Raw genomic sequence first — 57671 nt, 5'->3', positions numbered from 1 at the left:
TGACGGGTTCTGGCGAGCTTGAAAAGCTGGGAAGTGCGGCGTTAATCGTGAACCGTGATTTGGCCTATACCGGCGAAACCAATCTGCGAGCGGGTAGCCTTATCCTGGGTGATGACACGGCAGCCAGCGGTAAGATTTCGGGCAACGGGCTGGTGAATATCGCCGAAGGTGCCACGCTGGGGGGGAACGGCGAAGTCACCGGAGGCGTGAATAACCAAGGGGTGATTGCGGCGCTGAACGCCATGAGCGGTTATGAAGACCGTGCTGCGGGTGATTTTAAAGTCGGTAGCCTGAACAACAGTGGAACGGTGAATCTTGCCGGGTCTTCTGTGGGTAACACGCTGACGGTGAACGGAAATTATGTTGGTAACAATGGGTTGTTGAACCTGAATACGGCGCTGGGCGATGACAACTCGGCAACCGATAAACTGGTGGTGAAGGGCGATACTTCGGGCAATACGCGTGTCCAGGTGAACAACCTTGGCGGCGCGGGTGCGCAGACTATCAACGGGATTGAAGTGGTTCATGTGGATGGCGCGTCGGCGGGGGATTTTGCTCTGCAAGGCCGCGCTGTGGCAGGGGCTTATGACTACTTCCTGAATAAAGGGAATACGGGCAACTGGTATTTGCAGTCGCAGACTCCGGCTCCGGCACCAACGCCAGATCCCGTCCCGGCTAACATTGTTAATCCGGTAAATCCGGTTAGCCCGACAGACCCGATTGTGCGTCCGGAAGCCGGTGCCTACACCGCAAACATTGCGGCAGCGAATACCATGTTTGTCACCACGTTGCACGACAGGCTGGGTGAGACAAATTATGTGGATATGCTGACTGGCGAAACAAAAGTCACCAGTATGTGGATGCGCAATATCGGCGGGCACACAGCCTTCCGCGATAACAGCGGTCAGCTTAAAACCCAAAGTAACCGTTATGTCTTGCAGATGGGCGGTGATATTGCGCAGTGGGGCAGCGAAAATGATAACCGTACCCATCTGGGTGTGATGGCAGGTTACGGCAACAACCATAGCAATACGCGTTCTTCCGTCACGCATTACAGTGCAGACGGCTCGGTGAATGGTTATAGCGTCGGTGTTTATGGCACCTGGCTTGCTAACGAAGCGGAACATACCGGCGCATATGTTGATACATGGGCGCAATACAACTGGTTTAACAACAGTGTGAAAGGGGATGAATTAGACAGCGAGTCTTATAAATCTAAAGGTTTCACCGCTTCCGCGGAAACGGGTTACACCTTCAAAGCGGGCGAATATAGCGGCAGTAAGGGGTCGACCAACGCCTGGTATGTTCAACCACAAGCACAGGCTATATGGATGGGAGTTAAGGCTGACGGTCATACCGAGAGCAATGGCACTCATGTTTCCTCTCAAGGTGACGGTAACCTGATGACCCGCCTGGGTGTCAGAACTTACCTGAAAGGCCATAACAAAATGGACGATGGCAAAGATCGCGAGTTCCAGCCATTTGTAGAGGCTAACTGGATCCATAACACCAATAGCTTTGGTGCGACGATGAACGATGTTTCATCTTCTATGGACGGGGCTAAAAATATTGCGGAACTGAAAGTTGGCGTTGAAGGACAGCTCAATAAAAACCTGAACGTTTGGGGCAATGTGACCTCCCAGATTGGCGATAAGGGTTATAACGACAATGCGGCCATGATTGGCGTTAAATATAATTTTAAATAAATTTCCTTTCACATTAGGGGAGGGCAACCTCCCCATTACTTGCGTAGATAATATGGATAATATCTTTGTTTACAGTGATGATATCTTTGCACGGAAAGCCATTGTGGCGCTGCTTGCTGATATCGGTTCTATCCCTGGCTCCCTGAAAGATGTCGCTATTTTTAGTTTTGGCAATAACAATATTAGCCAGCAGGCGATGATGTTGTTATTGGAGTGTAAGGCAGAACGGATATTGATTTTAGCGAAGCCCTCAATACTTCAGTTTTTCGCCACATTATTACCTGGGGTGAATATTGTTTTTGAACGTTATGACACTGCCATTAATATCATCAGAAAAGTGATTTTGTCATTCATACAACCAGTCAGAAAAATTACGTACGGTGAGAAGGATAAAATGTTCTCCATTAAAAAACTGAGTGCTAGCGAACATCGAATTACCGACCTTTATATACAAGGATTACCGCTTTCTAATATCGCACTACTCTTAAATAAAAGTATCAAGACAATCAGTGCTCATCGCAGGAGTGCCATGAAAAAAATGGGTGTAGCCAGTAATATTGAATTAATTCAGAAAGGACATCTTATGCGTCTGTTGGAACAAAACACCCACTCGAGCTTTGCCTGACCGCATAAAGCCGATTTTCACCGGGTTCAGTTTACAAGCTGAACCCGCAAACAAACGCAAAAACTCCCCCGTTTTCCCCCCATTAGCTTTATCCCCCTCTGGCATGCTGTGCTGGTAATTGCGGCCATGAGATTGTTGCGGTGTCAGAAGAAAGCGACGACGATAAAACAGAAGCCCCCACACCCCACCGACTTGAAAAGGCGCGTGAAGACGGGCAAATCCCACGTTCCCGTGAATTAACCTCGCTGCTGATGTTGCTGGCGGGGTTAAGCATTATCTGGATGGGCGGCGAACCGCTGGCACGGCAACTGGCGGCGATGTTGTCGGCGGGTTTGCACTTTGACCACAGTATTATTAACGACCCACGTCTTATCATCAGCCAAATCAGCCAACTGGGTAAACAAGCCGTTTGGGCGCTGCTGCCATTGATTTTTGGCCTGGTGATTGTGGCGATTGCAGCACCGATGATGCTCGGCGGGCTGTTATTTAGTGGCAAATCTATCGCGTTTAAGTTCAGCAAAATGAACCCCATTGCGGGATTAGGGCGCATGTTTTCGGCGCAGGCTGGGTCCGAATTACTTAAAGCGTTTTTGAAAGCTATTTTGGTGGGCAGCGTCACGACCTGGTATCTGTTGCACAAATGGCCAGAGATGATGCGTCTGATGAGTGAACCGCCGTTGGCGGCATTAGGCCATGCACTCAATATGGTGGCGGTGTGTGGCTTGTTGATTGTACTGGGGCTGACGCCGATGGTCGGCTTTGATGTGTTTTTCCAGATTTTCAGCAATCTGAAAAAGCTACGCATGAGCCGCCAGGATATTCGTGACGAATTTAAGCAGCAAGAAGGTGACCCGCACGTTAAAGGTCGTATTCGTCAGCAACAACGGGCCATGGCGCGCCGCCGCATGATGGCGGATGTCCCACAGGCCGATGTGATTGTCACCAACCCGACGCACTATTCGGTGGCGTTGCAGTATGACGAAAACAAAATGAGTGCCCCTAAAGTCCTGGCGAAAGGCGCGGGTTTGGTCGCGCTGCGTATCCGTGAAATCGGTAACGAGCATCGCATTCCGATGCTGGAAGCGCCTCCGCTGGCTCGTGCGTTATATCGCCATGCAGAAATTGGCCAACAAATTCCTGGGCAGTTGTATTCCGCGGTGGCAGAAGTGCTGGCGTGGGTATGGCAACTGCGTCGCTGGCGTGTCGCTGGCGGTTTAATCCCGAAAAAACCTGAAAATCTTCCGGTGCCTGAGGCGCTGGACTTTGCAAACGAGAAGGACTCTGATGGCTAATCTGCTCGCTACGTTGCGTCTGCCTGCCAGTATGAAATCTGGGCAATGGCAAATCCTTGCCGGGCCGATACTTATCCTGCTGATCTTGTCGATGATGGTACTGCCGCTGCCAGCGTTTGTACTGGATTTGCTGTTCACGTTTAACATCGCGCTGTCGATTATGGTGCTGCTGGTGGCGATGTTCACCCAGAAAACCCTGGAATTTGCCGCGTTCCCCACCATTTTGCTGTTTACCACATTGCTGCGCCTGGCGCTGAACGTGGCCTCAACACGTATCATTTTGATGGACGGGCATACCGGTGGTGCAGCAGCCGGTAAAGTGGTTGAAGCTTTCGGCCACTTCCTGGTCGGTGGCAACTTTGCCATTGGTATTGTGGTGTTCATCATCCTCGTCATCATCAACTTTATGGTTATCACCAAAGGTGCCGGGCGTATTGCCGAAGTTGGGGCGCGTTTTGTCCTGGATGGGATGCCGGGTAAACAGATGGCCATTGATGCCGATCTGAATGCCGGGTTGATCGGTGAAGAAGAGGCAAAAAAACGCCGTTCTGAAGTCACCCAGGAGGCGGATTTCTACGGCTCAATGGACGGTGCCAGTAAGTTCGTGCGTGGCGATGCCGTAGCCGGTCTGATGATCATGGTGATTAACGTGGTCGGCGGCTTGTTAGTTGGTGTTCTGCAACATGATATGGCCGTGGGGGCTGCGGCTGAAAGCTATACGCTGTTGACCATCGGTGATGGCCTGGTTGCACAGATTCCGGCACTGGTGATTTCAACGGCGGCGGGCGTGATTGTAACCCGCGTGGCAACCGATCAGGACGTCGGCGAACAGATGGTGACTCAGCTGTTCAACAACCCGCGAGTGATGATGCTCAGTGCGGCCGTGTTAGGTTTGCTCGGCATGGTGCCGGGGATGCCAAACTTTGTCTTCCTGCTGTTCACCGCTGCATTGCTGGCCCTTGCCTGGTGGATGCGGGGCCGACAAATGGAGGCTCCGGTCAAACCGGCAGCACCGGTGAAACCACAGGAAAATCCGCAGGCGGTCGAAGCGACGTGGAACGATGTTCAACTGGAAGACTCGCTCGGCATGGAAGTGGGTTACCGCTTGATCCCAATGGTCGATTTCCAGCAAGACGGCGAGCTGTTAGGCCGAATCCGCAGTATTCGTAAGAAATTTGCGCAAGATATGGGGTTCCTGCCTCCGGTGGTGCATATCCGTGACAACATGGATTTGCCGCCCGCGCGTTATCGCATTCTGATGAAAGGCGTCGAGATTGGTAGCGGTGATGCCTACCCAGGTCGTTGGCTTGCCATTAACCCTGGCACTGCCGCAGGCACGCTGCCCGGTGAAACGACCACTGATCCAGCCTTTGGGCTCGCCGCCACCTGGATTGAAAGCGCGTTAAAAGAGCAGGCGCAGATTCAGGGCTTTACGGTGGTGGAAGCCAGTACCGTCGTTGCAACACACCTTAACCATCTGATTGGTCAGTTTGCGCCAGAGTTATTTGGCCGCCAGGAAGCGCAGCAACTGCTCGACCGTGTCTCGCAGGAGATGCCAAAACTGACCGAAGATCTGGTCCCTGGGGTGGTAACGCTCACCACGCTGCATAAAGTGTTGCAAAACCTGCTGGCTGAAAAGGTTCCGATTCGCGATATGCGTACTATTCTGGAAACCCTGGCCGAACATGCGCCTGTGCAAAATGACCCGCATGAATTAACGGCGGTGGTGCGTGTAGCACTGGGTCGTGCGATTACCCAGCAGTGGTTCCCAGGTAATGGTGAGGTGCAGGTCATTGGTCTTGATGCCGCACTGGAACGTTTGTTATTGCAGGCCTTGCAGGGGGGCGGCGGACTTGAACCGGGACTGGCAGATCGTTTGCTTGAGCAGGCTCAGGATGCCCTGAAACGCCAGGAGATGCTCGGTGCGCCTCCGGTATTGCTGGTGAACCACGCGCTGCGCCCGCTTTTGGCTCGTTTCTTACGCCGCAGTTTGCCGCAATTAATGGTGCTTTCAAGCCTTGAGCTGTCGGAGAATCGCAATATCCGAATGACCGCGACTATCGGAGCGAAATAATGATCCGCTTGTTAGTGCTGATTTTTTTCCCTTTTGTTGTTCATGCCGCTGGAGAAGGGGCATGGCAGGCAACGGGCGTGGGTGCAACGCTCAGCCACCGTGGTGTTGCCGCATCTTCACGCGCTTTGTCCCCCTCACAACCGGTTGAAGGGGGAATGACTCTGGTCGCCTGGCGCTATGAGTTGATTGGGCCGACACCCGCGGGATTGTTGGTAAGATTATGCTCGGTTACGCGTTGCGTTGAGATAGAAGGGCAGAGTGGTACGACGCGCGGGTTAACCCATGTTGCAGCCAACGAGCCGTTGCGTTTTGTCTGGGAAGTCCCTGGTGGCGGTTCCCTTTTCCCCCCGTTAAAAGTACGTAGTAATCAGGTTATCGTTAACTACCAATAATAAAAAAGCCGCATTTTGTGTGCAATGCCGTTCACTTTAGTGGAGCGGCATTGCACTTCATCTGTGAGTAAACGTCTACACCATCGGGTTGACCTGACCTGGCAATTCCGAGGCCGGGATACGCACGGTGTGCCAGGTATAACGCATGCGTTTCCAGCGCGTATCGAAATGCACTCTGTAAAGACAATCTCTGACTAGCTCGTTATCGGGGTAAAGCGTATCGGCAAAGTGAGTCCATTTGGCGCTTTGTTTTATATTAAACAATAGCTTGTCATTTTTGTTGCCGTGTAATCGCGCGAGCGTCACCATCGCCTGAAGTGTGCCTTTTTGAGCCTCTTCCTGGACCCGCGCTAAATGAGAATGCGCCAGCGTCAGATCGGTAACTTCATAAATATTGAGTAAGAATAGACCCTTGGCCTGTTCGTGACCCAATTGATGCGCCTGCCAGAGACAATCGAGGATATTTTTTTCGTAGCCTGCCCAGTTTGCGGGATCGCCTTCTTCCCCGCACAGTCGCTGGTTGCAGATAGCAAGACTGAAATAAATATCGCGTAAATCCGCTTCGTAATCGCTATAGCCGCCATTGGCGATCAGACGCCAGGGCGTGTTGTCGCGCTGGGCGATGTGGTCACGCAGAATCTGTGCGGCGTGCTGATAATAGTTCAGCGCGGTGGAGGTTTGATAAGGCACAAGAGTGCCATTGTCCCGATTGTTATATTCATCCGCCAGCCAGTGTAGTGCGCCGGGAATATTACGCTGTGCACCAACCTCCGCCAGCGGCACGCAATACTCAGGACGGTTGAGCCAGCCGAAGGAGCGAATGGTCCATTTCCAGGTCGCGCTGTGTTGTATGGATGAAACGCGGTCCAGCCATGCAGCGCCCAATTCTGTATTTCTCTCAAAGCCAAACAGTCCCGCATACTGGAAATAACCGCGATAAATCACCGCAGCCCAGCCTTCAGCGCTCTGTGAATTCTGACAAATAAAATTATAAATCCAGTGGCTGTCGGGGAAATCGCGTAGCGCAAACTGCAGTGCCTTATAGGTGAAGTAATTGTCTAAATTCTTTTTCTCCATGACCGCCCGTTGAATGCAGTCCCAGAGTGCGTCTTCATCGTCTAAATCGTCATAACAGGCCAGCAGCCACCCCAGTGCATTGTGGCGATCTTCCTGATTCCGGGCATGGTTGGCAACGGCTTGCGCTTTCGCGATGATTTTGGTTCTGATCTCAGGTTCGTCAATCTCTTTGACGCTCAGATCACGATACTCATCCCACCAGATCAGTAGCTCCAGGTGTTCGCGTTCGCTATCAGAGAGATGAGCACAGGTCTCGGACGCCAGAAACGCATTAATCTCTTGATGGCTGCCGTTCCAGCGCGGCATGCGAAAAGGAAGATACTCGCCCAATGCACAGTATGCCGTTGGGAAAATCTTCAGACATACTGTGAGCCAGTAATTGGGGCTGAAGTCATCAGCGGTGGTCAGCAGCACAGACGGTCGCGGCAGGGAAGGGCAAATGGCGTTGTCCAGCGACAAACCAGAATGGGCTATCAGTGCATCGATTTCCTGCGGCGAACGCTGATGGTAAGCGGCAAGTTTCGGAACGCCCGGGGTGCCGGCGGTCTCGTTGCCTTTAAGAAAATCCGCCATCCAGTCGGGAAAGCCAAATACCTGCGCGTTGGTGTTAGCGAGTGAAGCGGCCATCCACTGGCGCGGATCGCAGTCGGTGGCGTTGATGGCGGCGATCATCATCTGCTCATTGCAGGCGCTGGCGCAAATCCACATGGCGTGCGAGGTATCGCGCGCCCAGCCGTAGCTACGGTACAACCATGCGCGATGGTTCCAGTATTGCGTTTCCGCAAGCCAGGCGTGTGTTGAACGCGGACGCGCGTTTTGCCAGGCTTTAATAAGCGCCAGGCCTTCTGGTCCGGCTTCAACGAGCGGGTGCAGATCATAGCGGGGGTTACACATCTGCGTCCAGGCGAGGAAATAGCGTTTTTCCGCTTCGCGGCAGGTGAAACTTTCCGTCAGGGCATGGTTAAACACGTCATCCAGCTCGTCATAGCGCGCCTGGCGCAGGAAACTGGCGATATCGGCGATGAACCACTCCCGTTGGCCGCTGTTTTGCGCCATTTTGCTGTTGCACATTGCCGCGGTAGCATTGATTAAGCGATCGTTCAATTCCATATGTTCGTCTCTCAATTGAGTTCAAAAATTTTAAAGTCATTCCACGGCAATTCTCGCCAGTGGCTGAGCGGGTCTTCCAGATATTGCATGACTTCCTGGTGATCGCGCCCCGCCACTGTCGTCGGGGTTTGGTGTAGCTCCAGCCATACCTGCCGTGCGCGAACGTAAGCGGTAGCGTAATCTTCCCAACTGTGAAAGCAGTCCTGGGCACGCTGGGCGTTGAGGAGTAAAACCAGCCATGTCTGCTCGTCGCGATACCAGCCTAATCCGGCGATGCAGCGCGTTAAAAAGGCGGTGCGCGCGCAGTCGAAAGCTAGCGCGTCACGAACCTGTCCCTGGGCGGCTAACTGCTCATAAAACCCCTGTGGCGTCTTACCGACGCCAGCAGGCCAGCGCTGCATAATATCAGCGACCTGCTGGTGGAGTGTGCCGTCGCGAGGATCGTCTGAGAGCCCCAGCTCTTTTTTCACCTGTTGCGCCAGATGTTGACGTTTACTCTCATCAATCTGTAACGCCAGCGTGACGTCTTTCGTTTTCAGACCGTTGCGTAAAATGAGAATATCCGCCAGCGCCAGTGCCCATTTGCGGCGACGGGTGTCGCGGCGTCGTTCTGCCAGTCGCTCTTGTTCTTGCTCCTGCGCCGTTGGCATTTTGCTTCGCGCCGCTTTTCTTTTGCATTTCCAGGCAATAAGTATGATGGCGACCAGTAGTGAAAGGAGTAGATGCAACGTCATTTCCTCTCATCAGCGGTTAAATAGCGCGTGGTTTGCAGCGTGACACTTTCAATTTCGAACGGTTCGCAGTCGGTGTTTTTTCCGGCAATGGTGGGATGCCATAGTTGTTGTGGGTACAACATTTCGGCCGCCGTTGCGACCGTGGGGTCGATCGTCTGTAGCTGGTGCAGTTCGCCCGGCGAGCTGTGTAGCAGCAACCATTGTAACGCGACGGGCGGGTCTGTAACGTGCCGCAGCAGATGGAAATTGTTGTGCAGCACGCTCAGCAGAAAACTTTCATCGTGGATATCGGTAATGAATTTCCAGCCCTCGTAGTCCGGCGTCTTTTCATAAACAATACCCATACCTTCGCAGTCGGCATGACGTACCGGTTGTGCCGCGATATGGCGCAGTAAATGCAAAACATCGGCGGCGTATTTTTTCACCGGATAGCGGTTTTGTTTGCCTTTTATCTGCTCGATTTCCAGCCCTTCAGGCTTTATCCGCATGCTAATGGTGACGTGAGGAATATTATTTTCGTCGCGCAGGCTGAACAGGCGCATTGCCCCATGTTCAATTTGTTTGGCGTAGTAGTCACCGTAGCCGCCTGCAAGCGAGTTGTTATCCTGAAACTGCCCCACGCAGTGCTGCATGTGCCAGGACTCATAGGCCATTTCGCAGCGTAGCGCCGGATGCGTGGCGTCAAATTCAACCAGCGTCCCGCAGGTCACGCTGAGCACTCTTTTTAGTACCTCCTGGGTGGCGGGATGCCAGCCTTGTTGACGGCGGCGTTGCATTTTTTTATGTTCCGCTTCGCGCATCGCCAGTGCGGTAAAGCAGTTGATACGCTGCAGTTTTCCCGCCAGTCGGGTGTCATTTTGACGGCTGAGAAACTCCACCAAATTACGCTCTGTAGCGTGTAGCTCCGGGTGCTGTGGGTCGAGATAGTAGAACGTTGCGCCGCCGGTGAGCTTTGGCGGCAACCATTCGGGCATGTCAGTCTGTGCGCCGAACCAGGTGGCATAATCAAGCGCGTTTCGAATTGGGGAAACAAGGGGAAAACTGCCGATAGCCCAGCGATAAAAGTGGTTGGCTAACCAGCGGCGAATGTCTTCGCTGTCGCCGCGCTGTTCACTGCGCGAGGTAATGGTTGCCATGACATCAGTGGAGTTGATGATATTGCGGGGCTGGTATGTCTTAACGCTATCTTCACTCATTGCTTTCCCTGCCTGGTGAACGCCAGTCATTTCTTAGATAACGCCTTTCGGCGCAAATGTTGGCACCAAAGCCTGAAGTGGTCAACAAAAACTGGCCACCTGAATAGAGGTGATATCATCGTCTCATACGAGGGCGTCAAAGTGTCGCCGTTTAAGGATCGATCAACGGATCCTTAGCCGATCTGCATTAGCATTCTGTGCGGCTTTTTCCTTTCTGCATCTCATTTTTAATTCCTGCCTTTGATAAAAATAAACCATTGTTTTATAAATCAGTGACGCTGATGGTGGAACTCTTTGTGATTTTGCCAGCATCGGCCAAGCCGTGGCAAAAATGGAAAGGTATCAGTTGCCCTGTCATTTTACCTTAGCCTTGTAAGATTCTCGCAGGCGCCGAAAGACGCCAGGACGTGCAATCTCCTATAACAATAGAATCGGGGTTTGACGGCAATGAAAACACGTAAGATTGGATTGGCAAATTATCTTGCCTACGGGTCTGGGGACTTTCTGGGTGCCGGGACAACGGCGCTGACCGCCGCATGGTTGCTCTATTTTTATACCACCTTTTGTGGTTTAACGCCGATTGAGGCGACATTCATTTTCGCCATGGCCAGAGTACTTGATGCGGTCGTGAGTCCGTTAATGGGCTTCCTGACAGATAACTTCGGCTCGACCTGGCTTGGTAAGCGTTTCGGTCGTCGTAAGTTCTTTATTTTGCTGGGTATCCCACTGGTATTTAGCTACAGCTTCATGTGGGTTGGCGAGATGAGTTACTGGTACTACCTGGTGACCTATCTGATTTTTGACGTGGTTTACACCATGATTCTGGTGCCTTACGAAACTCTGGTACCGGAAATGACGGATGACTTCAAACAGAAGACGAAATTCTCTGGCGCACGTATTTCCATGGCGCAGCTCTCGGCCATTCTTGCGGCATTCCTGCCAGGTATTCTGTTAAACCACTTCGGTAAAGACAACGCGATCTCCTTCTTCTATTCAAGCCTGGTCTTCGCCACGCTTTGCGCGATTGTATTGACTCTGGTCTGGTTCTTTACCTGGGAACGTCCTCGTAGCGAATGGACGGAAGCTGCACTGCGTGCAGAAGAAGAGAAGAAAAACCTGACATTTGCTCAGAGCATGAAACGTCTGAACGTCGAACTCACTTCAACGCTGCGCGTGAAGATTTTCCGCCAGCACCTTGGTATGTACCTGGGCGGTTACATCGCGCAGGACGTGTTCAACGCCGTGTTTACCTACTACGTCGTGTTTGTGCTGATGCAAAGTGCCTCCGTGGCATCGAGCCTGATGGGCACCATGGCTATTCTGCAATTTATCGCGGTTATTGGCATGATCCCGCTGTGCATTAAATACGGCCCAGCACCGTCTTACCGCTTAGTGGTTGTGCTGTTTGGTCTGAGCTCAATGTCCTACGCCGTGCTGTATTACGCCGGATTGAGCGACGTCTTCTCCTTACTGTTACTGGTTTCAGGCCTGGCTGGTTTGGGTCGTGGCGGCATCAACTATGTACCGTGGAATATTTACACCTACATCGCTGACGTGGATGAAGTGATTACCGGCCAACGCCGTGAAGGTATCTTCGCCGGAATTATGACTCTGACGCGTAAAGCTTCTCAGGCTGGTGCGATTATGTTGGTGGGTATCGTGATGCAGCTTTCCGGCTTTGTATCCGGGCAGACTACGCAGCCACCGGCGGTGAGCCATACTATTTTGATGATTCTCAGTTTCGGTACCGTCGCGGTACTGGCCTGCGGTTTCCTGATTTCCCTTCGCTTTAAATTGAACCTGCACACTCACAGCGTGTTACGTGAAGAAACGGCGAAGATGCGTGCGGCTGGCCGCGCGGTGCCAGAAGCTATTACTCCTGAAGCGCGTGCAACTGTCGAACTGCTGGCAGGTATGCCTTACGACTCGCTTTGGGGCAACAACAACATTGGTTATCTCAATCGTAATAAGCCTGCTGCTCCATCGTTAAAACAGGCTGCAACACTGAATTCGAATACATCACAGAGGTTAAGTTAATGATCATTTATCCCGTCAAACACAGCCCATTATTGTGCCAGCCGGAGCATTTTATTGCCCGGGATGAGCTTAATACCCTGATCCACAAGGTGACGGACAATCTGGTTAATATTAAGGATGAAACGGGGCAATTCTTGCTGCGACTGGATGACGGACGAGTCATTGATACTAAAGGTTGGGCTGGCTGGGAGTGGACTCACGGCGTCGGTTTGTACGGCATTTATCAATATTATCGTCAGACTGGCGATAAGAAGATGTGTGAAATTATTGATAGCTGGTTCGCAGACCGTTTTGCCGAAGGAGCGACCACTAAAAACGTCAATACGATGGCACCATTTTTGACTCTGGCCTACCGTTACGAAGAAACGCGTGACCCTGCTTATCTACCGTGGCTGGAAAGCTGGGCTGAGTGGGCGATGTATGAAATGCCGCGTACCGAGCACGGTGGCATGCAGCACATTACGCTGGCGGAAGAGAACCATCAGCAAATGTGGGACGACACGCTCATGATGACCGTGTTGCCGCTGGCGAAAATTGGCAAACTGCTCAATCGTCCGGAATACGTCGAAGAAGCGATTTATCAGTTCCTGCTGCATGTGCAGAATTTGATGGATAGGGAAACGGGGCTGTGGTTCCACGGCTGGAATTACGAAGGCAACCATAACTTTGCTAAGGCGCGTTGGGCGCGGGGTAACAGCTGGTTGACCATCGTGATCCCTGACTTCCTGGAGCTGGTGGATTTACCGGAAAATAATGCGGTGCGCCGTTATCTGGTACAAGTTTTGGAAAGCCAGGTTGCTGCGTTGGCGAAATGCCAGGACAACAGCGGCTTGTGGCACACACTGCTTGATGACCCTGATTCCTACCTCGAAGCTTCGGCAACGGCAGGCTTTGCCTATGGCATTCTGAAAGGTATCCGTAAACGCTATATTGGCAAACAGTATGCTTGCGTTGCGGAAAAAGCGATGAAGGGCATCGTGAAGAACATCTCGCCAGAAGGGGAGTTGTTGCAAGTTTCATTCGGTACTGGCATGGGCAGCAATCTGGAGTTTTATCGCCAGATCCCGCTGACTTCTATGCCATACGGCCAGGCAATGGCGATTCTGTGCCTGGGCGAATATCTGCGTATTTATCTGTAAGCGTTCCATGCAGACCTGGGGAACCAGGTCTGCAAACTGTCATTAAATCAAACTGGCTCTTAAGTAATGCAAAGTTCCGCCAATTAAATAATAAATAAATGGCGTAATGTGCCGTGCATTTGATTATCATTCCCGCAGTCGATAAGCCTTCCACTCGCTTTACCCTCCTTAACGATATTCGAATGGCGAAGCCGTGCTTCCCTTTCTTCCCCTCTTGCTTGTTGATCCACGCTCTGGATTAATAATTAACCGATGATGGCGTTATTGTGTTGTGCCTCTATCAGGATAAATTTGATGTCAATTTCCCCGTTAGCTCGGGTTGCCAGTAACAGTGTGGTTGAGCCAGGCGTCGTGCTTGGCGCTCATGTGAACATTGGCCCATTTTGTGTTATTTCCACAGGCGTTGTTATTGGTGAGGGAACAATTGTCGGTTCGCATTCGGTCATCAATGGCCTCACAACGATTGGGCGCGATAACACTATTGGTCAGTTTGCCTCAATAGGTGAAGTCAATCAGGATCTTAAATATGCGAATGAACCCACGACGCTGGTGATCGGCGATCGTAATCAGATTGGCAATAAATCCACGATTCATCGCGGAACAATCCAGGGGCATTCCACAACCCGGATTGGTGATGACAATCGCTTTCTGAATGGTGTGCACATCGGCCATGACTGCGTGGTGGGTAACGCAACGTTGATGGGCGATAACAGTGGGTTGGCCGGGCATGTGGTTCTTGATGACGGGGCACAGGTTGGAGTTATGTGCGCCATTCACCAGTTTTGCGTGCTGGGTGCGCATTCGAGGGTTGCCGATCAGGGCGGCGTGGTGCAAGACATTCCGCCGTTTGTGATGGCAGACGGTAACCATGCAAGACCAACCGGCATCGATATTAATGCGCGCGCTTTTCTGGCATTAGATACCCGGCAGCAGGATTTTGTGCATTCGCTTTACAGCATGCTGTATCAGCAGTCTTTACCGATTGATGAGGTGAAGATAGCGGTAAAAGCCTCGCTAAGGGATTTTGCTCTTGCTGCTGTTTTTGAACGATTTTTTGCGCAGTCAACGCGTGGAATTATTCGTTAACGTGCCTAAAAAAAGACTCGCCGCGTAAAGCGGCGAGTCTTGTACTAAACGATGGTCTAATAACGATCGATTGTTACATGCGTTCTACGGTTTCGATACCCAGCGTATCCAGACCCAGTTTCAGGGTTTTCGCAGTCAGCAGCGCCAGTTTCAGACGGCTGTTACGCGCTTCATCGGTATCAGCAGCCAGAATTGGGCAGTGCTCGTAGAAGCCAGAGAACAGACCAGCAAGGTCATATAAATAAGAACACATCACGTGCGGTGTGCCATCGCGAGCCACAACGTTAAGCGTTTCTTCAAATTGCAGCAGACGAGCCGCCAGCTGTGCTTCGCGATCTTCACGAATCACGACAGGTGCTTTCAGTAGTTCTGCTTCGTCGATATCGGCTTTACGGAACACGGAAAGCACACGCGTGTAGGCATACTGCATATATGGCGCGGTATTGCCTTCAAAGGCCAGCATGTTGTCCCAGTCGAAGATATAGTCAGTGGTACGGCTTTTGGACAAATCGGCGTATTTCACCGCGCCGATACCGACCACTTTTGCCAGCGCTTCCAGCTCGTCAGCAGACATATCGGGATTCTTCTCGCTCACCAGAGCACGTGCGCGCTCCATGGCTTCATCCAGCAGATCGGTCAGTTTTACTGTGCCACCAGAACGGGTCTTGAACGGCTTACCGTCTTTGCCCAGCATCATGCCGAACATCTGGTGTTCAAGCGTTACGGACTCTGGGACGTAACCGGCTTTACGCACGATAGTCCATGCCTGCATCAGATGCTGGTGCTGGCGTGAGTCGATGAAATACAGCACACGGTCGGCGTGCAGGGTTTCGTAACGGTATTTTGCACAGGCGATGTCGGTGGTGGTGTACAGGTAGCCGCCATCCTTTTTCTGGATGATAACGCCCATCGGTTCGCCATCTTTGTTCTTGTATTCATCGAGGAATACAACGGTTGCGCCTTCGCTTTCGACCGCCAGACCCTTGGCCTTCAGGTCGCTCACAATGCCCGGTAGCATTGAGTTATAGAGGCTTTCACCCATTACGTCGTCGCGGGTCAATGTGACGTTAAGACGATCATAAGTTTTCTGGTTCTGCGTCATGGTCACATCGACCAGTTTGCGCCACATCTCGCGGCAATATTCGTCGCCGCCTTGCAGTTTCACCACATATGCGCGCGCGCGCTCAGCAAAAGCTTCGTCTTCGTCGTAATGCTTTTTCGCTGCGCGATAAAACTCTTCGAGGTCAGCCAGTGCCATTTCACCGGCGTTTTCTTGTTGCTGCTTTTCGAGATAAGCAATCAGCATCCCGAATTGAGTACCCCAGTCACCAACGTGGTTGGCGCGAATCACTTTATGGCCGAGGAATTCCAGGGTACGTACTGCCGCATCGCCAATAATGGTTGAGCGGATGTGCCCTACGTGCATCTCTTTCGCCACATTAGGCGCGGAGTAATCGACCACAATGGTTTGTGGCGCAACAGTATTCACACCAACGCGCTCGGAAGCTACCGCCGCATCGACATGTTTCGCAAGGAACTCGGGGTCGAGGAAAATGTTGATAAAACCGGGGCCGGCGATTTCAACTTTGCTGGCAATGCCGGTCAAATCCAGATTCGCAATCACGCTCTCTGCGACTTGTCGTGGTGGCTTGCCCAGTGATTTCGCAACTGACATCACGCCATTGGCCTGATAGTCGCCGAACTGAACTTTTGCTGACTGACGAACTTGTGGTTCGCAATCCGCAGGCGCACCTGCGGCAATCAGTGCCTGACTGACTTTATCTGAGAGAAGTGCCTGAATATTCACCGGGATACCTTACATTTTGCTAAGGGCTGCCGTGACTTTACAGCAGCCGTATCGTTGGGGATAAAATAAGGGCGTAAGTATAACTGTATTTAACCTCTGTAGTCAGCAAAAGCCTTGCCCCGCGCGCCTTATACTACTATTAACGGTATAGGGATTAACCATTCGCAGCACGCAACCCTCGATGGGGGTTGGTGAAGCTGGATGAAAAAGGTAGATTAGCCCCCATTCGTGACATGAGAGGATAGGGCGATGGCCAACTGGCAGACAATTGCAGAACTTAATGATATCTCAGCGGATCTCCCGCGTTTTACTGAAGCGTTAGCAAGCCTTGCCGCTCGGCTTGATCTGGAGATTGCACCGCTCGACGCTGACCATATCTCATTGCGTTGCCATCAGAATACAACCGCCCAACGGTGGCGTGAGGGTCTGGAAAAGTGCGGCACGCTGCTCTCAGAAAATATCATTAATGATCGTCCGATTTGCCTGTTTAAACTCGACGAGCCGGTTTGCGTCGCGCACTGGAAATTTACCGTGGTGGAACTGCCGTGGCCGGGAGAAAAGCGCTATCCGCACGAAGGCTGGGAACATGTTGAAATTGTGCTGCCAGGCGACCCTGAAACATTGAATGCGCGGGCGCTGGATTTACTGTCTGATGCGGGTCTGCGCCAGACGGGGATTTCGGTGAAAACCAGTTCGCCAAAAGGTGAGCGGGAACGTCTGCCAAACCCAACGCTTGCGGTCACTGACGGCAAAGTCACCCTCAAATTCCATCCCTGGAGTATTGAGGAGATTGTCGCCAGCGAACTCGCGCCCTCAGTTTAAGCACTGAGTCCACGATATTCAGGCTGTCTTAACAGATTGATTGAACAGCAGCCTCCATTCGTTTAATGGCTTCTTCAAGGTTTGCCGATGTGCAACCAAAGTTAATACGCACGAATTTTGCCTCGCCAAAATCGGCGCCAGGCGAGAAGCCTAATCCGGCTTTCTGGAAGAACAGCGTAGGGTTGTCGACCGGTAAAGCCGTGGCATCGACCCATCCCAGATAAGTCGCCTGTGGAGACGCCATTTTCAAACCTGGCATATTGTTGATGGCGCACACCAGTCGGTCGCGATTGCGGCGTAAATAGGGCAATAACGCCTGCAGCCAGGTGTCACCATCGCGCCAGGCTGCGGTGGCGGCGGTAAGCGCCAGCACATCAACAGTTGGCACTATTCCATCGCGCGTCGTATTGAATTGCTGGCGTAAAAGCGGGTCAGGAATAATCGCAATGGATGCGCCAAGACCGGCAATATTAAAGGTTTTGGATGGCGAGAAAAGGGTGATGGAACGACGCTCTGCATCAGCGCTTAGCGTGGCAAAAGGAATATGTTGCAAACCCTCGTCGAGCAACAAATCACAATGAATTTCATCAGAACAGACAATTAAATCGTGACGTTGCGCGAAGGCGAGCTGTTGCTGCAACTCTTGGCTGCTATAAACCGTGCCACCAGGGTTTTGCGGATTGCACAACATCAGCAATTTTTCTTTGCCGGTAAGCTGGGCTTCGAGGGACGGTAAATCCATAATCCAGCGCCCATTTTCAAGACGCAGTGGCGCATTGAGCTGTGGACGCTGGGCAAATGCTGACGATTTTTTGAAGGGAGGATAAATTGGCGCTGGCGCAATCGTTGATTCATCCGGGGAAGTGAAGGCCCGAACACAGACATTCATCCCTGCAACCACGCCCGGTAAAATGACTATCCATTCAGGCTTAATCTGCCACTGGTAGAGATTGGCCATGCGTTGAACAATTACATCGATCAACTCTTTTGGCCGGGCTCCATAGCCAAAAACACCGTGTTCAACCCGCTGGTGAAGCGCATCAATAATGCAGGGTGGTGAACGAAAATCCATGTCCGCAACCCACATAGGTAAAACATCATCACTGTATTTATTCCACTTCGAGCTGTCGCTGTGACGGCGGTCGATGCCTTCATCAAAATTGAATGTCATGATTACTTACCTTTTTGTGATCCTGATTTCAGATTATCATTCTGAACCCGTGGCACAACCGCCAGGCTAAAGATTTTAAGGAGTAATCAATGCCTTTGCTTGAGATATGTTGTTATGGAATTGACTGTGCAGTCACAGCGCAACAAGCCGGAGCGGACAGAATTGAATTGTGTGCAGCTCCAAAAGAGGGCGGCTTGACCCCGTCAGCGGGAGTGCTGCGCCAGGTTAAGCAGCGAGTGTCGATCCCCGTGCATCCGATTATTCGCCCGCGTGGCGGCGATTTTTGTTACACCGATGCCGAGTTTGAAACCATGCTCGAAGATATCGCGTTCGTGCGTGAATTGGGATACCCAGGTCTGGTCATCGGCATGCTCGACGGCGAAGGGCATGTTGATGTGGCTCGCATGAAGCAGGTCATGGAACACGCGCAGGGGATGGCCGTGACGTTCCATCGCGCGTTCGATATGTGCCATAACCCTCTTCAAGCGCTGGAGCAATTAACCGATTTGGGTGTGGCGCGGATCCTGACGTCAGGCCAGCAACAGAATGCTGAACTCGGACTTTCATTGCTTAGGGAACTAAAACAACATTCCCGTGCTCCAATCATTATGGCGGGTGCAGGCGTCAGGCTGAGCAATTTGAAAAAGTTTGTCGAACACGGTATTGACGAAATGCACAGTTCAGCCGGTCAGACCGTGGCGTCACCGATGCGTTATCGCAAAGCCGGTGTCTCAATGAGTGCTGATGCAGAAGCCGATGAGTTTAACCGCTACTGCGTTGATGGCGACGTGGTAGCCGCAATGAAAGCTATGTTGGTTGCAAGTGAATCTGCAACGTGAAGTATGAAGGCTAAAAGTTTTTGACCGTGCATCATGTCGCCCATGTGATGCTCGCTCGTACCAGGCCCCGGTGTTTTGCCGGGGCTTTTTTTATTTATATCAATAAGTTATGTTTGTTGTGGGGTGCTATTGGGGTGCCGACTCGAATAAAGCATCAAGCGTCCAAAAAAGAGAGGGTATGCCGCACCCGCCAGCGCGTTCAGTTCTACCCAAGCAAGCAGCCATGTGAAAATCAGCCGATATGCTGCGGCAGATTATCAATGCCAGGTTGGTTGATGTACGGCAGAGTAAGTCTGAATCAATCGAATAACAGGTAAAGAGGAAAGGTAAATAAAAAAGCCAGATACCGGGGGAGGATATCTGGCTCAAAGTAGAAGCCTAATTATTGCAAATTTAATACGCTAAAGTCAGCGAATTAACCGACGAGTCCAGTATACGCAACGCACGCTAATGATGTGTTGTTAAGTTAATTCTAATAAATCGAATTTGATATCCGAGCCTATGGCTGCCTCATGGCATCATGAACCAGGTGGATTCAATGCAGTGGTAGAGAATCTCAATTATACCCCTGCTGCGCTGGTGACTTCTTTACATTAGGGTGTTCAACACTATCGTGAAAAATATTAAACCGAGGAAAAGCGCAACTAGAATAACAGGCAAAAAAATCCCCGAACAGGTCGGGGATAAAGGACTCTCTCGAAAGATCTGCTATTTCTAGTTTTGCCTGAGGTAAGACCATAGTGTTTATAGAGTCATGTTGATACGGCCAATATCCTAAAATTTATCTGATAACAAACGGTATCGCTGATTGCATAACCAGCGACATGACAATCTCAGTAAACCAGATGTCTTCAGAAGCTAATGCCTGAACCAACCCCAATAGCCATACCGCTGTTACCGCCTGTAGCACCAACACCAACTCCACTGGAGCAGGACGCCAGAAGAAAGACGAGGCAAACCAGACTCAATAATTTCATACGATGTTCCTTCTTTTACGTTTTTTAATTTAATATTTAATTGATATGGCAGAAGGGAATGTATTCACCTAAAAGCATTTTGCAAGTAAATGCTAATAGGCCAGTCGTAACACTCGGATTCAGATTACTTAAACTGATTCTCTTGTAAAAAACAGGTAAAACGCGCCTGTTCTGCGTTTTACCTGCAATCACTGTCTGGCTTGATCTGAAGTTCCTGAGGGCATTGTGCCTGCGAAAATTATATTCCCCCTAAATTCTGGAAAGGTGACGATGGTCTGTCATTGACTCGGATGCTTTTTTTGTATCTTGATTTCAGATAGTTATCTAGAAGCCTGTCTCGGTAAAGACTGGAACAAAATAGTCACCTCCGTTAACTATGGAAGTATAGGACGTAGGACAGTAGGCGAGGGGGCGGATTAATGGACGGGGCAAGTAAGGGATAAAAAATTAACGCAAAACAATTTAAAACCACTGAGCGCCAATTCGCCTTGCGCTAATGTGTATTAAGTTTGAGCTGACCGCTTTCTCGTGCAACATAAAATCCAATCTTACAGTCAGCTTTGAGCGATGAGCGGACATCCCCCATTGTTGTATGAAAAACTATCTGGTAACAAGGTGGCATTAGTGTATCAATTGTCGGTAAACTTAGGTGTAATCACTGCACACCTAAGTTGAAGTAATAAAGGGTTAGACTTTGAGACTTAATGATGTAATCACAGACTGTATCAATCTTAAATTAAGTGGAACTGCAACGGATACTTTTATTCAATGCTACGGTGGCAATATACTGAGTAAAGACAAACCAGTTTTAGCAATTGAGGTTTCGAGCAAAGAAAACTTGATTTGGATGATGAAAGGAGCAACAAATGCTCATATTTATATCAACTCAAATGCTTTTCATATAAATGCATTGTATGAACCGACTGATCGTTTTCCTGCAGCACGAATTTATTTCGTGAAATCAGAAGATCTTTTTTGGGTTGGCCACATTGGTGCTTATATAGAGCAACACGGGATCAAGCTCGCGCCAGTGAATGACGACAACTTCTCGAAGCTCATTGATGATGCAGGGTATGCACAACGTTATAAGTCGTGGCACGAGAAAAGGAAAGCCGACTCTAGCTTATTTGATGGTTTACTCGTAGGGCGACTTCAAAATACTACCATAGATCAGGGCATCTGGCTGTCTTCTGGTGGACGTTGCCTTGTATGTGGTGAAAAAACCGATCGCATGGCAACCAGTACGGTTTGGGGAAAGTCCGGGATGATGATTGGTATGCAGTTGTGTTTGGCACACGAGACCGAATCTCAGAAGCAATCACTTCTTCTTAACTATCTCTCAAAGCATTTGGGGGGAATAGTTATGTTTTCAAATATGCGCCCACAGACTACTGAAGAAATGCTTGAGCAGACCTGTGAAATACTTAAAGTAAATTTCAAATGCACTATCGTGAAAGCTGAAAGGGAAACTGTAACCGCCCGAAGACTGTCCGGGATTTTCGTAGTAATCAGACACCAATCTCCGTCGAATTATGCCTATATAATTCTGGTCCCTGATGGAAAACAGTTGTCTAGAGTCGATTCTGCCAATCATCACAAAGTGCCTTACGGCCCGGATCATGTGCATTTTGATCTGCGTAAATCTACAAAAAATGTCGTCGAGGCAAGCTTTACATACGGAAATGTTGGTTTAGATATGAAACTACTTTTGAAGTTGATCCAAGAGGCAGAAGATAAATTATAAGATAATCTGATGATGTTAATAACGTCCGCTCCTGGCACAGAACTGCCTGTCAAATTAGCCTTGTGTCTTGATGTACCTGTGTCAGCTCAAATCTGAACTAATACAGCTAATGCATTACTACATGGTTACTTCCATCTCGCTTCATCGCACATCAGTTTTAAGCAGGAGCCTATCCTGAAGATTCAGATTGGTACATTACTCATAGACGCTCTGCTGCTGCGTCGTATCTAATGCCGCAGCAATGTTTTGAGATAAACGATGATCTGTGGGAGTTGAACCCACGGCACATACAAGAATCTCGTCGTCGCAAATGGTTACGCGCTGACGTATCAAATATCTCCCTTTCGCCATAATTTCTTCAAAATTGCGTGGCAGAGTATTCCTTCTCTCTGGCAATTCCCTTGTGGTTAAATTGTTATATCTTTGTTATGTAATTATTATTCTGTACATAGCGTTACATACCGATACCAATCACTCAATGACCCCTGCGGTCCATTTCTTTATGATCAAAATCCTTTAAAAATAGGCTGATAGAGTAATACTTTCTATTTTTATTTAATGCCGACAAAGTTGTGTTAATGATGAAAATAAATAAAGCTATTTTGTTGCATATTTCTATGGCGATCCTTGCCACTTTATTATTAACCCTGCCACCTTTTATCAATAGTTTATATACGCCGTTAAATTTTCAGCCGTTAATTAAAACAATGGAAGGGACACGCAAAGTTCAGGCTGAGAAAATAGCCACTATTTCGCATGCATTGAAGGGCAATGCGATCTTTTTCCTCGGGGCGTCTGAAGTCGCAACGTCTGAAAATGAGCATTTTGCAGTTTATAATTTTTTTAATACAATGCTGCATCACCCGACGGTTGCCTACGGTGATAGCTATGTTGACAATATGACGCAGCTCGCTTTATTGACGCGCTTTAAACAAGACCTTTCGCCAAAAACGAAACTGGTGCTGCTGATTGCACCGGATAGCTTCTATTTTGAGGGGATCCCGCCGACTATTTTTGCTGACCATTTTCCAGACACCATATTCAAACCATTGATGTCTGATAAAACCATACGGCCGATACTGTCTAATTATTTAATGCATATCGCTCCGAAGGATGTTGACCATTTAACCTTTAGTCAGATGCACATATTTGGCTGGCATTTCCATATTGTCTGGCGTGAAATAAAATATCAGTTTTCTTCATTCTGTGAATTGGTCAGAGATTATTATTTGTCATTGGTTCATATTCGTCACTCTGAGCCACAACCATGGCCGGTATTAAATAATAGCTGGCAAAACATTGACTGGAATGCGCAGCTTCAACAGGCACAGCAACTTAACCGTACTCGGCATGAAAGTGCGGCAACATTGTGGATGGATAAAGAAGTCTTTGATGATGTGAAAACGGCGGATGAGTGGTATCCCACACCGCCATCACAGCAAGAAATGCAGGCATTTACAGCCATGATAAAACTACTGCATGAGCGCCATGTCAACGTGGTGGTTATCATCGATCCACTTAATCCGTGGGCGTTAAAGCACACCGAAAAATTTAAAACGACTGATCGTTACATTCAGGCGACATTGAAAAAATTTAACACTCCCTATTTTGATATGTACAACCACAGCTATCAAGAGGGATGGAACTGGGATCGCCTTCACCCTACTGAGTTAGCCTGGGTAGCAATGGACCGTTATATCGCAGAGGCGTTTAATAAATGAAAAAAGCCATCCGTCTCTTTTTCCTTTATCTCTTTTTGCTGGCTACGGTAGTCGCCTGGTCATCAATTGATAACAGCATGAATTTAAAGCTGCACTTTGAATATCAGCAGTTTTAAGGAATAAGAAAATGTATACAAGCGCGCCTTTTTTCGCTGTGTTATTTGCCAGTTCACTGCTGTTTTCTGGGGCAAATCGTGTGCTGGGTAACCGGTTAAGCTATGCCTCACTGTTTTCTGCTTTTGCGATGTTTGCAGTCTGGGGATACATTTTTAAAAGCCAGATAACCATTCCGCTGCTGATGTTTGTCTATTTATATGGTATCGCCACGCTAAAAGACAAATTGTGGCTTAAAACCTGGCAGTCGGTCATCCTCAGTTTGTTGCCACTGATTTTGGTTAAATTACATCTGAATAACCATTGGGGAATGTTAGGCCTCTCCTTTATGACTTTCAGAGCGGTGGACGTTTTGCTCTATCGCAATAAGAAAGATTCCCGGGATTTCTTCCAGTATTTTAGCTATCTCTTTTTGCCCTTTATTATCCTGGCAGGCCCGATGTATCGCTGGAGGAGTTGGGTTCAGGATATTACCCAACCCAACTTCCGCTTAACAACTGACGTGTTCCTGCAATCCATGGAACAAATTTTCTATGGGATTGTGCAGAAGTTTCTGTTTGCCATGCTGATTGATAACTTCGTTATTAGCCACTGGAGTCATCGCCCCTTTACGCTGACGGTTGGCATCGTGATGTCACTGGCCTACAGCTTTTATCTTTATTTTGATTTTGCAGGCTACAGTAACATGGCAATAGGCGCAGGGCGTTTATTTGGTCTGAATCTACCAGCCAATTTTAACTTGCCTATATTTGCAAAAAATCCCCAGGATTTCTGGCGCAGATTTCATATTAGCCTGTCAGAGTGGTTGCGTGATGTTGTCTTCATGCCAATTTATATGAATTTGATGAAGGTAGAGTTCTTCAGAAATCATAAAGCGACGGCGCAAAATATCGGTATTTTTTGCACGCTATTTTGCATGGGGGCATGGAATGGGCTGGAGCTTAATTACGTCGTCAGTGGCGCGCTGTTTGGCGGGATTTCGGTTATTCATAACATGATTCTTTGGTTTGCAAAGCGCAGTCAAAAAATGAACGCATGGTTAAAAAAACCTTTAATTGTATTCCTGGGGCGGGTTTTGACACTGGCAAGTGCAGCAGCCTCTTTATATATTTTTAGCGGAATGTCTCCTGTATGAAGAATAATGATGAATTACAGCAGTTAAGCGATTATCTACGCACCGTGTTACTTGACCCGAAAAACACTCAGCAATTGGCGATAAGTGGCAGTGATAATAGCCTGACCTGGGGTGAGCTTAGTTCTGCCGTGGTTGACTGGGCTGAGCGTTTTGCCGCCCTAAATTTATCACAGAACATTCCTGTGGTGCTTTATGGCCATCAACAGGCTGAATTCGCTTGCGCCATTTATAGCTGCCTGTTGCACAATGTCCCTTATATCCCCGTGGATAATATTTATCCGGCAGAACGCCTGAAGGAAATCTGCGAATTAGCCAGCGCCCCTTACTATTATGATGTTCAACAGCATCGTTTTATATCCACAGGCGTAGTGGGGCAGTCACTGCAAGAGCCAGATTTGGCCTACATTATGTTTACTTCGGGAAGTACCGGTAAACCTAAAGGTGTCCAGATTGGCCGTGAAAGCGTCTGGAATTTTATGCAGTGGGTTCGCAGTGATTTTTGTTTACCTGTTGCTCCGGTATTCATGAATCATGCGGTATTCAGTTTTGATTTATCGTTGATTCCGCTACTGGGAAATCTGGCCACTGGCGGACATATCGTTCTTAATGCCAAAGAGGATATTACTGCGGATAGCTGGCTTGACCATCTGAAGCAGCAAAAAATTTCCGTGTGGGTTTCTACCCCTTCTTTCGCCTATCAGAAACTGCTCCTCGCTGAATTCCGTGCAGAATGTTTGCCTGATTTAAAGGTATTTATTTTTATCGGTGAAGTTCTGAGTAAAACGCTGGTAAAACATCTGCGCCGCTTGTTCCCTGATGCAAAAATACTCAACTCATATGGCCCAACTGAGGCAACAATTGCCACCACGGTGATTGAAATAAGCGACGAGATTTTGCAGGAAGAGGGCGATCTTTTGCCTATCGGCCAAATGATGCCACATTCAGAAATGGAAATTACCCCCGATAACGAATTAATTATCTGGGGAAAAAACGTTATGCGTGGCTATCTTGGCCTGGCTAAAGAAAATGCTGAAAAACTGCTGTGGAATGAAGATAAACAATGGCGTGGCTATAAAACCGGCGATTTAGGCCGTGCCACAAATGATGTCTTATATTGCCAGGGCCGAAACGACAGCCAGATTAAACTCAATGGCTATCGTATCGAAATTCATGAAATTGAAAACCGTTTGCTGGCGCTTTCAGGAGTCAGTGAAGCGGTTGTTTTACCGCTTACGAAGAAAGACGGTGCCGTTTTACGTCTGGCAGCTTTTTGCACATCAAAACTCTCTGAAAAAGAGATTAAAGCCAATCTTACGCAAACTTTACCCTCTTACATGGTGCCCTCGCAGATTGTCATCATGGATACCTTACCTCTTAACACCAACGGGAAAATTGACCGTAAATTACTCGATGTTCAGGCTCGTACCTGCTGATAATCTAAGGGCATAAATATGGAACAGAAAGTTTTAGCGATATTTGAAAATGTGTTGTCACGTAAAGTAGCGATGAACGATGAGCTAATTGAATCAGATATTCTCGATTCAATTACTGCAGTCGATATCGTTCTGGAGGTGCAGGCGGAATTTGGCTGTGCTATTCCACCGACTGACATTGCAAATATTCTGAAAACACCAGCAATGTTAACGGCATGGCTTGAAGAAAACGTCTAAAAATTAGATTTTTTAAGTTTTGGCCCCGGTAATTTACCGGGGTTTTTTATTTAATAAATTAAACGTGTTAGGCTCCCTCTAAATAACGGAGGGCAAAATGAATATCACTGACAAAGAGCTTTACGATGAGATGTGCCGTGTTGTCGGGAAGGTTGTACTTGAGATGCGCGACCTGGGTCAGGAGCCGAAACATGTTGTGATAGCGGGCGTGATCAGAACGATGTCAGCTAACAGTAAAATTCAGCGTTCAGAACTGACAAGTGCGGCAATGGAAGAAGTGATTCGTGCTCTGGGCTTTGCAGCGAAATAAAGCAGGCCACGAAAGGTGGCCTTGCTAAGAATTTACGGCTTACGGGCCACTAAAACGGCGCGTAGCGGAGCAGGGTAGCCTTCGATGGTTTTGGTCGGGTCGTTCGGGTCGAGGAAATCGGCCAGTGATTCGGTGGTCAGCCAACTGGTTTTGCGTTGTTCGTCGCTGGTTGTGTAACAATGGTCAACAATGCGAACATCGACAAAACCACATTTCTCCAGCCAGTTTTTCAACGCCAATGCTGACGGGATGTAATAGACGTTGCGCATTTGCGCGTAACGCTCACCCGGAACCAGCACGGTATTTTCATTGCCTTCTACGACCAACGTTTCCAGAACCAGCTCACCCTCTTTCACCAGTTGGTTTTTCAACTGATAAAGGTGATCGAGCGGAGAACGGCGGTGGTACAACACGCCCATCGAAAACACGGTATCGAAGATATTCAGTTCCGGGAGTTGCTCAATACCTAACGGCAGCACATGCGCACGTTGATCGTTACCCAGCAGTTTACGCACCGCTTCAAACTGGCAAACGAACAGCTGCATTGGGTCGATGCCTACCGCCAGATGCGCGCCCGCGCCAATCATGCGCCATAAGTGATAACCGCTCCCACAGCCGACATCCAGAATAGTACGTCCGGCGAGAGGGGAGATGTGCGGCAATACGCGGTCCCACTTCAGATCAGAACGCCACTCAGTATCGATGTCTACGCCATAAAGGGAGTATGGCCCTTTGCGCCATGGCATCAGGTTGCGCAACAGTTTTTCGATACCCAGCTTTTGGCCTTCACTCAATGGCTCTTGCGATTGCGCCGTCACGCTGTGCAATAAATCCAGGTGATGTGGCGTGAGTTCCGGCAAATACTCAACCGTGTTGTACCAGTGTTTGAATTGGCCGTGGAGGTTTTCTCGCTGCCAGGTCGCAATTTGTGCAGGCAGTGTTTCCAGCCATGGGGCTAAAGGGCTTTTCGCAATAAGCTGATAAAAATTACCAAAGTCGATCATGCAGATGTTCCTGATTTCAGTGCGACTAAAGAGCCAAAGTTAAAGCACTGGAACCATAATTCTGCGTGGTCAAATCCGGCTTGTTTGAGGCGTTTTTTATGTGTTTCGACAGAGTCGGTGAGCATGACGTTTTCCAGCATGCTGCGCTTTTGGCTGATTTCCAGCTCGCTATAACCGTTTGCACGTTTAAAATCGTGGTGCATGTTGAACAGCAATTCACCCACTTCACCATCTTCAAAGCTGAATTTTTCCGACAGCACTAACGCACCGCCAGGATTCAGGCCGCAATAGATTTTCTCAAGCAGCAACTGGCGGTCTTCGGGCTCCAGGAATTGTAGAGTGAAGTTCAGCACCACCATCGAGGCATTTTCGATAACGATATTGCGAATATCGCCTTCAATAACGTCGACCGGCGTTTGCGCTTTAAATGCATCTAAATGGCGGCGGCAGCGTTCGACCATCGCGGGGGAGTTATCTACCGCGATAATTTTGCAGTTCTCGTGATGAATATTACGACGCACAGATAATGTTGCCGCACCCAGCGAGCAGCCGAGATCGTAAACCTGGCTACCGGGTGCCACAAAGCGCTCTGCCAGCATGCCAATCATCGAAATAATATTGGAGTAGCCTGGCACCGATCGTTGAATCATATCGGGGAACACTTCAGCCACGCGTTCATCAAAGGTCCAGTCACCTAATTTGGCGATCGGGGCGGAAAACAATGTATCGCGGTCAGACATTACGTTAAATCCGGAATTTCGAAAGGGTGATATTTTGCGTTAATGCAAAGAGAAAACCAACTCCCATGGCATATACCATAGGTTAGCCAGCACCATCAGGATTAAAGAAGCCCAGGTGGCACTCATGCCAGAACGACGCCAACTGACTAAACGATGATGGAAACCATAAGAATGCATCAGGCGTCCTGCAATCAGCAGCAGCCCACAAACATGCACCATCCATGTTTCGGCACCGTTCATTTCCATCAGTAATAAAAGCAGTAACGCGATGGGAATATATTCTACTGCATTACCGTGAATTCGAATTGCGCTCTGAAGTTCGCTAAAACCGCCATCGCCATAAGAGACGCGGTATTGCAAACGCATACGAACAACATCAAACGAAAACTTAATCAGCAACAATGCACCCAAAACGGCGTAGAGCGCGCTTACCATACTCACATCCTTTAGAGATAGTTCCAGCACTGCCTATGATAGCAGTGCAACCTATCGGCTGTCGCTACCCCTAAAATAGGGAGTTTTGTTTGGGAATTGCCGGTTCGTTGCCTATTTCAGGAAATGCCTGTTGCAAACCTGGCCACAGGGTATGCACTAAATCTTGTACTTGCCCAATATCAGGTGTGTGTAAAAACAGATAAGGGACGGAATTATGTTCCCATTTAGGCAGGGTTTTAAGCCAAACATCGAAGAGCGCGAGGTTTTGTTGCATGTCGTCGCTGCCGATAAACCGCACCAGCGGATTATTGGCTGTCACCAACGCATGAACCGGTACTTTGGGTTTTTTACGTTGTGCGTCGCGGATGGCTTCATTGTGCGGTTTCGCGCTATGGACAGGCCGGCTATCGAGAATTACGCGGTTGACGCCACGTTGATGCAGGCCGCGATTGAGTGATTGTTCATCGGCACTTTTATCGAAGAAAGAAGGGTGGCGAACTTCAACGCCGTAGGTGAAGTCTTTGGGCAATGTATCGAGAAAATTCCACAGCGCGGGTAAATCTGAAGGCCCAAACGTGGCTGGTAGTTGTAGCCAGTATTGCCCGATGCGGTTTGCCAGCGGAGACATTCTGTCGAGAAATTCGGCAGTCAGGTCACCGCACTGGCGCAAGGCTGCAGTGTGAGAGATCGTCGAGGGGAATTTAAAACAGAAACGAAAATCGTCACTGGTTTGTTCACGCCAGCGCAATACGATTTCTGCTTTGGGTAACGCATAAAGCGTGGTGTTGCCTTCCACACAATTGAAGTGTCGAGCGTAATCTTCAAGAGAGGTTATGCCGAGCCGCACCCAGTGAGGGTGCGACCACTGGGGAAGGCCTATATAAATCATCCTACCCGTCATCCTTCAAGTTGTAGGGGTGTTGGCTACGCTCGATTACCCGAGTCACTTACTTTAGTAAGCTCATCGGGATAATCTCCCTTGCCGCCTACCTACAACCTGAATGATATAGGGTAGGCAGTGGTTTATTTAGAGCGAGGAGAGAATTTCTTCAGTGCTACGAACGCGTCCAATACGCGGGAAGATATTCGTCATGCTGCCCTGATGTTGTTCACTGCTGGCAGCGCTACAAGCATCTTCCGCAATGACCAGATTAAAGCCCAGTTCCCATGCGTTACGGGCGGTGGATTCCACGCCGATATTGGTGGAAATACCGCACAGCACAATGGTGTCGATCCCACGGCGGCGTAACTGGAGTTCTAAATCGGTGCCGTAAAATGCGCCCCACTGGCGTTTAGTGACTTCAATGTCGCTCTCTTTTTTACCCAGGGCTTCCGGGTAAACCCACCAATTTTCCGGTAAAGCATGTGCGCCAGCTTGCGCATCAACCGGCTGTTTTAGGGCTTCAGCAAAATCTTTTGACCAGCCAACACGCACCATAATGACCGGCGCATTGTGAGCGCGGAATTTTTCAGCCAGTTTGGCCGAACGAGCCACCACATCCTGTGCACTATACGGACCGCCCGCAAATGGCAAAATGCCTTCTTGTAAATCAATGATGACGAGTGCGGTTCGGGAAGTATTCAGATCTAACATTGGGTGACTCCGGGTCAAAATGAGGTTATCGCGTAATACCTTACGACGGAACGAGAGCACCACAGTTTACAAATTTTGTTAATTTTTGTGAGTTTTGCGCAAACAAGGCACTTTGAAACGCTTCATGCAGGCGTATCGGGCTTATCGCCGGGCATTATTTCCAGTATAATAGCCCCCTTTTTTCAACTATATCTGACATAGAAAATAGTGGCCACCGTTGCAGTGTGCGGCTAATTTAAGGGATATCTCATGCGTACAGTATATTGCGGGCAGCTCAATCAATCCCATGTGGGACAACAAGTAACACTATGTGGTTGGGTCAATCGTCGTCGTGACCTCGGTAGCCTTATCTTTATTGATATGCGCGATCGCGAAGGCATCGTGCAGGTGTTTTTCGACCCGGACCGTCAGGACGCGTTCCAGCTTGCTTCCGAACTGCGTAATGAGTTCTGCATTCAAATCACCGGCACCGTTCGCCCGCGTGATGAGAAAAACATCAATAAAGATATGGCAACGGGTGCTGTGGAAGTTTTCGCAACCGATCTGACCATCATCAACCGCTCTGAAGCGCTGCCGCTGGATTCTAACCACGTCAACACTGAAGAAGCGCGTCTGAAATTCCGTTATCTGGACCTGCGTCGTCCGGAAATGGCAAACCGTCTGAAAACCCGTGCGAAAATCACCAGCTTCGTGCGTCGCTTTATGGATGACCAGGGTTTCCTGGATATCGAAACGCCAATGCTGACCAAAGCCACGCCAGAAGGTGCGCGTGACTATCTGGTGCCTAGCCGTGTTCACAAAGGCAAATTCTACGCACTGCCGCAGTCCCCACAGCTGTTCAAACAGTTGCTGATGATGTCGGGCTTTGATCGCTACTATCAGATTGTTAAATGCTTCCGCGACGAAGATTTGCGTGCAGACCGTCAGCCTGAATTTACTCAGATCGACGTCGAAACCTCTTTCATGACTGCACCGCAAGTACGTGAAGTGATGGAAAAACTGGTTCGCGAATTGTGGCTGGATGTGAAAAACGTTGATTTGGGCGATTTCCCAATCATGACTTTCGCAGAAGCAGAGCGCCGTTACGGCTCAGACAAACCAGATCTGCGTAACCCGATGGAGCTGGTGGATGTCGCTGACCTGCTCAAAGATATCGAATTCAAAGTCTTCTCTGGCCCAGCAAACGATGCTAAAGGCCGTGTTGCTGCACTGCGTGTGCCGGGTGGCGCACAGATTAGCCGCAAACAGATTGACGACTACGGCAAGTTCATTGAGATTTACGGCGCGAAAGGGCTGGCATACATCAAAGTGAACGAACGTGCGAAAGGCATTGAAGGCATTACCAGCCCAGTGGCGAAGTTCCTGAATGCAGACATCGTAGAAGCGATTCTGGCCCGTACCAGTGCGCAAGATGGCGACATGATTTTCTTCGGCGCAGACAACAAAAAAGTTGTTGCCGATGCACTTGGCGCACTGCGTCTGAAAATCGGTAAAGACCTGAGCATCACCAATGAAAATGCGTGGGCACCATTGTGGGTTATCGACTTCCCAATGTTTGAAGACAATGGCGAAGGCGGTCTGACCGCAATGCACCACCCGTTCACTGCGCCAAAAGATATGTCTCCAGAGCAACTGGCGGCAGATCCGGAAGCTGCGGTTGCTAACGCATACGATATGGTCATCAACGGCTACGAAGTGGGTGGCGGTTCTGTCCGTATTCACAACGGCCAGATGCAGCAGACCGTGTTTGGTATCCTGGGGATTACTGAAGAAGATCAACGTGAGAAGTTCGGCTTCCTGCTTGATGCCCTGAAGTACGGCACACCACCGCATGCGGGCCTGGCGTTTGGTCTGGACCGTCTGACCATGCTGCTGACCGGTACCGACAACATCCGTGATGTTATCGCATTCCCGAAAACTACCGCTGCAGCGTGTCTGATGACTGAAGCACCAAGCTTTGCTAACCCGCAGGCTCTGGCTGAGCTGGGTGTGGCAGTGATTAAAAAGGCTGAGAAAGAATAAATGGCCTTTAAGCGTCCCGTTTCGGTATTGGTAGTGATTTTCGCTAAGGACACCGGACGGGTGCTCATGTTACAGCGGCGCGACGATCCTGAATTCTGGCAGTCGGTTACCGGCAGTATAGAAGAGGGTGAAACCGCGCTGTATGCCGCGCAGCGTGAAGTAAAGGAAGAGGTCGATATCGACATTGAGTCAGAGCATCTGACCTTGAATGACTGCCAACGTTGTGTGGAGTTTGAGATTTTTACACATTTGCGTCATCGCTATGCACCGGGGATCACGCGCAACACGGAATATTGGTTCTGTCTTGCGCTGCCTCACGAACGCCAGATAACCATTTCGGAACATCTGGCCTGGGAATGGGCGGACGCACAAGCTGCGGCGGCTATGACCAAATCGTGGAGCAACCGGCAAGCGATAGAAGAGTTTGTAATTGATGTCGCCTGAAAAGGGCGCTTTTGGAGATTGTTATGGCAGGTCATAGTAAGTGGGCCAACACGAAACACCGCAAAGCAGCACAAGATTCTAAACGCGGCAAAATCTTTACCAAAATCATTCGCGAGCTGGTCACAGCAGCCCGTCTGGGTGGCGGCGATCCGGGTTCTAACCCGCGTCTGCGTGCTGCGATTGATAAAGCGTTATCCAACAACATGACGCGTGACACCTTAAACCGTGCGATTGCGCGTGGTGTGGGTGGCGATGAAGATACCAACATGGAAACCATCATTTATGAAGGTTACGGTCCTGGTGGTTCTGCGGTCATGGTTGAGTGCCTGAGCGACAACCGCAACCGTACCGTGGCTGAAGTGCGCCATGCGTTCAACAAATGTGGCGGTAACCTGGGAACTGACGGCTCTGTAGCCTATCTGTTCACCAAAAAAGGCGTTATCTCCTATGCACCGGGCAAAGATGAAGACACCGTGATGGAAGCCGCTCTTGAAGCCGGTGCCGAAGACGTTGTTTCTTACGACGATGGTGCAATTGACGTGTTTACTGCCTGGGAAGAAATGGGTGCTGTCCGTGACGCACTGGAAGCCGCAGGTCTGAAAGCCGACGAAGCAGAAATCTCCATGATCCCATCCACCAAAGCGGATATGGACGCGGAAACTGCACCGAAGCTGATGCGCCTAATCGACATGTTGGAAGACTGCGATGACGTGCAAGAGGTTTATCACAACGGTGAGATCTCTGACGAGGTTGCGGCAACTTTATAATGAGGTTGTCTGAAACCGTAAACCTGTTTATGGGTGACGCGTGATGGCAATTATTCTCGGCATTGATCCGGGGTCACGCGTTACCGGTTACGGCGTGATTCGCCAGACCGGTCGGCAGCTAACTTATTTGGGTAGTGGCTGTATTCGTACTCAGGTTACCGACTTACCCTCGCGTTTGAAGCTTATCTACGCGGGGGTGAGCGAAATCATCACCCAATTCCAGCCTGAATACTTCGCTATCGAATCCGTATTTATGGCTAAGAATGCCGATTCTGCACTTAAACTCGGACAGGCTCGTGGCGCGGCAATTGTTGCAGCGGTAAACCATGATCTTCCTGTTTTTGAATACGCAGCCCGCCAGGTAAAACAGACGGTGGTCGGTATCGGGAGCGCGGAGAAAAGCCAGGTGCAACACATGGTGCGCACCTTGCTGAAACTCTCTGCCAACCCGCAAGCGGATGCGGCGGATGCGTTGGCTATTGCCATCACGCATTGTCATGTTACGCAAAACTCGATGCAGATGAGTGACACGCGATTAAATTTGTCACGGGGACGATTAAAATAAATAGGGCTGGATATTCATCCAGCCTTTTTTATATGATAGTCAAAATTTTTAGCGCAACCGTGGGAGTAGTATTGTGATTGGACGTTTGAGAGGCATCATCCTGGAAAAACAGCCGCCGCTGGTACTCATGGAAGTGGGTGGCGTAGGGTATGAAGTCCATATGCCAATGACCTGTTTCTACGAATTACCAGAAATCGGTAAAGAGGCGATTGTCTTTACTCAGTTTGTGGTGCGTGAAGACGCGCAATTGCTCTACGGTTTCAACAATAAACAAGAACGCACGCTGTTCCGCGAGCTTATCAAAGTGAATGGTGTGGGGCCGAAACTGGCATTAGCGATTCTCTCCGGTATGTCTGCACAACAGTTTGTGAATGCTGTCGAACGCGAAGAAATTGGTTCGTTGGTCAAGCTGCCGGGCGTGGGTAAAAAGACCGCTGAGCGTTTGATTGTCGAAATGAAAGACCGCTTTAAAGGAATGCATGGCGATCTGTTTACGCCTGCAACTGACCTGGTTCTGACGGCCCCGGATAGCGGAGTAGCCGACGACGCAGAAGCGGAAGCGGTTGCTGCACTGGTCTCACTGGGCTATAAACCACAGGAAGCGAGCCGGATGATCAGCAAAGTAGGGCGTGCCGGTGCTGATTGTGAAACGCTGATCCGCGAAGCACTCCGCGCAGCACTTTGAAGTCCTTAAAGGTAGAGTAACGGATGATTGAAGCAGACCGTCTGGTATCGCCAGACACCATCACCCCTGACGAATTAATTGACCGCGCAATCCGCCCGCGATTTCTGGCAGATTACGTCGGCCAGCCGCAGGTGCGCTCGCAAATGGAGATATTTATCCAGGCGGCAAAACTGCGTGGGGATGCGCTCGATCATCTGTTAATTTTCGGCCCTCCAGGCTTGGGTAAAACCACACTTGCCAATATCGTTGCGAATGAAATGGGCGTGAACCTGCGCACCACTTCCGGTCCTGTGCTGGAAAAAGCAGGTGACCTGGCCGCGATGTTGACCAATCTCGAACCTCACGACGTTTTGTTTATTGATGAAATCCATCGTCTGTCGCCAGTCGTTGAAGAAGTGCTGTACCCGGCTATGGAAGATTATCAACTCGATATCATGATTGGTGAAGGTCCGGCTGCGCGCTCAATTAAAATCGACTTGCCTCCTTTCACTCTGATTGGCGCGACAACGCGTGCGGGCTCTCTGACATCACCATTGCGTGACCGTTTCGGTATTGTTCAACGGCTCGAGTTTTATCAGGTAGCCGATTTGCAGCATATCGTGGGCCGCAGTGCCAGCGTATTGGGGCTTGAGATGAGCGATGAGGGTGCGCTGGAAGTCGCACGCCGTGCACGTGGTACACCGCGTATCGCTAACCGTTTATTGCGTCGTGTGCGTGATTTTGCGGAAGTGCGTCATGACGGCACCATTAGTCAGGAAATTGCTTCCCAGGCTCTGGATATGCTGAATGTCGATACCGAAGGGTTTGACTATATGGACCGTAAGTTGCTGCTGGCGGTGATAGATAAATTCCTTGGTGGCCCCGTCGGGCTGGACAACCTCGCAGCCGCTATTGGTGAAGAACGCGAAACCATTGAAGACGTTCTGGAACCTTTCCTGATTCAGCAGGGTTTCTTGCAACGTACCCCGCGGGGCCGTATTGCGACACCCAGAGCCTGGACTCACTTTGGAATTGTGCCGCCTGCACAGCCGTAATTTTAATGAATGTTTTCCCCTCCACATCAAGGAAAGGATTGCGGTGAGGGTGGTGAAATTCCCCTCTCCTTCAAGGAGAGGGTTAGGGTGAGGATGGTTTTAAGCCGCTTGCTTCTTTGCCATACTCAAAACAAACAAAACCGCCGAACTCAGTACCACTGAAGGCCCCGCAGGCGTGTCATAAAACGCCGAGAACGTCAGCCCGCCGGTCACGGAAAGCATACCGATAAGCACCGCAAAACCAGCCATCTGCTCAGGTGTACGCGCAAAACGACGCGCAGTCGCGGCAGGGATAATCAACAGTGAAGTGATAATCAAAGCTCCAACGAATTTCATCGCCACGCCGATAGTCAATGCTGTCACCAGCATCAGCAACATCTTCACCCGTTGAAGGTTAACGCCATCAACATGGGCAAGATCCGGGCTAATGGTCATCGACAACAGGTTGCGCCATTGCCAAAGCAGCACGCCAACGACCACAGCAACGCCAAGGCCGATAGAGATAATATCCGGCATTGTTACTGAAAGAAGATCGCCAAACAGATACGCCATCAAATCGACACGCACGTTAGACATCAAACTCACGACCACCAGTCCCAGTGATAACGCACTGTGCGCCATAATGCCTAACAAGGTATCTAGCGCCAGATGCGGACGCTTCTCGAGCCAAACCAGGCCTAACGCCAGCAACAGCGTTACCGCAATGACGGCATAAAAGGGATTGATGTTTAGCAATAACCCAAACGCAACGCCTAATAAAGAAGCGTGGGCGAGGGTATCGCCAAAGTAGGACATTCGACGCCAGACGACAAACGAGCCAAGCGGGCCTGCAGCGCATGCAAGCAATATCCCGGCAAGCCAGCCGGGTAACAACAATTCAATCATGGCTGGCCATTCCCTCTGCGCAGTACAATTCGTCCAGTAAGATCGTGACGGTGGTTATGGTGGTGGCGATAAATACCTAATTGCTCAGCACCGCGCTGGCCGAACATTGAAATGAATTCCGGATGCATGGACACCACTTCTGGCGTACCCGAGCAGCAAATATGATGGTTGAGACACAACACATCATCGGTTTTTGCCATCACTAAGTGCAGGTCGTGGGAAACCATCATGACCGCGCAGTTAAGTTCATGACGCAACTGATCAATCAGGTTATACAGCGCCAGTTGTCCATTAACATCAACGCCTTGCGTCGGTTCATCAAGTACCAATAATTGCGGTTGATTAAGTAACGCCCGCGCCAGCAGAACGCGTTGATTCTCGCCGCCGGACAGTTTTTGCATGGGGGCTTCAATCAAGTGAGCGGCCTGAACGCGTTTTAGCGCGGGTAAAATATCCGCTTTTTTCACGCCAGGGCGCAGACGCATAAAGCGGCTTACCGTAAGGGGCAGGGTGGCATCCAGATGCAACTTTTGTGGCACATAACCGATACGCAAATCGCGGTCTCGCTTGATAACACCTTCATCAGGCGCTACCAGACCAAGCACCACGCGAACCAGCGTTGATTTTCCTGCACCGTTTGGACCCAGCAGCGTCAGAATTCGGCCGGGCTTGAGGTCGAGTGAAATATCAGACAGCACACGTCGTTGTCCGAAAGAAACAGAGATATTTTCCAGTGATACCAGATTTGTCATGACGATTTCAGGGGTTGCAGAAGTTAGCGGATGTTATAATATCACACATCCAATATTCATAACGATGATAAGTCGCATTATGTTACATAAAAACGCATTTCTTTGCGCAGCTTTAACAACTGCTTTGACGGCAGCTGCAGCCGTACCCGCGCAGGCGGCAGTTGTTGCCTCTATCAAGCCATTAGGTTTTATTGCCGCCGCGATCGCAGACGGCGTCACGCCAACGGAAATTTTACTCCCGGATGGTGCCTCAGAGCATGATTATGCACTTCGTCCATCTGATGTAAAACGCTTACAAAGCGCGGACTTAGTCGTATGGGTGGGCCCAGAAATGGAAGCCTTCATGCAGAAGTCGGTAAATCAATTAGCTGAACAAAAACAAGTGCAACTGGCGGCTCTGCCGGGTGTGCAACCGTTGCTCATGAAAGGCGATGATGATGATGACCATGGGCATGAAGGACATGACCATTCAGACGAAAATAGTGACGCAAATCACCATCATGGTGAATACAACATGCATATTTGGCTCTCGCCAGAGGTAGCGCGGCTGTCAGCGGTTGCAATCCACGATAAATTAGTGGAACTTATGCCCCAAAATAAGGCCAAACTTGACGCCAACTTGCAATCTTTCGAGTTAGGATTAGCCAACATCGATAAGCAAGTTGGTAGCGTGCTCGCGCCGCTCAAAGGAAAAGGGTATTTCGTTTTTCACGACGCTTATGGCTACTTTGAAAAACATTACGGTCTGACGCCGCTTGGCCATTTTACCGTGAACCCTGAAATCCAACCCGGTGCGCAGCGTTTACATGACATCAGAACACAGTTGGTTGAGCAAAAAGCCGTGTGCGTTTTTGCTGAACCACAATTCAGGCCAGCAGTGATCAATGCCGTTGCCCGTGGTACTAACGTCCGTTCCGGAACGCTGGACCCACTGGGCATTGAGGTTAAGCTCGGCAAAGACAGCTATATGCAGTTTTTGAACGGGCTTGCGAACCAATATGCGAGCTGCCTGAAAGGAGATTAATGAGGAAGTGAATACGTGCAACAGATAGCCCGCTCTGTCGCCCTGGCATTCGACAATTTGTCCCGGCCCCATCGCGTTATGCTGGGGTCTCTTACAGTTCTTACACTTGCGGTCGCTGTTTGGCGACCGTACGTCTATAATCCTGAAGCCAGCCCTGTTATCAAAACCATTGAGCTTGAGAAAAACGATATTCGTTCGTTACTTCCTGAAGCCAGTGAGCCGTTAGACCAGTCTCCGGACGCTGAAGACGATACCATTCCACAAGATGAACTGGACGATAAAACCGCCGGTGAAAAGGGGGTTCATGAGTATGACGTCTCTACCGGGGATACGCTTAGCAGTATCCTAAACCAGTACGGCATTGATATGGGTGATATCAGCCAGCTTGCTGCTGTGGATAAAGACCTGCGTAACCTGAAAATCGGTCAGCAACTTTCCTGGACGTTAAATGACGATGGCGAGCTACAGCGCCTGACGTGGGAAATGTCTCGCCGTGAAACACGCACTTACGACCGTTCAGGCAGTACCTTTAAGCTCAGCAGCGAAATGCAGCAAGGCGAATGGGTTAACAATGTGTTGAAAGGCACAGTGGGCAATAGTTTCGTGAGTAGCGCGAAAGAAGCAGGATTAACCAGCGCTGAAATCAGCGGTGTTATCAAGGCCATGCAGTGGCAAATGGACTTCCGTAAACTGAAGAAAGGCGATCAGTTCGCGGTGCTGATGTCACGTGAGATACTTGATGGTAAACGTGAACAAAGCCATTTGGTAGGTGTGCGTCTGCGCAGTAGCGGTAAAGATTACTATGCAATTCGCGCAGAAGACGGCAAGTTCTATGACAGAAGCGGTTCGGGACTGGCGAAAGGCTTTATGCGTTTCCCTACGGCCAAACAGTTCCGTATTTCGTCAAACTTTAATCCTCGTCGCCTTAACCCGGTAACCGGGCGCGTTGCACCGCATAAAGGTGTCGATTTTGCGATGCCGCAAGGTACTCCTGTGTTGGCCGTCGGTGATGGTGAAGTGGTGATGGCAAAACGTAGTGGTGCGGCAGGTTACTTTGTTGCTATCCGCCACGGGCGTTCGTATACCACCCGTTACATGCACCTGAAGAAACTGTTAGTGACACCGGGGCAGAAAGTGAAGCGCGGTGACCGTATCGCACTGTCAGGGAATACTGGCCGTTCTACCGGTCCACATTTGCATTATGAAGTGTGGGTCAACCAGCAAGCGGTGAATCCATTGACGGCGAAACTGCCACGTACCGAAGGGCTGACAGGCTCGGATCGTAACGAATATCTGGCTCAGGTTCGTGAAGTCACACCACAGCTCAGTTTGAATTAATCCAACGCTGTGAACGAAGCCGGTACCCAGTGACCGGCTTTTTCTTTGTCTGAAAGGCATTACCCCGCTAAGATACTTACAAATTCATGTCATCAATGATTTGATGCTGTACTGAGAATATGCATGGAAAAAGCAAAAAAAAGTCACAGTGAGTTCATTCCTGAATTTCAAAAGGCCTTCTTGCACCCGAAATTTTGGGGCGCCTGGCTAGGCGTTGGCGCTTTCGCAGGACTGGCAATGTTACCGCCGTCTCTGCGCGATCCCCTGCTGGGCAAAGTTGGATGTATTGCGGGGCGCTTTGGTAAAAGTGCCCGCCGCCGCGCGCAAATTAACTTGCTGTATTGTTTCCCTGAGATGCCGGAAGCCGCTCGTGAAGCGGTTATCGACGAAATGTTTGCCACTGCCCCTCAGGCGATGGTGATGATGGCGGAGTTGGCGCTTAAAGATCCGAAAAAGGTCATGCAGCGCGTTGACTGGCACGGCAAAGAGATCATCGACGGGCTTAAGCAACGTGAAGAAAATGTGATTTTCCTGGTGCCACACGGATGGGGAGTGGATATTCCAGCGATGTTACTTGCGTCGCAGGGGCAAAAAATGGCCGCCATGTTCCATAACCAGGGCAATCCATTATTTGACTACATGTGGAACACAGTGCGCCGCCGTTTCGGTGGTCGGCTGCATGCGCGTAACGATGGGATTAAACCGTTTATCAGCTCAGTGCGTCAGGGGTATTGGGGATATTATCTGCCAGATCAGGATCACGGTGCTGAACACAGCGAGTTCGTCGATTTCTTCGGAACGTATAAAGCGACGCTGCCCGCAATCGGTCGTTTGATGAAGGTAGCACGCGCACGAGTTGTGCCTTTGTTCCCGGTGTATAACAGCAAAACTCACCGTCTGGACATTCATATTCGTCCACCGATGGACGACTTAGTCGATGCGGACGACAACACCATTGCGCGCCGTATGAATGAAGAGGTCGAGATTTTGGTGGGGCCGAATCTGGAACAATACACCTGGATTTTAAAATTGCTCAAAACTCGCAAGGAAGGGGAGACCGAACCCTACCGCCGCAAAGAGCTCTATCCAAAGAAATAAAAAAGGGGCCAAATGGCCCCTTTTTTCATACTGCGGTTGAATTACTCAACACACAGGATGCGCGTTGTGTTGGTTGTACCAATGGTACTCATCACATCGCCCTGGGTAACGATAACCAGATCACCAGAAATCAGGTAGCCTTTATCGCGCAGCAGATTTACCGCATCGTTTGCTGCAGCAACGCCGTCGCTTGGACTATCGAAATGCACTGGCGTCACACCACGGTACAAAGAGGTGAGGTTCAGCGTGCGCTCATGGCGAGACATGGCGAAAATAGGTAAACCAGAGCTGATACGGGAAGTCATCAACGCAGTGCGGCCTGATTCTGTCATGGTAATAATCGCGGTAACACCTTTCAGGTGGTTTGCCGCATACATGGCAGACATCGCAATCGCTTCTTCAACGTTGTCGAACTGCACGTCCAGACGGTGTTTAGATACGTTGATGCTTGGGATTTTTTCAGCACCCAGGCAAACACGCGCCATCGCAGCAACGGTTTCAGCCGGGTATTGGCCTGCTGCAGTTTCCGCAGACAACATAACCGCATCAGTACCATCGAGAACGGCGTTCGCAACGTCCATCACTTCGGCGCGCGTTGGCATTGGGTTGGTGATCATCGACTCCATCATCTGAGTCGCTGTGATCACCGCACGGTTCAGTTTACGAGCGCGACGAATCAGGGTCTTTTGAATACCGACTAACTCTGGATCGCCGATTTCAACACCCAAGTCTCCACGAGCAACCATGACCACATCAGATGCCAGGATAACGTCGTCCATCGCCGCTTCGTCGCATACTGCTTCAGCACGTTCAACTTTTGCGACAATCTTCGCGTCACAACCCGCATCACGCGCCAGGCGGCGTGCGTAGTTCAGGTCTTCGCCACAACGCGGGAAGGATACTGCCAGGTAATCGACACCGATTTTAGCCGCAGTAATAATGTCGGCTTTGTCTTTATCGGTCAGCGCTTCGGCTGACAGGCCGCCACCCAGTTTGTTGATACCTTTGTTGTTCGACAGCGGGCCACCTACGGTGACTTCTGTGAACACTTTCATACCCTGAACGTCGAGTACTTTTAACTGTACACGGCCATCATCAAGAAGCAGGATGTCACCTGTGACGACGTCCGCTGGCAGACCTTTATAGTCGATGCCCACTTTTTCTTTGTCGCCTTCACCTTTACCCAGGTTGGCATCAAGCAGGAATTTGTCACCGATATTCAGGAAGACTTTACCTTCTTTAAAGGTAGAGACACGAATCTTTGGACCTTGCAAATCGCCCAGAATAGCGACATGGCGACCCAGTTTCGCGGCGATTTCACGAACTTTATCAGCACGGATCTGATGATCTTCTGCGGTGCCATGGGAAAAGTTCATACGCACCACGTTTGCGCCAGCTGCAATAATCTTTTCCAGATTATTGTCGCGATCGGTAGCCGGGCCTAAGGTGGTAACGATTTTGGTTCTACGTAGCCGTCTGGACATGTATTACTCCGTTGACTGAAACAACTTTGGTGTTGCGTTAACAAAAGATTCGGTGAATCGGAATGCGTTGAAAAACGCAAAACAACAACTTAACCGAATGACCTAAAAAGTTACAGCTTTGTTATAAAATCTTACGAGCTTTCGCCAGAGACGAACATTCCCTTATCAAAACGCGATTCCTTGAGCGCTTCTTTGACTCGCTTCAAGTTATCTCTGAATTTCGCGCCTCGGCGTAAAGTAAAACCCGTTGCCAGCACGTCAATCACCGTCAATTGTGCAAGGCGGGAGACCATCGGCATATAAATATCGGTATCTTCCGGTACGTCCAGCAGCAAAGAGAGGGTTGCTTCGCGAGCCAGTGGGGAACCTTCTGAGGTTATCGCCAGCACAATGGCATCGTTTTCGCGTGCCAGTTGCGCCAGTTCAACCAGATTTTTAGTGCGACCGGTATGTGAAATCAGCACGACAACGTCTTCTTCACTGCAATTCATGCAGCTCATGCGCTGTAAAACGACATCGTCGGAATAGATAACCGGCACATTAAAACGAAAGAATTTATTCATCGCATCATGTGCGACGGCAGCCGAAGAACCCAAACCAAAGAACGCTATTTTCTTGGCTTGCGTGAGCAAATCTACGGCACGATTGACTGCGGCCATATCCAGTGATTGCCGCACCTGGTCAAGGCTTGCCATGGCAGATTCGAAGATTTTCCCGGTATAAGCTTCTACGCTATCGTCTTCATCAACATTCCGGTTTACATAAGGAGTGCCATTCGCCAGACTTTGCGCCAAATGTAATTTAAAATCCGGGAAGCCTTTTGTTTCAAGGCGGCGGCAGAAGCGGTTGACTGTCGGTTCGCTAACTTCAGCAATGCGGGCGAGAGTGGCAATGCTTGAATGAATGGCATCTTGCGGTGCGGTTATAATCACTTCTGCGACTTTACGTTCTGATTTGCTAAGGTGTTCCAGTTGGGACTGGATTTTGTCCAGCATATTCATAGGTGTCCGGCACTCATGGATTTTGTCGATTTCTATAAAAGGAGAAATCGTGGCACGATTTAGCAAGAATATACGCTTGCCATTCAGTGAAGGGGCAAGTTAATCGGTGTAATGATGTTGTTTTTTTTCATTACATGATCAGTGTCTAACTTTAGGCATGATATACATCGACAACAAATCGTCAGAAAATTCCACGACACATCGCGAAAAGTGGCTCTGACGGGCAAGGGTTGCCAGAAAATACGATCAATTAATCGGCAATGGTTTACCTGGATTCACCAAAAGCAGTACATTGTTCTGTAATAAAATTACAAACGGGCCGGTGCATACCCAAAGTCATTCGAGTGGCAGCCAACACCCTGCAGCGAGAAGTATGATGGGTAATCCCGGACATCCGAAACGAGGAGATTAAACATGGCGGTAACACAGACAGCTCAGGCATGTGACCTGGTGATTTTCGGTGCAAAAGGCGACCTTGCGCGTCGGAAACTGCTGCCATCCTTATATCAGTTGGAAAAGGCGGGGCAGATCCACCCAGATACACGTATCCTGGGCGTGGGCCGCGCAGACTGGGATAAAGAGGCGTATACCAAAGTGGTGCGTGAGGCGATCGAAACCTTTATGAAGGAAAAGATCGACGAAAGCCTCTGGGATAAATTGAGCGGCCGTCTTGATTTTTGCAATCTGGATGTGAATGACACTGCAGCTTTTACCAAACTCGGTAAGATGCTCGATCAGCAAAACCGCGTCACTATCAACTATTTTGCGATGCCGCCAAGTACTTTTGGCGCAATCTGTAAAGGTTTGGGTAAGGCGAAACTCAACGCCAAACCTGCTCGCGTGGTGATGGAAAAACCACTCGGCACCTCGCTTGTGACCTCTCAGCAAATCAACGACCAGGTCGGTGAATACTTTGAAGAGTGCCAGGTCTACCGTATCGACCACTATTTAGGCAAAGAAACGGTACTGAACTTGCTGGCGCTGCGTTTTGCTAACTCCCTGTTTGCTAATAATTGGGATAACAAGACTATCGATCACGTGGAAATCACGGTTGCTGAAGAAGTCGGTATTGAGGGGCGCTGGGGTTACTTTGATCAAGCCGGGCAGATGCGCGACATGATTCAAAACCACTTGCTGCAAATCCTGTGCATGATTGCCATGTCACCGCCGTCAGACCTTACGGCCGACCATATCCGCGACGAAAAAGTGAAGGTTCTGCAATCACTACGCCGCATCGATCGCAGCAATGTGCGTGAGAAAACAGTTCGTGGCCAGTACACATCCGGTTTTGTGCAGGGAAAAAAAGTCCCTGGCTACCTGGAAGAAGAGGGCGCGAACAAATCAAGCGGTACCGAAACGTTTGTGGCTATCCGTGTGGATATCGACAACTGGCGTTGGGCTGGCGTGCCGTTCTACCTGCGTACCGGGAAACGTCTGCCAACCAAATGCTCTGAAGTCGTTGTTTACTTCAAGAGCCCGGCGCTGAACTTGTTTAAAGATTCCTGGCAAGATTTGCCGCAGAACAAACTCACCATTCGTCTGCAGCCAGATGAAGGCGTGGATATTCAGGTGCTCAACAAAGTGCCTGGACTTGATCACAAGCACAACCTGCAAACCACCAAACTGGATCTGAGCTACTCCGAAACCTTCAACGAGTCTCATCTGGCAGATGCGTACGAGCGCCTGCTGCTGGAAACCATGCGGGGTATTCAGGCGCTGTTCGTGCGTCGTGATGAAGTAGAAGAAGCGTGGAAATGGGTCGACTCAATCACTGAAGCGTGGGCTGCTGATAACGATGCGCCAAAACCTTACCAGGCTGGTACCTGGGGGCCAGTAGCATCGGTGGCGATGATTACGCGTGATGGGCGTTCCTGGAACGAGTTCGAGTAAATCCGCGTCATCATTTCGAGTTGCCTCTTTGTTGGCTTTCCTCGCTCACCCCAGTCACTTACTTATGTAAGCTCCTGGGGATTTACTGCGTCGCCGCCGCGATGCAACTCGAATGATTTAGCGGATTAAAATGGTCAGGTTTCGTAAAAAACGTGTAACAAAGGATTTGGATTTTACCGGTAACATGATCTAACACCAAAGAGGTGTAATTTTTTCAATATAAAAGCCCTGACTGGATTCACCAGCAGGGCTTTTTTATTTACACTAGCTGAAGCGATTTTGCCCTGATGGTGCGGATAGCCGCCTCACACAAAGAAAATGAGCCGGTAATGTCGACCACCTGCCCAAAGCGACGGCAGCCACTTTAAAGAGGATCTGTTATGAATCCAATTTTGTTACGCGTAACAAAACGTATCGTTGAACGCTCTCTCCAGACCCGCGAAAATTATCTGGCCCGCATAGAAAAAGCGAAGTCCAACACCGTCCATCGTTCTGAGTTGGCGTGCGGGAATTTGGCTCATGGCTTTGCTGCTTGCCAGCCGGATGATAAAGCTGCGCTCAAGAGTATGTTGCGTAACAACATTGCGATCATTACCTCCTATAACGACATGCTCTCTGCTCATCAACCGTATGAGTATTACCCTGACCAGATCCGTAAAGCGCTGCATTCTGTTGGTGCTGTCGGTCAGGTTGCGGGTGGCGTGCCAGCCATGTGCGATGGCGTGACTCAAGGCCAGGATGGTATGGAGTTGTCACTGCTCAGTCGCGAGATTATCGCGATGTCTACGGCTATTGGTCTGTCACACAATATGTTCGACGGCGCACTGTACCTTGGCGTATGCGACAAAATCGTCCCCGGTTTAACCATGGCCGCACTTTCATTTGGCCATTTACCTGCGGTATTTGTACCGTCAGGCCCAATGGCCAGCGGTTTAGCGAACAAAGAGAAAGTACGCATTCGCCAGCTTTATGCAGAAGGCAAAGTTGACCGTCTGGCATTACTCGAGTCTGAGGCCGCGTCTTATCATGCGCCGGGTACCTGTACATTTTACGGTACCGCCAACACCAACCAAATGGTGGTTGAGTTCATGGGGATGCAGTTGCCGGGATCTTCTTTCGTTCATCCAGATGCCCCTCTGCGCCATGAGTTAACGGCTGCAGCGGCACGCCAGGTGACACGCCTTACCGGCAATGGCAACGAGTGGATGCCAATCGGTAAAATGATTGATGAAAAAGTGGTAGTAAATGGCATTGTCGCGTTGTTAGCGACCGGCGGTTCAACCAACCACACTATGCACCTGGTCGCGATGGCGCGTGCGGCAGGTATCATCATTAACTGGGATGATTTCTCTGATCTTTCGGATGTCGTGCCGTTACTGGCGCGTTTGTACCCGAACGGCCCGGCTGACATCAACCACTTCCAGGCCGCGGGCGGTGTACCTGTGCTGATGCGCGAATTACTCAAGGGTGGTTTGCTGCATGAAGATGTCAATACCGTCGCGGGCTTTGGCCTGCATCACTACACCATGGAACCGTGGCTGGATAACGGGCAACTTGCGTGGCGTGAAGGTGCAACAACGGCACTTGATACCGATGTTATCGCGACCTTTGAAAAACCCTTCTCCAAACACGGAGGTACCAAAGTGCTTAGCGGTAATCTCGGTCGCGCCGTCATGAAAACGTCAGCGGTTCCGGTGGAAAACCAAATTATCGAAGCGCCAGCGGTCATCTTTGAAAGCCAGCATGATGTTTTACCTGCGTTTGAAGCAGGCCTTCTTGACCGCGATTGCGTGGTGGTTGTGCGTCATCAAGGGCCAAAAGCGAATGGCATGCCAGAATTACATAAACTTATGCCGCCACTTGGGGTATTATTGGACCGCTGTTTCAAAATTGCGTTAGTCACTGATGGACGGCTATCGGGCGCGTCAGGAAAGGTGCCCTCTGCAATCCATGTTACCCCAGAAGCTTATGATGGTGGGCTGCTGGCAAAAGTCCGTGATGGCGATATGATTCGCGTCAACGGTCAAACGGGTGAACTGACATTGCTGGTCGATGATGCCGAGTTGGAAAAACGCACTGCATACCACCCGGATCTCAGCGCGGATCGCGTTGGAACCGGCCGTGAATTATTTAGCGCGTTACGCGAACAGTTATCTGGCGCGGAACAGGGCGCGACCTGCATTAAATTTTAAGGACCAGATGTAGCAAATGCCGCACTGGAAATGAATGATAAAGTTGGTTGAAGAGGCTTTTAGATGAAAAATTGGAAAACTACTGCGGAACAGATCCTGAAAACAGGACCAGTCGTTCCGGTTATCGTAGTCAACAAACTGGAACACGCAGTACCAATGGCTAAAGCATTAGTGGCTGGCGGCGTACGCGTTCTGGAAGTGACTCTGCGTACACCATGTGCAATGGACGCTATCCGTGCAATCGCGAAAGAAGTACCAGAAGCGATTATCGGTGCGGGTACTGTTCTGAACCCACAGCAACTGGCAGAAGTGACCGAAGCTGGCGCGCAGTTTGCTATCAGCCCAGGCCTGACCGAGCCGTTGCTGAAAGCAGCAACTGAAGGCACCATCCCATTGATCCCTGGTATCAGCACTGTTTCTGAACTGATGCTGGGTCTGGACTACGGCTTGAAAGAATTCAAATTCTTCCCGGCTGAAGCGAACGGTGGCACCAAAGCTCTGCAAGCTATCGCGGGTCCATTCTCTCAGGTTCGTTTCTGCCCAACTGGCGGTATCTCTCCGGCTAACTACCGTGACTACCTGGCGCTGAAAAGCGTTCTGTGTATCGGTGGTTCCTGGCTGGTTCCAGCTGATGCGCTGGAAGCGGGTGATTACGATCGTATTACTACTCTCGCTCGTGAAGCAGTCGAAGGCGCGAAATAACACTTTATCCTTCGAGCTGTAGATGCGTTGGCTACGATAATTCACCTCGGTCACATAGTCACCTATGCTCCCGGGGATTCATTATCTTGCCGCCTTCCTACAACTCGAATGATCTTGTGTTATAGATATTGCAGATGAATCCTCGCTCGAAAGAGCGGGGATTTTTTTACCCTTTAACGTTTACCGCTTTGGTTGCCGCAATGGCACGCGCAATGGCATCTTCCACGCTCGTTCCTGTCGCCAGCGCCACACCCATACGACGTTTACCGCTGATTTCTGGTTTACCAAACAGACGCACCTGCAAACCCGCGCCAAGCGCTGCACCCACGTTGCCGTACTGCACATTGTCGCTGGTCAATTCTGGAAGGATCACCGCAGACGCAGCGGGACCATACTGGCGGATATCGCCAATGGGCAGGCCAAGGAATGCGCGAACATGCAAGGCGAACTCTGACAAATCTTGAGAAATCATTGTCACCATGCCGGTATCGTGTGGGCGAGGGGAGACTTCGCTGAAAATAACCTCATCGCCACAAACGAATAACTCGACACCAAATAGCCCATAACCCCCTAACGCTTTCACCACTTTCTCGGCGATTTCTTGCGCACGGGCAAGGGCGATATCGCTCATTTTCTGCGGCTGCCAGGACTCACGATAGTCACCGTCTTCCTGGCGATGACCAATGGGTGCACAGAAATGTACGCCATCGATTGCGTTGATGGTCAAGAGAGTGATTTCAAAATCAAAATTCACTACGCCTTCGACTATCACACGCCCTTTACCGGCACGACCGCCAAGTTGAGCGTATTCCCAGGCTTTGGCTAACTGATCTGCCGTGCGGATAAAGCTTTGCCCTTTACCGGAAGAACTCATTACGGGTTTCACGATACAAGGCAGACCAATTTCTTCGACGGCTTGCAAGAATGCGGATTCGCTATCGGCAAAACGATAACTGGAGGTAGGAATAGCCAGCTCTTCAGCCGCCAGACGGCGAATACCTTCGCGGTTCATCGTGAGTTGGGTAGCTCTTGCGCACGGCACGACGTTCTGGCCTTGCTTCTCAAGCTCAACCAGCATATCTGTGGCAATGGCTTCAATTTCGGGAACAATAAAATCGGGCATTTCTGCGGCGACTAGCTTTTTAAGCTCAGCACCATCCAGCATATTAATGACATGGCTACGGTGCGCGACATGCATCGCAGGGGCGTCGGCGTAACGATCAACAGCAATCACTTCCAGACCCAGGCGCTGACACTCAATCGCCACTTCTTTTCCTAATTCGCCCGAACCCAACAACATCACACGAGTAGCTGAAGGACGAAGCGCTGTTCCCAACATTGACATAATCTGTATACCCAAACGGAAAAATAGACCGGCGAATTATAAACGAAAACGTTTGCGTGCGCAGCGACTTTCCCGCTTGCGATGCAAGGACAATATTATTATACTGTTTAAATAAACAGTTAAACCGGAGCTGCAAGATGGCGGTTGAAATCAAATACGTTGTTGTACGAGAGGGGCAAGAAAAAATGTCATTTGCCAGTAAAAAGGACGCAGACGCCTATGACAAAATGCTCGATCTGGCAGAAGTGTTGAGTGACTGGCTCACTCACAGCCCTATTGCTCTCGAAGAAGGCCAAAATGACGTGCTGGCGATGTGGATGGCAGAAAACAAAGATGTGCTTTCCACCGTGCTCAAAAGTGGCAAATTGCCGGAGCTGGAAACCGAGACACCCGCGGAAGAAACGTCTGAGGACACCACCGGGGAAGCGGTTACTGACGATAAAGTGACCGAGCATCCGCGTAAGCGCACTAAAGCCGCCTAAGTTTTGTCGCGTCGGGATACCGGCGCGTTTCTTTTCTCATCTTTAGTCTGGTCAGACACTTCTTGACAGCCTTTCGCTTAACCTCAGTTGTTAAGTTCCGTAAAAAGGGTGTCTCTCATGAGCAATTGGTTACAGCAGCTTCAGTCTATGCTGGGACAAGCGACGCAGCCCGGCCAGAATCAATCCCCACAGAATCCATCCTCACCCTCTCCTCAGGGGCTGAGTAAATTACTGGTGCCAGGCGCACTGGGTGGCTTAGCAGGGCTACTGCTGGCAAGTAAATCATCACGTAAACTACTGACAAAATACGGGACCAGCGCATTACTGGTCGGCGGTGGCGCCGTCGCTGGAAGCGTGTTGTGGAGCAAGTATAAAGATCGCGTCCGTGATGCCCATCAGGGGGAACCGCATTTTGGGCAGCAACAATCGCCAATTGATGTGCGCACGCAACGCTTGGTGATGGCACTGGTATTCGCCGCCAAGAGTGACGGCCACATTGATGACAAAGAACGACAGATAATCGAACAGCAGTTACGTGATGCCGGTGTTGAAGAGGCAGGCCGTACCCTGATCCAACAGGCTATCGATCAACCGCTTGATCCGCAGCGTTTGGTTCAAGGCGTTAATAACGAAGAAGAAGCGCTGGAACTTTACTTCCTTAGCTGCGCTGCAATCGACATCGACCACTTTATGGAACGTAGTTATCTCAATGCGTTGGGTGATGCCCTAAAAATTCCACAAGATGTGCGTAACGGTATCGAACAGGATATTCAGCAACAGAAACTCAATCTGCCGGGTTAATCCCGGCATTTTCCTCAAAATCCCACGTTACGCTTGCAAGCCTGCCTGAATTTGCCACCCTTACAGGGTGTTAACTCAAAAATGAATATCGACATGCCACCTAAAGCTAAAAAAATACCGCATACCCTGACCACGCACGGTGATACCCGCATCGACAACTATTATTGGTTACGCGATGACGATCGCACCGATGAACAGGTACTTGATTATCTTCATCAGGAGAATGACTACGGCCGACAGGTGATGAGCACGCAACAGGCATTACAGGATAGTCTGCTCAAAGAGATGATCGACCGTATCCCACAGCACGATGTTTCTGCGCCCTATACGCAAAATGGTTATCGCTACCGTCAGGTTTTTGAAACCGGCAATGAATACGCCATCTATCAACGCCAGTCAGTGATGTTAAGCGAGTGGGACGAGTGGAACGTGCTGGTCGATGGTAACCGCCGTGCTGCCCACAGTGAGTTTTACACCATGGGCGGCATGAGCATCACACCAGATAATACCGTGATGGCGTTGGCGGAGGATTTTCTCTCTCGTCGCCAGTACGGTTTACGCTTCCGCAACCTCGAAACCGGGAACTGGTATCCGGAAGTGCTGGATAATGTTTCGAGTAGTTTTGTCTGGGCGAACGATTCCGCCACGCTCTACTATGTTCGCAAACATCCTAAAACGCTGCTGCCGTACCAGGTGTGGCGGCATACGGTAGGGCATCCTTCTACCGATGACGAGTTGGTTTACGAAGAAAAAGACGAAATGTTTTATGTCAGCGTGCATAAAACGACGTCGAAGCACTTTGTCTTAATTTATCTGAGCAGTGCGACGACCAGTGAAGTCCTGTTGTTGGATGCGGAACTGGTGGATGCACAGCCGCAAAGTTTTGCGCCGCGCCGCAAAGATCATGAATACACGCTCGATCATTTCCAGCACAACTTCTACCTGCGCTCAAACCGCGAGGGTAAAAATTTCGGTTTGTATCGCACAAAAGTGCGTGATGAAAATCAATGGGAAGTGCTTATCCCGCCGCGCGAACAGGTGATGCTGGAAGGGTTCACCCTGTTTACAGATTGGTTAGTTGTCGAAGAGCGCCAACAGGGGCTGACCAGCCTGCGCCAAATCAACCGCAAAACACATGAAGTGACCGGTATTGCCTTTGATGACCCAGCGTATGTGACTTGGGTTGGCCACAACCCCGAACCGGAATCTTCGCGCCTGCGTTATGGCTATTCGTCAATGACGACACCCGATACGTTGTTTGAACTGGATATGGATACCGGCGAGCGGCGCGTGATTAAACAAACTGAAGTTGCGGGTTTTGAGTCCAGCCATTATCGAAGCGAACACTTATGGGTCACGGTGCGGGATGGCGTACAAGTTCCGGTTTCTCTGGTTTATCACCGCGAACATTTCAAGCGCGGGAAAAATCCGCTACTGGTTTACGGCTACGGTTCGTATGGCAGCAGCATGGACGCCGATTTCAGTAGCAGTCGTTTGAGCCTGTTAGACCGCGGCTTTGTCTTTGCGATAGCGCATGTGCGGGGAGGGGGCGAGCTGGGCCAGCAATGGTATGAAGATGGCAAGTACCTGAAGAAAATGAACACCTTCAATGACTATCTTGATGTGTGCGATTCCTTACTCAAACTGGGCTATGGTGACGAAAACTTGCTGTATGCCATGGGGGGAAGTGCAGGCGGGTTACTCGTCGGCGCGGCAATCAACATGCGGCCCGAGCTGTTTCATGGCGTCGTCGCACAGGTGCCTTTTGTTGACGTGCTGACTACGATGCTTGATGAGTCGATTCCGCTCACGACGGGTGAATTTGAGGAGTGGGGAAATCCGCAAAACCCTGAGTACTACCGTTACATCAAGCAGTACAGCCCGTATGACCAGATAGTCCCACAAGCGTATCCACATTTACTGGTGACCACCGGCTTACATGATTCGCAGGTGCAATATTGGGAACCGGCAAAATGGGTAGCAAAACTTCGCGAGACACGTACCGACGATAATTTGTTGCTGCTGTGTACCGATATGGACGCAGGGCATGGTGGGAAGTCAGGGCGCTTTAAATCTTACGAAGGCGTGGCACTGGAATTTGCTTTCTTGATTGCCCTGGCGCAAGGCACCTTACCAGGGCGTTCAAATTAACTTTCGAGGTAATGCTTCAACGTCATCCTGAGATCCGGAGCTAATTCTTTGATGTTATTTAACATCCAGCGTAAATAGCCCGGATCTTGTTCTGCGATTTCAGCAATCGGTTTGCCGCGATATTTTCCAAATGCCATGGTGGATACCAGTGCCGGGCGGCCAGTAATGGTCACCATTTGGTCGGGTGTCCAGCCGGATTCATTCATGATCCGTAACAGCAAAGCGGCGGTAATGTAGCAATCAAACAGGGCGCGGTGATGATAAAGCCCGGCAGGCGTTTCAACCTCCAGCTTGAGCGATTTATACAAACCCATGTTGCTGTATTTGATGCCTGGCCATAAACGACGGGCCAGTTTTACGGTACAAATCCATTCGCTGTCAGGCATTTCAGGTAACATGCGTTGGTCAAAACTGGCATTATGGGCGACATAATACGGGCTACCGTAATAGCGCGGAATGACATCTTCAATCCACGGCTTGTCCGCCACCATCTCTTCGGTGATCTTGTGAATGGCCATAGCCTGGTGGCTTATTGGGCGGTCCGGGCGCACCAGATCACTCATTGGATTAACAATCTCACCATTGATGATATCGACGGATGCAACTTCCACCACGCCCCCCTGCAAACCGCAGGTTTCCGTATCAATAATGCGCAGCATACTCACTCCATCAGAACTTCGCAGGTTTCGTTAACGCGCTAGCGTAATGGAATGATTTCTCCATGCCAACCTTTCTCATCACGTCGACCAACAGCAAGTAATTCGCCATGATCGGCACGAACCACTAATTCCCCGCGATCGTCCCAACAGGCACTGCGTCCAGCGGAGCGGTATTTTCCGATCGAAAATGCGTGATTAGCCAGCAACACGGGCAAATTGTATTTCCGCGCCCAACGTTGCAGATACATCTCGTCGAACTGATAACTGATTTCGTTGATGAATTTACCGGTGGCGTATAGGCTCGCGCCCATTTCAGCAGCACTTCGCGGCCAGGTTTCTTCATCGCTGCCGGTACTAAATCCCATCGCAACGCTACGATTATGCAAACCAACCAGTGGTGTGTGCTGGCCCGGCAGATCAATATCGTGAGAAAGGGGTTTGCAGCATGCAACACGTGAACCATCCGGCAAAAAGCCCACAGAACCGGGAGAAACACCATTTTCACAACGCAGAGGTAAACCCACGACAATGGTCATTTTATTTTCAATGGCAGCATTTTGTAGAGGATTGAGGCGTTCATCAGTGAAGGGGAGAGCACAGTCGGAAAGATTTTCTAGTTTGAAACCGGTGAGGGATAGTTCGGGAAAAATAAGGAGATCAATCTGTTCACGAACGGCACAACGAATAAAGTCTAAGTGATGTGAGATATTCGATTCGAGGTCATCGGGTGTGGCGCCGTACTGCGCCGCAGCAACATTCCAGACAGGCATATGGTCTTCCTTAATCAATCTACCCAACGGCCATCATCCTATGGCCGCAACAGGTATTTCCTGTGTATATAGCTCGTATAAACAAGAAAAATCTTAACACCATTTATGTAAGGAAATTTATGGGTGTGTATATTTATTTCACCTTCGGTTCATAAGGAAGTCGTGACAGATTAACTGACGCCAAACGATGCGCAATTAAGCGTTCTCTGAACCAATCGCGCAGATGGGCAGGCTGTTCACGTTCGACCACTTCGGCAATCACCGGCATATTGTAGCGTTCCTTGAATGCCACGCCAGCCGCTGCAAGATCCACATTGATCTTATCCATTTCGTCCTGGGGTAACTCAGCAAGATTGTGATTCATATTGGTCTCCTGTTTTGTGTCGCAAAGGTACTTGCAGATGAAGTTGATGACAAGTCTTTACATTTATTGATAGCCGTTCTCATCTCGACTTAACCAGGGCTCGAGGTTATCCTTTTGCCGTCTGGAATAAGAAAAAGGAATAGTTGATATGGCTTTCACTCGATCTCGTCTTTTTACCCTTGCTACACTCCTGTCGGCGCTTACCGTTTCCGGTTCAGTTTTTGCGCATGCGCATTTACAACATCAATATCCTGCGGCTGATGCTGCGGTAACCGCTTCACCGCAGGCGATTACCCTCAATTTCTCTGAAGGTGTTGAGGCCAATTTTAGCGGAATCGCGCTGACCGGGCCACAGCAAGCCACGGTTAAAACCGGTAAGGCGAAACGTAACGAAAAAGACGATAAGCAACTTATTATCCCGATTGAGGAAGCGCTGAAACCGGGTGACTATCTGGTTGACTGGCATGTCGTGTCGGTCGATGGACATAAGACTAAAGGGAAATATCAGTTCTCGGTGAAATAACCCGGATGCTGCCTTCTTTCTATATCGCGCTGCGATTTATTCATTTTTCCGCCCTTATGGTGCTGCTTGGCAGCACCATTTCATGTTCAGTTCTGGCGCCACAGCCATTTCAGCCAGTCCTCATCCGCCGCCTGAAATGGCTGCGGCAATCTGCTGTCTGGTTGGCCATGCTCAGCGCTGTATTGCTGCTTTGTGCTCAGGCAGGAATGATGGGCAGTGGATGGCCGGACACCATTAATCCTGAGATTTGGCTAGCCGTGCTTGGCACGCGTTTTGGTTCAGTCTGGATATGGCAAATTTTACTTGGCGTGGTGACAGTTGGCGTTCTGCTCTTAAAACCGCGCAACTTACAATCAATGATGCTGCTTTTTGCTGCCGCTCAACTTATTTTACTGGCAGGTGTTGGCCATGCTGCGATGCGCGAAGGATTCTACGGTGGTGTGCAGCGACTGAACCATGCCGTGCATTTATTGGGCGCGGGCTGGTGGGTGGGTGGCTTACTTCCGCTGATTATGTGCATGCGCATGGCAAGAAAACCCCGCTGGCGGGGAGCCGCTATTATCGCGATGATGCGTTTTTCCCGTTATGGGCATCTGGCGGTTGCGGCGGTGTTACTGAGCGGATTAATCAACAGCCTGATGATTTTGGGATGGTCATTACCGCTGGAAAGCGGATATGTCCGCTTCTTGTTGGTGAAGGTTGTCTTTGTAGCAGTGATGGTTATCATCGCATTGTATAACCGCTATTTTTTGGTGCCGCGATTTAATCGCTCACCAACGGCAACAAAACAGTTTATCCGGTTAACCTGGCTGGAAATCATTTTGTCGGTGGCGGTCATCCTTGCTGTTAGCATTTTCGCTACCTGGGAACCGTACTGAAGACATTATTAGCTCAAGAGATATTCATGAAAAAAAGCATTTTGACGTTGTTGTTGCTGGCTTGCGCAAGCAGTGCGTTTGCCGCACCGCAAATTATCACCGTGAGCCGTTTTGAAATAGGCAAAGATAACTGGGCGTTTAACCGAGAAGAGGTGATGTTGAGTTGTCGCGCGGGTCATGCGCTGTTTGCGATCAACCCAAGCACATTGATGCAATACCCACTTAATGATATTGCCCAGCAGCAGGTGGCGAGTGGCAAAACGACCGGGCAGCCAATCTCTGTGATTCAGATAGATGATCCGAAAAAACCAGGGCAAAAAATGAGTCTTTCTCCATTTATTGAGCGCGCCGCGAAGTTATGTGACTAAACTTTCTAACATATTCATATGTAATAAAAAACCGCAATTCCCGAGGCCCGGGCATTGCGGTTTTTGTCTAAAACGTCACCTGTAACACAGTTTTTTTTCGAACACTTTAGCGCCCGACTGGAAAAGCTGCGCCGGTAATCTATTCTTAGAAGGCAAGGCGAAGTCTGCCTGCATTAATGCCAACTTTTAGCGCACGGCTCTCTCCCAAGAGCCATTTCCCTGGACCGAATATAGGAATCGTATTCGGTCTTTTTTTATCTGTCATACAAACAACCACTTAGACAACCCTGTCTGAAAAAGACTGAAAATTGTTCGAAAACTAAAATTTGGTCTTTTGGGTTTTGCGTAACAGACTCATAACAACATAAACTCCTTTTTCCTCGAATCCAAATACTTTTCAGTCATTTTTTGGGGCTGAAGGTCTAAAAGTTTCTGAGTAAATTCCTTCCCGTGTTCTGTTTCATAAAATTTATTCCTCAATACATCCTCGCGCCACTGTCCGGTAACGAAGGCTGGACCATCGTGAGAGTAAACCATGCTGCTTGATGCATAGCGCGTTAACGGTTCCCATTAAAGGGAGCCGTTAACTTGTCGGATGAAACATTTTACATGGGGATTAAACGTTATTTGTAGAGAGTGGCCGTTCCGTACACACCCTCGTGATTATCTATAGCAGAAGTGACTGTATAGGCCGTTGCGCCTTTTTGCGTGGCTGCGGCGGCCAGGTTGGCGTCCAGCTCATCAATGGTGCTACCCCTTGCTGAAACTGAGCCCATTTCCTGCTTTAGTGTGGTCCCGTATGCCAACTCCTGGGCTGGAGCGGCTTGGGTGATTATAGGGAGTGCAGCAAGGGTGACTACCGCAGAAAAAAACAATAATTTTTTCATCATCACGTC

54 protein-coding genes (1 of these 54 running past the window's edge) are annotated in these 57671 nt (G+C 49.8%); 34 read left to right on the top strand and 20 right to left on the bottom strand.

The window, feature by feature from the left end; genetic code table 11:
• From BSPA111_RS02330 to BSPA111_RS02310, 5 genes are all read left to right on the top strand, one after another.
• Window positions 1–1706, top strand: the end of a protein-coding gene (locus tag BSPA111_RS02330; protein WP_183269598.1) for an autotransporter outer membrane beta-barrel domain-containing protein. The gene continues 5371 nt to the left of window position 1, outside the view; the window shows 1706 of its 7077 coding nt (coding positions 5372–7077); the start codon falls outside the window, past its left edge; its stop codon occupies window positions 1704–1706.
• 52 nt (window positions 1707–1758) lie between these two features.
• The gene (locus BSPA111_RS02325; RefSeq protein ID WP_183269597.1) at window positions 1759–2331 is read left to right on the top strand and encodes a helix-turn-helix transcriptional regulator; all 573 of its coding nucleotides are present in this window, start codon (window positions 1759–1761) and stop codon (window positions 2329–2331) included.
• A 140-nt stretch (window positions 2332–2471) separates the two neighbouring features.
• Complete coding sequence (gene flhB / locus BSPA111_RS02320; protein ID WP_183269596.1) at window positions 2472–3623, top strand: flagellar biosynthesis protein FlhB; 1152 nt, start codon at window positions 2472–2474, stop codon at window positions 3621–3623.
• Window positions 3616–5697: a flagellar biosynthesis protein FlhA gene (flhA, locus tag BSPA111_RS02315; protein WP_183269595.1), complete on the top strand. Its 2082-nt coding sequence runs from the start codon at window positions 3616–3618 to the stop codon at window positions 5695–5697. Before flhB ends, flhA begins: the two co-directional genes overlap by 8 nt.
• The gene (locus BSPA111_RS02310; protein ID WP_183269594.1) at window positions 5697–6089 is read left to right on the top strand and encodes a flagellar protein FlhE; all 393 of its coding nucleotides are present in this window, start codon (window positions 5697–5699) and stop codon (window positions 6087–6089) included. Before flhA ends, BSPA111_RS02310 begins: the two co-directional genes overlap by 1 nt.
• 75 nt (window positions 6090–6164) lie before the next feature.
• Here the strand turns inward: BSPA111_RS02310 and BSPA111_RS02305 are convergent, their stop codons facing one another.
• Genes BSPA111_RS02305 through BSPA111_RS02295 form a run of 3 tightly spaced genes read right to left on the bottom strand, consistent with a single transcriptional unit; the run spans window position 6165 to window position 10206 of the window.
• The gene (locus BSPA111_RS02305; RefSeq protein ID WP_183269593.1) at window positions 6165–8276 is read right to left on the bottom strand and encodes a DUF4034 domain-containing protein; all 2112 of its coding nucleotides are present in this window, start codon (window positions 8274–8276) and stop codon (window positions 6165–6167) included.
• An 11-nt stretch (window positions 8277–8287) separates the two neighbouring features.
• Window positions 8288–9010, bottom strand: coding sequence for a DUF1266 domain-containing protein (locus tag BSPA111_RS02300; RefSeq protein ID WP_373925612.1), 723 nt, complete (start codon window positions 9008–9010; stop codon window positions 8288–8290).
• Window positions 9007–10206: a PcfJ domain-containing protein gene (locus tag BSPA111_RS02295; protein WP_183270267.1), complete on the bottom strand. Its 1200-nt coding sequence runs from the start codon at window positions 10204–10206 to the stop codon at window positions 9007–9009. Before BSPA111_RS02295 ends, BSPA111_RS02300 begins: the two co-directional genes overlap by 4 nt.
• A gap of 447 nt (window positions 10207–10653) precedes the next feature.
• Here BSPA111_RS02295 and BSPA111_RS02290 point away from each other — a divergent pair, with 447 nt between their 5' ends.
• The 3 genes from BSPA111_RS02290 (at window position 10654) to lpxA (ending at window position 14468) form a co-directional block, all read left to right on the top strand.
• Window positions 10654–12243 (top strand): MFS transporter, encoded by a 1590-nt coding sequence (locus tag BSPA111_RS02290; RefSeq protein ID WP_183269592.1) that lies wholly within the window; start codon window positions 10654–10656, stop codon window positions 12241–12243.
• Window positions 12243–13382, top strand: coding sequence for a glycoside hydrolase family 105 protein (locus BSPA111_RS02285; protein ID WP_183269591.1), 1140 nt, complete (start codon window positions 12243–12245; stop codon window positions 13380–13382). The genes BSPA111_RS02290 and BSPA111_RS02285 overlap by 1 nt, the downstream gene beginning before the upstream one ends.
• 294 nt (window positions 13383–13676) lie before the next feature.
• Complete coding sequence (gene lpxA, locus BSPA111_RS02280) at window positions 13677–14468, top strand: acyl-ACP--UDP-N-acetylglucosamine O-acyltransferase (RefSeq protein WP_183269590.1); 792 nt, start codon at window positions 13677–13679, stop codon at window positions 14466–14468.
• A 73-nt stretch (window positions 14469–14541) separates the two neighbouring features.
• Here lpxA and argS read toward each other — a convergent pair whose 3' ends face one another.
• Entirely contained in the window at window positions 14542–16275 is a 1734-nt protein-coding gene (gene argS, locus BSPA111_RS02275; RefSeq protein WP_183269589.1) for an arginine--tRNA ligase, read from the bottom strand.
• A gap of 249 nt (window positions 16276–16524) precedes the next feature.
• On the opposite strand from argS, the gene BSPA111_RS02270 reads away from it, so the two are divergent.
• Window positions 16525–17097, top strand: a complete 573-nt coding sequence (locus tag BSPA111_RS02270) for a VOC family protein (RefSeq protein WP_183269588.1) — start codon at window positions 16525–16527, stop codon at window positions 17095–17097.
• Window positions 17098–17125: 28 nt separating this feature from the next.
• Here the strand turns inward: BSPA111_RS02270 and BSPA111_RS02265 are convergent, their stop codons facing one another.
• Window positions 17126–18268 carry a MalY/PatB family protein gene (locus tag BSPA111_RS02265; RefSeq protein WP_183269587.1) on the bottom strand — a complete coding sequence of 381 codons (1143 nt, stop codon included), beginning with the start codon at window positions 18266–18268 and terminating at the stop codon, window positions 17126–17128.
• An 89-nt stretch (window positions 18269–18357) separates the two neighbouring features.
• On the opposite strand from BSPA111_RS02265, the gene cutC reads away from it, so the two are divergent.
• Window positions 18358–19107, top strand: coding sequence for a copper homeostasis protein CutC (cutC, locus tag BSPA111_RS02260; protein WP_183269586.1), 750 nt, complete (start codon window positions 18358–18360; stop codon window positions 19105–19107).
• Window positions 19108–19958: 851 nt separating this feature from the next.
• Here the strand turns inward: cutC and BSPA111_RS22595 are convergent.
• Window positions 19959–20084: a hypothetical protein gene (locus BSPA111_RS22595; RefSeq protein WP_255459213.1), complete on the bottom strand. Its 126-nt coding sequence runs from the start codon at window positions 20082–20084 to the stop codon at window positions 19959–19961.
• A 694-nt stretch (window positions 20085–20778) separates the two neighbouring features.
• Between BSPA111_RS22595 and BSPA111_RS02255 the strand changes: the two genes are divergently transcribed.
• The 6 genes from BSPA111_RS02255 to fumD all read left to right on the top strand — a co-directional run bounded on the left by BSPA111_RS02255 (window position 20779) and on the right by fumD (window position 26778).
• Complete coding sequence (locus tag BSPA111_RS02255; RefSeq protein ID WP_183269585.1) at window positions 20779–21828, top strand: hypothetical protein; 1050 nt, start codon at window positions 20779–20781, stop codon at window positions 21826–21828.
• A 581-nt stretch (window positions 21829–22409) separates the two neighbouring features.
• Window positions 22410–23549 carry a D-alanyl-lipoteichoic acid biosynthesis protein DltD gene (locus BSPA111_RS02250; protein ID WP_183270266.1) on the top strand — a complete coding sequence of 380 codons (1140 nt, stop codon included), beginning with the start codon at window positions 22410–22412 and terminating at the stop codon, window positions 23547–23549.
• A gap of 127 nt (window positions 23550–23676) precedes the next feature.
• On the top strand, window positions 23677–24798 hold the full coding sequence (locus BSPA111_RS02245; RefSeq protein WP_183269584.1) for an MBOAT family O-acyltransferase: 1122 nt from the start codon (window positions 23677–23679) through the stop codon (window positions 24796–24798).
• Window positions 24795–26231 carry an AMP-binding protein gene (locus tag BSPA111_RS02240; protein ID WP_183269583.1) on the top strand — a complete coding sequence of 479 codons (1437 nt, stop codon included), beginning with the start codon at window positions 24795–24797 and terminating at the stop codon, window positions 26229–26231. The genes BSPA111_RS02245 and BSPA111_RS02240 overlap by 4 nt, the downstream gene beginning before the upstream one ends.
• An 18-nt stretch (window positions 26232–26249) precedes the next feature.
• A complete protein-coding gene (locus tag BSPA111_RS02235; protein ID WP_183269582.1) occupies window positions 26250–26468 on the top strand; it encodes an acyl carrier protein in 219 nt (72 codons plus the stop codon).
• Window positions 26469–26565: 97 nt separating this feature from the next.
• Entirely contained in the window at window positions 26566–26778 is a 213-nt protein-coding gene (gene fumD / locus BSPA111_RS02230; protein ID WP_183269581.1) for a fumarate hydratase FumD, read from the top strand.
• A gap of 32 nt (window positions 26779–26810) precedes the next feature.
• Here the strand turns inward: fumD and cmoB are convergent, their stop codons facing one another.
• The 5 genes from cmoB to BSPA111_RS02205 form a co-directional block, all read right to left on the bottom strand.
• Window positions 26811–27782, bottom strand: coding sequence for a tRNA 5-methoxyuridine(34)/uridine 5-oxyacetic acid(34) synthase CmoB (cmoB, locus tag BSPA111_RS02225; RefSeq protein WP_183269580.1), 972 nt, complete (start codon window positions 27780–27782; stop codon window positions 26811–26813).
• The gene (gene cmoA / locus BSPA111_RS02220) at window positions 27779–28522 is read right to left on the bottom strand and encodes a carboxy-S-adenosyl-L-methionine synthase CmoA (RefSeq protein WP_183269579.1); all 744 of its coding nucleotides are present in this window, start codon (window positions 28520–28522) and stop codon (window positions 27779–27781) included. The genes cmoB and cmoA overlap by 4 nt, the downstream gene beginning before the upstream one ends.
• 39 nt (window positions 28523–28561) lie before the next feature.
• Entirely contained in the window at window positions 28562–28957 is a 396-nt protein-coding gene (locus BSPA111_RS02215; RefSeq protein ID WP_183269578.1) for an MAPEG family protein, read from the bottom strand.
• A gap of 70 nt (window positions 28958–29027) precedes the next feature.
• Window positions 29028–29846 (bottom strand): DUF72 domain-containing protein, encoded by an 819-nt coding sequence (locus tag BSPA111_RS02210; protein WP_183269577.1) that lies wholly within the window; start codon window positions 29844–29846, stop codon window positions 29028–29030.
• A 138-nt stretch (window positions 29847–29984) separates the two neighbouring features.
• Window positions 29985–30551, bottom strand: a complete 567-nt coding sequence (locus tag BSPA111_RS02205; RefSeq protein ID WP_183269576.1) for a hydrolase — start codon at window positions 30549–30551, stop codon at window positions 29985–29987.
• 249 nt (window positions 30552–30800) lie between these two features.
• Here BSPA111_RS02205 and aspS point away from each other — a divergent pair, with 249 nt between their 5' ends.
• The 6 genes from aspS (at window position 30801) to ruvB (ending at window position 36068) form a co-directional block, all read left to right on the top strand.
• Window positions 30801–32573, top strand: coding sequence for an aspartate--tRNA ligase (aspS, locus tag BSPA111_RS02200; RefSeq protein ID WP_183269575.1), 1773 nt, complete (start codon window positions 30801–30803; stop codon window positions 32571–32573).
• Window positions 32574–33017 (top strand): dihydroneopterin triphosphate diphosphatase, encoded by a 444-nt coding sequence (gene nudB / locus BSPA111_RS02195; protein ID WP_183269574.1) that lies wholly within the window; start codon window positions 32574–32576, stop codon window positions 33015–33017.
• 23 nt (window positions 33018–33040) lie between these two features.
• The gene (locus BSPA111_RS02190; RefSeq protein WP_034496310.1) at window positions 33041–33784 is read left to right on the top strand and encodes a YebC/PmpR family DNA-binding transcriptional regulator; all 744 of its coding nucleotides are present in this window, start codon (window positions 33041–33043) and stop codon (window positions 33782–33784) included.
• Between the two features lie 43 nt (window positions 33785–33827).
• On the top strand, window positions 33828–34349 hold the full coding sequence (ruvC, locus tag BSPA111_RS02185) for a crossover junction endodeoxyribonuclease RuvC (RefSeq protein ID WP_034496011.1): 522 nt from the start codon (window positions 33828–33830) through the stop codon (window positions 34347–34349).
• A 73-nt stretch (window positions 34350–34422) separates the two neighbouring features.
• Entirely contained in the window at window positions 34423–35034 is a 612-nt protein-coding gene (gene ruvA, locus BSPA111_RS02180; RefSeq protein WP_183269573.1) for a Holliday junction branch migration protein RuvA, read from the top strand.
• A 23-nt stretch (window positions 35035–35057) separates the two neighbouring features.
• The gene (ruvB, locus tag BSPA111_RS02175) at window positions 35058–36068 is read left to right on the top strand and encodes a Holliday junction branch migration DNA helicase RuvB (protein WP_183269572.1); all 1011 of its coding nucleotides are present in this window, start codon (window positions 35058–35060) and stop codon (window positions 36066–36068) included.
• A 99-nt stretch (window positions 36069–36167) separates the two neighbouring features.
• Here ruvB and znuB read toward each other — a convergent pair whose 3' ends face one another.
• Both znuB and znuC read right to left on the bottom strand, forming a co-directional pair.
• A complete protein-coding gene (znuB, locus tag BSPA111_RS02170; RefSeq protein WP_183269571.1) occupies window positions 36168–36953 on the bottom strand; it encodes a zinc ABC transporter permease subunit ZnuB in 786 nt (261 codons plus the stop codon).
• On the bottom strand, window positions 36950–37705 hold the full coding sequence (gene znuC / locus BSPA111_RS02165) for a zinc ABC transporter ATP-binding protein ZnuC (RefSeq protein WP_183269570.1): 756 nt from the start codon (window positions 37703–37705) through the stop codon (window positions 36950–36952). Before znuC ends, znuB begins: the two co-directional genes overlap by 4 nt.
• 79 nt (window positions 37706–37784) lie before the next feature.
• Here znuC and znuA point away from each other — a divergent pair, with 79 nt between their 5' ends.
• The 3 genes from znuA to lpxM all read left to right on the top strand — a co-directional run bounded on the left by znuA (window position 37785) and on the right by lpxM (window position 41165).
• The gene (znuA, locus tag BSPA111_RS02160) at window positions 37785–38729 is read left to right on the top strand and encodes a zinc ABC transporter substrate-binding protein ZnuA (RefSeq protein WP_183269569.1); all 945 of its coding nucleotides are present in this window, start codon (window positions 37785–37787) and stop codon (window positions 38727–38729) included.
• Window positions 38730–38744: 15 nt separating this feature from the next.
• The gene (gene mepM, locus BSPA111_RS02155) at window positions 38745–40067 is read left to right on the top strand and encodes a murein DD-endopeptidase MepM (protein ID WP_183269568.1); all 1323 of its coding nucleotides are present in this window, start codon (window positions 38745–38747) and stop codon (window positions 40065–40067) included.
• Window positions 40068–40190: 123 nt separating this feature from the next.
• A complete protein-coding gene (gene lpxM, locus BSPA111_RS02150) occupies window positions 40191–41165 on the top strand; it encodes a lauroyl-Kdo(2)-lipid IV(A) myristoyltransferase (protein WP_183269567.1) in 975 nt (324 codons plus the stop codon).
• 41 nt (window positions 41166–41206) lie between these two features.
• Here lpxM and pyk read toward each other — a convergent pair whose 3' ends face one another.
• Window positions 41207–42649: a pyruvate kinase gene (gene pyk / locus BSPA111_RS02145; protein WP_183269566.1), complete on the bottom strand. Its 1443-nt coding sequence runs from the start codon at window positions 42647–42649 to the stop codon at window positions 41207–41209.
• A 131-nt stretch (window positions 42650–42780) separates the two neighbouring features.
• The gene (locus BSPA111_RS02140; protein WP_183269565.1) at window positions 42781–43650 is read right to left on the bottom strand and encodes a MurR/RpiR family transcriptional regulator; all 870 of its coding nucleotides are present in this window, start codon (window positions 43648–43650) and stop codon (window positions 42781–42783) included.
• Window positions 43651–44064: 414 nt separating this feature from the next.
• On the opposite strand from BSPA111_RS02140, the gene zwf reads away from it, so the two are divergent.
• The 3 genes from zwf (at window position 44065) to kdgA (ending at window position 48434) form a co-directional block, all read left to right on the top strand.
• Window positions 44065–45540: a glucose-6-phosphate dehydrogenase gene (zwf, locus tag BSPA111_RS02135; RefSeq protein WP_183269564.1), complete on the top strand. Its 1476-nt coding sequence runs from the start codon at window positions 44065–44067 to the stop codon at window positions 45538–45540.
• Window positions 45541–45920: 380 nt separating this feature from the next.
• Complete coding sequence (gene edd / locus BSPA111_RS02130; protein WP_183269563.1) at window positions 45921–47732, top strand: phosphogluconate dehydratase; 1812 nt, start codon at window positions 45921–45923, stop codon at window positions 47730–47732.
• Window positions 47733–47795: 63 nt separating this feature from the next.
• Window positions 47796–48434, top strand: a complete 639-nt coding sequence (gene kdgA, locus BSPA111_RS02125) for a bifunctional 4-hydroxy-2-oxoglutarate aldolase/2-dehydro-3-deoxy-phosphogluconate aldolase (protein WP_183269562.1) — start codon at window positions 47796–47798, stop codon at window positions 48432–48434.
• 166 nt (window positions 48435–48600) lie between these two features.
• Here the strand turns inward: kdgA and purT are convergent, their stop codons facing one another.
• Window positions 48601–49779, bottom strand: coding sequence for a formate-dependent phosphoribosylglycinamide formyltransferase (gene purT, locus BSPA111_RS02120; protein ID WP_183269561.1), 1179 nt, complete (start codon window positions 49777–49779; stop codon window positions 48601–48603).
• Between the two features lie 137 nt (window positions 49780–49916).
• Between purT and BSPA111_RS02115 the strand changes: the two genes are divergently transcribed.
• From BSPA111_RS02115 to ptrB, 3 genes are all read left to right on the top strand, one after another.
• On the top strand, window positions 49917–50261 hold the full coding sequence (locus BSPA111_RS02115) for a YebG family protein (protein WP_183269560.1): 345 nt from the start codon (window positions 49917–49919) through the stop codon (window positions 50259–50261).
• Between the two features lie 117 nt (window positions 50262–50378).
• Complete coding sequence (locus BSPA111_RS02110; RefSeq protein ID WP_183269559.1) at window positions 50379–51062, top strand: tellurite resistance TerB family protein; 684 nt, start codon at window positions 50379–50381, stop codon at window positions 51060–51062.
• Window positions 51063–51155: 93 nt separating this feature from the next.
• A complete protein-coding gene (ptrB, locus tag BSPA111_RS02105; protein ID WP_183269558.1) occupies window positions 51156–53213 on the top strand; it encodes an oligopeptidase B in 2058 nt (685 codons plus the stop codon).
• Here ptrB and exoX read toward each other — a convergent pair.
• The 3 genes from exoX to BSPA111_RS02090 all read right to left on the bottom strand — a co-directional run bounded on the left by exoX (window position 53210) and on the right by BSPA111_RS02090 (window position 55006).
• Window positions 53210–53872, bottom strand: coding sequence for an exodeoxyribonuclease X (gene exoX / locus BSPA111_RS02100; RefSeq protein ID WP_183269557.1), 663 nt, complete (start codon window positions 53870–53872; stop codon window positions 53210–53212). The genes ptrB and exoX overlap by 4 nt on opposite strands.
• Before the next feature lie 38 nt (window positions 53873–53910).
• Complete coding sequence (locus BSPA111_RS02095; protein WP_183269556.1) at window positions 53911–54642, bottom strand: carbon-nitrogen hydrolase family protein; 732 nt, start codon at window positions 54640–54642, stop codon at window positions 53911–53913.
• A 133-nt stretch (window positions 54643–54775) separates the two neighbouring features.
• Complete coding sequence (locus BSPA111_RS02090) at window positions 54776–55006, bottom strand: DNA polymerase III subunit theta (protein ID WP_034495983.1); 231 nt, start codon at window positions 55004–55006, stop codon at window positions 54776–54778.
• 148 nt (window positions 55007–55154) lie between these two features.
• Here BSPA111_RS02090 and yobA point away from each other — a divergent pair, with 148 nt between their 5' ends.
• Genes yobA through BSPA111_RS02075 form a run of 3 tightly spaced genes read left to right on the top strand, consistent with a single transcriptional unit; the run spans window position 55155 to window position 56775 of the window.
• Window positions 55155–55529: a CopC domain-containing protein YobA gene (yobA, locus tag BSPA111_RS02085; protein ID WP_183269555.1), complete on the top strand. Its 375-nt coding sequence runs from the start codon at window positions 55155–55157 to the stop codon at window positions 55527–55529.
• A gap of 5 nt (window positions 55530–55534) precedes the next feature.
• Window positions 55535–56407, top strand: a complete 873-nt coding sequence (gene copD, locus BSPA111_RS02080) for a copper homeostasis membrane protein CopD (protein WP_183269554.1) — start codon at window positions 55535–55537, stop codon at window positions 56405–56407.
• Window positions 56408–56433: 26 nt separating this feature from the next.
• Entirely contained in the window at window positions 56434–56775 is a 342-nt protein-coding gene (locus BSPA111_RS02075) for a YebY family protein (RefSeq protein WP_183269553.1), read from the top strand.
• Between the two features lie 623 nt (window positions 56776–57398).
• Here BSPA111_RS02075 and BSPA111_RS02070 read toward each other — a convergent pair.
• Window positions 57399–57665, bottom strand: a complete 267-nt coding sequence (locus tag BSPA111_RS02070; protein WP_183269552.1) for a DUF1471 domain-containing protein — start codon at window positions 57663–57665, stop codon at window positions 57399–57401.
• Between the last annotated feature and the right edge of the window lie 6 nt (window positions 57666–57671).

The organism is Buttiauxella sp. A111 (assembly GCF_014189855.1).
Taxonomy (GTDB): Bacteria; Pseudomonadota; Gammaproteobacteria; order Enterobacterales; family Enterobacteriaceae; genus Buttiauxella; species Buttiauxella selenatireducens.
Note: the sequence above shows the minus strand (reverse complement) of the source record. Positions and strands in the feature narration are given on the sequence as shown.

Coding starts and splice junctions, on each gene's coding strand:
- BSPA111_RS02325 (WP_183269597.1), top strand. CDS start 1,759: ATGGATAATATCTTTGTTTACAGTGATGATATCTTTGCACGGAAAGCC.
- flhA (WP_183269595.1), top strand. CDS start 3,616: ATGGCTAATCTGCTCGCTACGTTGCGTCTGCCTGCCAGTATGAAATCT.
- BSPA111_RS02310 (WP_183269594.1), top strand. CDS start 5,697: ATGATCCGCTTGTTAGTGCTGATTTTTTTCCCTTTTGTTGTTCATGCC.
- BSPA111_RS02305 (WP_183269593.1), bottom strand. CDS start 8,276: ATGGAATTGAACGATCGCTTAATCAATGCTACCGCGGCAATGTGCAAC.
- BSPA111_RS02300 (WP_373925612.1), bottom strand. CDS start 9,010: ATGACGTTGCATCTACTCCTTTCACTACTGGTCGCCATCATACTTATT.
- BSPA111_RS02295 (WP_183270267.1), bottom strand. CDS start 10,206: ATGAGTGAAGATAGCGTTAAGACATACCAGCCCCGCAATATCATCAAC.
- BSPA111_RS02290 (WP_183269592.1), top strand. CDS start 10,654: ATGAAAACACGTAAGATTGGATTGGCAAATTATCTTGCCTACGGGTCT.
- BSPA111_RS02285 (WP_183269591.1), top strand. CDS start 12,243: ATGATCATTTATCCCGTCAAACACAGCCCATTATTGTGCCAGCCGGAG.
- lpxA (WP_183269590.1), top strand. CDS start 13,677: ATGTCAATTTCCCCGTTAGCTCGGGTTGCCAGTAACAGTGTGGTTGAG.
- BSPA111_RS02270 (WP_183269588.1), top strand. CDS start 16,525: ATGGCCAACTGGCAGACAATTGCAGAACTTAATGATATCTCAGCGGAT.
- BSPA111_RS02265 (WP_183269587.1), bottom strand. CDS start 18,268: ATGACATTCAATTTTGATGAAGGCATCGACCGCCGTCACAGCGACAGC.
- cutC (WP_183269586.1), top strand. CDS start 18,358: ATGCCTTTGCTTGAGATATGTTGTTATGGAATTGACTGTGCAGTCACA.
- BSPA111_RS22595 (WP_255459213.1), bottom strand. CDS start 20,084: ATGAAATTATTGAGTCTGGTTTGCCTCGTCTTTCTTCTGGCGTCCTGC.
- BSPA111_RS02250 (WP_183270266.1), top strand. CDS start 22,410: ATGAAAATAAATAAAGCTATTTTGTTGCATATTTCTATGGCGATCCTT.
- BSPA111_RS02245 (WP_183269584.1), top strand. CDS start 23,677: ATGTATACAAGCGCGCCTTTTTTCGCTGTGTTATTTGCCAGTTCACTG.
- BSPA111_RS02240 (WP_183269583.1), top strand. CDS start 24,795: ATGAAGAATAATGATGAATTACAGCAGTTAAGCGATTATCTACGCACC.
- BSPA111_RS02235 (WP_183269582.1), top strand. CDS start 26,250: ATGGAACAGAAAGTTTTAGCGATATTTGAAAATGTGTTGTCACGTAAA.
- fumD (WP_183269581.1), top strand. CDS start 26,566: ATGAATATCACTGACAAAGAGCTTTACGATGAGATGTGCCGTGTTGTC.
- cmoB (WP_183269580.1), bottom strand. CDS start 27,782: ATGATCGACTTTGGTAATTTTTATCAGCTTATTGCGAAAAGCCCTTTA.
- cmoA (WP_183269579.1), bottom strand. CDS start 28,522: ATGTCTGACCGCGATACATTGTTTTCCGCCCCGATCGCCAAATTAGGT.
- BSPA111_RS02215 (WP_183269578.1), bottom strand. CDS start 28,957: ATGGTAAGCGCGCTCTACGCCGTTTTGGGTGCATTGTTGCTGATTAAG.
- BSPA111_RS02210 (WP_183269577.1), bottom strand. CDS start 29,846: ATGATTTATATAGGCCTTCCCCAGTGGTCGCACCCTCACTGGGTGCGG.
- BSPA111_RS02205 (WP_183269576.1), bottom strand. CDS start 30,551: ATGTTAGATCTGAATACTTCCCGAACCGCACTCGTCATCATTGATTTA.
- aspS (WP_183269575.1), top strand. CDS start 30,801: ATGCGTACAGTATATTGCGGGCAGCTCAATCAATCCCATGTGGGACAA.
- nudB (WP_183269574.1), top strand. CDS start 32,574: ATGGCCTTTAAGCGTCCCGTTTCGGTATTGGTAGTGATTTTCGCTAAG.
- BSPA111_RS02190 (WP_034496310.1), top strand. CDS start 33,041: ATGGCAGGTCATAGTAAGTGGGCCAACACGAAACACCGCAAAGCAGCA.
- ruvC (WP_034496011.1), top strand. CDS start 33,828: ATGGCAATTATTCTCGGCATTGATCCGGGGTCACGCGTTACCGGTTAC.
- ruvB (WP_183269572.1), top strand. CDS start 35,058: ATGATTGAAGCAGACCGTCTGGTATCGCCAGACACCATCACCCCTGAC.
- znuB (WP_183269571.1), bottom strand. CDS start 36,953: ATGATTGAATTGTTGTTACCCGGCTGGCTTGCCGGGATATTGCTTGCA.
- znuC (WP_183269570.1), bottom strand. CDS start 37,705: ATGACAAATCTGGTATCACTGGAAAATATCTCTGTTTCTTTCGGACAA.
- znuA (WP_183269569.1), top strand. CDS start 37,785: ATGTTACATAAAAACGCATTTCTTTGCGCAGCTTTAACAACTGCTTTG.
- lpxM (WP_183269567.1), top strand. CDS start 40,191: ATGGAAAAAGCAAAAAAAAGTCACAGTGAGTTCATTCCTGAATTTCAA.
- pyk (WP_183269566.1), bottom strand. CDS start 42,649: ATGTCCAGACGGCTACGTAGAACCAAAATCGTTACCACCTTAGGCCCG.
- BSPA111_RS02140 (WP_183269565.1), bottom strand. CDS start 43,650: ATGAATATGCTGGACAAAATCCAGTCCCAACTGGAACACCTTAGCAAA.
- zwf (WP_183269564.1), top strand. CDS start 44,065: ATGGCGGTAACACAGACAGCTCAGGCATGTGACCTGGTGATTTTCGGT.
- edd (WP_183269563.1), top strand. CDS start 45,921: ATGAATCCAATTTTGTTACGCGTAACAAAACGTATCGTTGAACGCTCT.
- kdgA (WP_183269562.1), top strand. CDS start 47,796: ATGAAAAATTGGAAAACTACTGCGGAACAGATCCTGAAAACAGGACCA.
- purT (WP_183269561.1), bottom strand. CDS start 49,779: ATGTCAATGTTGGGAACAGCGCTTCGTCCTTCAGCTACTCGTGTGATG.
- BSPA111_RS02115 (WP_183269560.1), top strand. CDS start 49,917: ATGGCGGTTGAAATCAAATACGTTGTTGTACGAGAGGGGCAAGAAAAA.
- BSPA111_RS02110 (WP_183269559.1), top strand. CDS start 50,379: ATGAGCAATTGGTTACAGCAGCTTCAGTCTATGCTGGGACAAGCGACG.
- ptrB (WP_183269558.1), top strand. CDS start 51,156: ATGCCACCTAAAGCTAAAAAAATACCGCATACCCTGACCACGCACGGT.
- exoX (WP_183269557.1), bottom strand. CDS start 53,872: ATGCTGCGCATTATTGATACGGAAACCTGCGGTTTGCAGGGGGGCGTG.
- BSPA111_RS02095 (WP_183269556.1), bottom strand. CDS start 54,642: ATGCCTGTCTGGAATGTTGCTGCGGCGCAGTACGGCGCCACACCCGAT.
- BSPA111_RS02090 (WP_034495983.1), bottom strand. CDS start 55,006: ATGAATCACAATCTTGCTGAGTTACCCCAGGACGAAATGGATAAGATC.
- yobA (WP_183269555.1), top strand. CDS start 55,155: ATGGCTTTCACTCGATCTCGTCTTTTTACCCTTGCTACACTCCTGTCG.
- copD (WP_183269554.1), top strand. CDS start 55,535: ATGCTGCCTTCTTTCTATATCGCGCTGCGATTTATTCATTTTTCCGCC.
- BSPA111_RS02075 (WP_183269553.1), top strand. CDS start 56,434: ATGAAAAAAAGCATTTTGACGTTGTTGTTGCTGGCTTGCGCAAGCAGT.
- BSPA111_RS02070 (WP_183269552.1), bottom strand. CDS start 57,665: ATGATGAAAAAATTATTGTTTTTTTCTGCGGTAGTCACCCTTGCTGCA.